This is a genomic window from Rubellimicrobium thermophilum DSM 16684, assembly GCF_000442315.1.
Taxonomy (GTDB): Bacteria; Pseudomonadota; Alphaproteobacteria; order Rhodobacterales; family Rhodobacteraceae; genus Rubellimicrobium; species Rubellimicrobium thermophilum.
The window spans coordinates 436,637-493,438 of sequence record NZ_KE557320.1; the positions used below are offsets into that span (position 1 = coordinate 436,637).

Sequence of the window (56,802 nt, forward strand, 5' to 3'; positions counted from 1 at the left end):
ACGATCAACAAGCTGGTGCGCACCAGCCGCCAGATGCTGCACGAGATCGGGCGCGAACCCACGCCCGAGGAGCTGGCCGAGAAGCTCCAGATGCCGCTCGACAAGGTCCGCAAGGTGATGAAGATCGCCAAGGAGCCGATCAGCCTCGAGACCCCCATCGGCGACGAGGAGGACAGCCAGCTTGGCGATTTCATCGAGGACAAGAATGCCATCCTGCCGCTGGACAGCGCGATTCAGGAGAATCTGAAGGAAACCACGACGCGGGTTCTGGCCTCTCTCACCCCGCGCGAGGAGCGCGTGCTGCGCATGCGTTTCGGTATCGGCATGAATACCGATCACACGCTCGAGGAGGTGGGCCAGCAGTTCAGCGTGACACGCGAACGCATCCGCCAGATCGAGGCAAAGGCCCTGCGCAAGCTGAAGCACCCCAGCCGGAGCCGGAAGCTGCGGAGTTTCCTCGATTCGTGATGCGGGCGGGGGCGGGTCGGCGCCGTCCCCGGACCGGACTGCCCTGCGCAACCTCGCGCCTCAACCCGGGAGTGTTCCATGTCCTTCTGGTCCCGTCTCTTCGGAACCCGCGGCGGCCAGGCCGCCGAAGCCTCCAGGCCCGAGGATTACAAGGGCTTCCGCATCACTCCTGAACCGATCCGCGAAGGTTCGACCTACCGGGTGGCCGCCCGTATCGAGAAGGAGGTGAACGGCGCGCCGCGCCTTCATCGCCTTGTGCGCGCGGATACCGTCTCTTCGCCGGACGAGGCGCGCGACCTCTCGCTCCGCAAGGCGCGGCAGATGATTGACGAGCAGGGAGAACGCCTGTTCGACTGACGCGTCTTGCGCGCCTTGACCCTCATCCATGCGCGTGAACACTTTCTTAACCTTCGTCGGATAGTGTGGGCGCATGATGAGCCTGGAACTGATTCTCGTCCTTGCGGGGCTTTGCGCTCTCTGCCTCCTTCTTGCGGGGGGGCGGTTGCGCATGCTCGCCGCGCAGGGGCAGATCTGGCCCGTCTGCGCGCCGCGGCCGAGGATCTGCGCCGCCAGATCGACCAGGCCAGGGGAGAGGTGATGGTCGCCCGCGAACGGGTCGAGGGGCAGACCCGTCTGCTGGCTGAACGGGATGCGGCTCTTGCCGCTCTCCGGCAGGAGGCCGATCTGTTCCGTCAGCGCCATCAGGAGGCCGAGGCCCGTTATGCCGATGCCGAATCCCGCTGTGCCCAGGCGAATGAGGGGGTCAAGCGGCTTGAGGCGGCGGCCGAGCGGCTCCGTCATGACCATGCCGAGGCTCTCCGCCTCCTGCGCGAGGACGGGGCCCGCACGGCGGATCGCCTGCGCGATGCTGAGGCCGAGCTGGCCCGCCTGCGGGCCGATCATGCCGCCCTTCAGGCCGAGCGGGACGAACGTCTCGCCTCTGCCGAGAGGGAGGTTCGGCGCCTTGCCGCCATCCGCGAGGAGATGGCGAGGGAGTTCGAGGCTCTCGCCGCCCGCACCTTGCGCGAGACAGGAAGCGCTTTGACGAGAGCCCAGCAGGAAAGGCTGGGCGAACTGCTGACCCCCTTGCGCGAGCAGGTCGCCCGTTTCGAGGCCGAGTTGCGTGCCGTCCATCAGGAGGCCGACAAGGACCGCGCCATCCTGGCCGAGCAGATTCGCGCCGTGGCCGAACAGGCCCGGTCGGTCAGTCAGGATGCCGCCAATCTGGCCCGTGCGCTGAAGGGCGACAAGCAGCGTCAGGGCGCCTGGGGAGAGGCGCAGCTCGAACGTTATCTCGAACTGATGGGCTTTCGGCGCGATGTGGACTATTTCGTGCAGCAAACCCGGTTGGGCGAAGGGGGCGACCGTCTTCGCCCTGATGTCGTGCTGCGGATGCCGGGCGACAAGGCGCTGGTGATCGACAGCAAGGTGTCGCTGAACGCCTATGCCGAAGCCGTCGCCGCCGAAACCGATGAGGAGCGCGAGCGCTGGCTGCGCCTGCATGTGCAGAATGTCCGCGCCCGCGTGGATGAACTGGCTGCGCGCGATTACGACCGGTTCGTGGATGGCTCCATCGACATGGTGATGCTCTTCATGCCGATCAGGGGGCCGTCTCTGCCGCCTGGGCACAGGATGGGGAGCTTGCGGCCTACGCCATGTCTCGCGGGGTGGGTCTTGTCTATCCGACCTCGCTCCTGATGGCGCTCAGGACGGTGCGCCATCTGTGGAACGTGGAAAAGCGCAACCGCAATGCCGAACAGATCGCCGAACGGGCGGGGCGGCTTTATGACAAGCTCGCCACCTTCATCGACAGTTTCCAGCGGGTGGGGTCGGCGCTCGATACGGCTCAGAGGGCGTATGCAACGGCCACTGGGCAGTTGACGCAAGGGCGTGGCAATCTGGTGCGCCAGGTCGAGGAGCTGAAGTCTCTCGGGGCCCGCACCGGCAAGACCATCGCCATTGCCCATGACGACGATCCGCAGGAGGGGTCGGATGGCCTGTCCCTGCCCGGCATGGAGGAGGGGGAGGCACGGCAGCTCCCCGCTGCTGAATGAAGGGAAATTTCTGATGCGCTGTCCCTTCTGCGGCCATATCGACACCCAGGTGAAGGATTCGCGTCCCGCCGAGGATCATGTTGCCATCCGCCGCCGCCGTTTCTGCCCGGCCTGCGGGGGGCGCTTCACCACCTATGAACGGGTCCAGTTGCGCGATCTCGTGGTGCTCAAGTCGAACGGCCGGCGTGAGGATTTCGATCGCGAGAAGCTTGAGCGCTCCATCCGCATCGCGATGCGCAAGCGCCCGATCGAGCCCGAGCGGATCGACCAGATGGTGACCGGGATCGTCCGCCGCCTCGAATCGCTGGGCGAGAGCGAGATCACCTCGCGCCAGATCGGCCAGATCGTGATGGAGGCGCTGGCCCGTATCGACACCGTGGCCTATGTCCGTTTTGCCAGCGTCTACATGAATTTCCAGGCCGTCGGGGACTTCGATCGCTTCATGGCAGAGCTGCGTCCGCAGGAGATCCCGGACGAGACCGGTCCATCATGACGGAGCAGGAGGATGACCGCTGGATGGCGCTGGCTCTTGCGTTGGGGCGGCGCGGCATGGGGCGGGTCTGGCCGAACCCGGCTGTGGGTTGCGTGATCGTCCGTGACGGGCGCGTAGTCGGTCGGGGATGGACGGGGGATGGGGGCCGTCCCCATGCAGAGACGGTGGCTCTCGCACAGGCAGGTGAGGCGGCGCGGGGTGCGACGGTCTATGTCACGCTGGAACCCTGCGCCCATCACGGCCGGACGCCGCCTTGTGCCGATGCCCTTGTCGCGGCAGGGGTTGCACGGGTGGTCGTGGCGACGGGCGATCCGGATCCCCGCGTGGCCGGTCGCGGTCTGGCCCGCTTGCGCGAAGCTGGAATCGCCGTCTTCACCCCCTTGCGTGAGGATGAGGCCCGGCATGACCATGCCGGCTTTCTGCTGCGCGTGACGGCGGGGCGCCCATGGGTGACGCTGAAGCTTGCAGCGAGTCTTGACGGCCGCATCGCGACGGCCTCGGGCGAGAGCAGGTGGATCACCGGCCCCCGCGCGCGAGAGTCGGTGCAGCTCCTGCGGTCCCGGCATGATGCCGTCATGGTGGGGGGCGGAACCGCGCGGGCCGATGATCCGCTGCTGACCGTCCGGGGGATCGACCGGCCGCCCGTCGTGCGGGTGGTCTGGTCCCGCGGTCTCGATCTGGACCGGCATTCGCAACTGGCCCGCACGGCCCGTTCGACGCCGCTCTGGCTCCTGCATGTGCAGGGGGATCCCGGGCCCTGGCGGGATCTCGGGGCCCGCTGCCTGCGTGTGGCCGGAACGGAACAGGGTGTGGACCTCCGCGAGGGTCTGAAGGCCCTTGCCGAAGCCGGACTCACCCGGGTCCTGTGCGAGGGGGCGGGCAGCTGGCCGCCGGTCTGCTGCGGGCTGGTCTTGTGGATGAGATCGTGCTCTTCCACGCCGGACATGTTCTGGGCGCGGAAGGGCGGCCGATGGTCGGTGCACTCGGCCTGTCAGCCCTGGCCGAGGCCCCGGCTTCGCGCTTGCCGCCGTGGACAGGATCGGGGGCATGTAATGACCCGCTGGCTGCGCGGCGCCGGACGCTGAAAGGGGACCGGCGGGATCGAGGCCGGCCCCGCATCGCGATCCGGCCCTGCCGATGGGCAGGGCCGGCGGGAGAGGGGCAAAACGCCTCCGGCTTCGGGTCAGTCTGCGGTCAGCAGGGGCGGCTTTGCCCGGGTCAGGCGCGGCGTGCCCGGGGTCTCGTACTGCAGATGCAGACGGTCGTCCTTGACCCCGACACGGACCACACCGCCCTTCTGGAGCCGTCCGAACAGGAGCTCCTCGGCCAGGGGCTTCTTGAGGTTCTCCTGGATGACCCGTCCCAGGGGACGCGCGCCCATCCGGTCGTCATAGCCCTTTTCGCCAAGCCAGGCAGCAGCCTCGGGCGAGAGTTCGATATGGACGCCGCGGTCCATCAGTTGCGCCTCGAGCTGGAGGACGAACTTCTCGACGACCTGATGAATGACCTCCTTCGACAGGGGGGCGAAGGAGATGATGGCATCGAGCCGGTTACGGAATTCGGGGGTGAAGATCCGCTCGATGGCGGCGGTATCCTCACCCTCGCGGCGGTCACGGCCAAAGCCGATGGCGGCCTTGGCCTGTTCGGCGGCACCGGCGTTTGACGTCATGATCAGAATGACATTCCGGAAGTCCACCTGACGGCCGTTATGGTCGGTCAGCTTGCCGTGATCCATCACCTGCAGGAGGATGTTGTAGACATCCGGATGCGCCTTCTCGATCTCGTCGAGAAGGAGGACGCAGTAGGGATGCTGGTCCACGCCGTCGGTCAGCAGACCGCCCTGATCGAAGCCGACATAGCCCGGCGGCGCGCCGATCAGGCGCGAGACGGCGTGCTTCTCCATGTATTCCGACATGTCGAAGCGCAGCATTTCTACCCCGAGGACGTTGGCGAGCTGCCTGGCGACCTCGGTCTTGCCGACGCCGGTCGGCCCTGCGAACAGGTAGTTGCCGATCGGTTTCTCGGGTTCACGAAGCCCCGCCCGGGCGAGCTTGATGGCCGAGGCAAGCGCCTCGATGGCCGGATCCTGGCCGAACACGACCCGCTTGAGCGAGGCTTCGAGATCGCGCAGCACCTCCGCATCGTCCTTGGAGACGTTCTTGGGGGGGATGCGGGCGATCTTGGCGACGACAGCCTCGATCTCCTTGGTGCCGATGGTCCGCTTGCGGCGCGAATCGGGCAGCAGATGCTGGGCCGCCCCCGCTTCGTCGATGACGTCGATGGCCTTGTCGGGCAGCTTGCGGTCGTTGATGTAGCGCGCGGACAGCTCCACAGCAGTGCGGATCGCGTCGTTGGTATAGCGGACACCGTGATGTTCCTCGAAATAGGGCTTGAGGCCCCGCAGGATCTTCACGCTGTCCTCGACGGAGGGTTCGTTCACGTCGATCTTCTGGAACCGGCGCGAAAGGGCGCGGTCCTTCTCGAAATGCTGGCGGAACTCCTTGTAGGTGGTGGAGCCCATGCAGCGCAGCTTGCCGCCCTGCAGCGCCGGCTTGAGCAGATTCGAGGCATCCATCGCCCCGCCCGAGGTCGCGCCCGCCCCGATCACGGTATGGATCTCGTCGATGAACAGGACGGCGTCGGGATGCTGCTCGAGCTCGGAAACCACGGCCTTGAGCCGTTCCTCGAAGTCGCCCCGATAGCGGGTGCCGGCCAGCAGCGCGCCCATGTCGAGGGAGAAGATCGTGGCCTTTGCCAGGACCTCCGGAACCTCGCCCTGGACGATCTTCCGCGCAAGGCCTTCGGCGATGGCCGTCTTGCCCACGCCGGGATCGCCCACCAGAAGCGGGTTGTTCTTGCGCCGCCGGCAGAGAACCTGGATGCAGCGCTCCACCTCCTCCTCGCGGCCGATCAGCGGATCGACATCGCCCTTGCGGGATTTCTGGTTGAGATCGACGCAATACTTGGCCAGCGCCGAGTCCTTGTCCTCGGCGGGTTCGGCCTTGTCCCGCTCGTCCTGGCGGGAGGGGCCGGTGCCTGTCACGGGGCGGCTTTCGCCATAGGCCGGGTCCTTGGCGACGCCATGGGCGATGAAGTTCACCGCATCATAGCGCGTCATGTCCTGCTCCTGCAGGAAGTAGGCGGCATTCGAATCCCGCTCGGCAAAGATGGCGACAAGCACATTCGCGCCGGTCACCTCTGTCCGGCCGGAGGACTGGACATGGATCGCGGCGCGCTGGATGACACGCTGGAAGGCGGCGGTGGGCACCGCCTCGGACCCTTCCACATCGGTGACGAGGGTGGAAAGATCCTCATCGATGAATTCCTCGAGGTTCTTGCGCAACTCGGCCAGATCGACGGCACAGGCACGCATGACGCGCGCGGCGTCGGGCTCGTCGATGAGGGCGAGAAGGAGATGTTCGAGGGTGGCAAGTTCATGACGCTTCGCGTTGGCCAGCGCCAGCGCGGCGTGGATGCACTTCTCGAGGGTCGGCGAGAAAGACGGCACTTGGCGTGCTCCTCTGGTCGAGGGGCCGGAAGGAAGTTCGGGGCCCGGCCCCATCATGGGCCTCTCGGGATTAAAGATCGGTGTTTGACGCGCCGCTTCAAGCGCAAAATTGTATGGATCCGTTCACGACCTCCGGCCTTGACAACAAGGTGACAGCGGGGCCGGCGTAAGGGGATCCTTAAGGCCTTTCGGCTATGCCGGATCGATCGGACAGATCCGGATGGGCTGAAGATGAAACAGCGAGTCGCGATCCAGACATTCGCGCTGACCCTGCTGGTCATCCTGCTGGCATCGGGGCTGACGGGCATCCTCTTCCGGCTGGTCGGGCTCGAGCGGGCCGGGGTGGGGCAGGCCATGGCGATCTGCGCTGTCATGTGCCTCATCCTGGCGCCGATCATCCTCGGTCCGCTTGTGCATATGGCGGTCAGGCTGGACAGTCTGTGCGAAAGGCTGCGGCAGGCTGCGCTGACCGATCCCCTGACCGGGCTGGCCAACCGCCGTGCCTTCTTCGAGGAGGCGGCAGCCCGCCTGCGATACGCCCCCGGCGGGCCCGAGGCGCCTCTCTATGCGATCCTGATGATCGACGCCGATCGCTTCAAGGACATCAACGACCGCCACGGGCACGAGACGGGTGATGCCGCGCTGGCCCATCTGGCGGGCCGGATCTGCGATTCCCTTGCGCGGGCAGGTGAAGAGGCGCCCCTCATCGCCCGTCTGGGCGGCGAGGAATTCATCGTGCTGCTGACCGGGGTCACCGCTGCGGGGGCCCGCCTGGCCGCCGAGGTGATCTGCGAAGGGATCCGCTCCACCACGATGACCTTTCGGGATCAGCGCCTGTCCATGACCGTGAGCATCGGGGTCTGGGTGGGCTCGGGTCGGAGCCTGGATCAGGCCCTGTCGCTGGCGGATCGGGCCGTCTATGCGGCCAAGGCTGCCGGGCGGGACTGCTGGCGGTTCGCGGAGGATCCCGCCTGTCCCGGATGCGACGGCACGGGCCCCGATCCGGGCGGCGCAGTCCGTGCCGAGTGGCCGGGCCGCGCTGCCCGCCCCCCGAACCGCCGCCCCCTGACCCCTCGGGACCCGGGGGGGTCAGAACCGGTCCTTCGCAGCCCGGATGGCCGCGAAGACGGCGGCATCCGTGGCGCCTTCCATGCCCATCCGGGCCTTCATCCCGGGAAGGTCGGCGCGCAGGAAGGGATTGGTCGCCAGTTCCTCCGACAGGCGCGAAGGGACGGTGGGCTGACCGCGTTCGCGCGCCTGGCGGACGGCTTCGGCCCGCTGCTGCAGCGCGGAATTGTCCGGATCCACGGTCAGGGCGAAGCGGGCATTGGACTGGGTGTATTCATGGCCCGAGCAGATGAGGGTGTGCGGCGGAAGCGATCGGAGCCGCAGCAGGGAGGCCCACATCTGCTCGGCGGTTCCCTCGAACAGGCGGCCGCATCCCAGCGCCATGAGCGTGTCCGCCGTGAAGGCCAGGGCAGAACGCGGGAAATGATAGGAGATGTGGCCCACCGTATGCCCCGGCGTGTCGAGGACCTCCACCTCCTCACCGCAGATCTGCAGGGTCTGTCCCGGCGTGACAGCCAGGTCGAGCGGCGGCAGGCGATGGGCATCGGCGGCATTCCCGATCACGCGGGCGCCGTCGCGCAAGGCCGCGACGCCCTGGATGTGGTCGTCATGGTGATGGGTGATGAGGATCGTGCCCAGCCTCCAGCCCCGCCGGTCGAGTTCGGCCCGGATGGGCCCGGCTTCCGGCGCATCGACAAGGGCCGTCTCGCCCGTGGCAGGATCATGCAGCAGGAAGGCATAGTTGTCCTGCAGGCACGGGACGGTGACGAGCGTCAGGGATGCGCGGTCTGCGGGCATGGCGGAGAAGCCTTCTTCTGTCCTACTGTCTGTCCGATCCTGCCGCCGCGCGACGGCAGCCGCAATGCGGAAGGTTCCATGCACCCGGACGTGCACGATCTGCGAGACTTCTATTACCGCAACCCGCTTGGCCGGGCGGTCCAGCGTGTGATCCGCGGCGAGATCGAATCGCTCTGGCCCGAGGCCAAGGGTCAGACCGTTGCCGGCTACGGCTTTGCCGTGCCCTTTCTGCGGCCCTTTCTGACGGGGGCCCGCCGGGTGATCGCGCTGATGCCGGGGCCGCAGGGGGTCATGCCCTGGCCGTCATCGGCGCCGAATGTGGCCCTTCTGTGCGAGGAGACGCTGTGGCCGCTCTCGACGGGATTCGTGGATCGTCTTCTTGTCGTGCATGGCATCGAGACGAGCGATCACCCCGACCCGCTGCTTGACGAATGCTGGCGGGTTCTTGGCCCGGGGGGGCGGGCGATCTTCGTCGTCCCGAACCGGGCGGGGCTGTGGTCCCGCAGCGATGCCACGCCCTTCGGATATGGGCAGCCCTATACCCTCCGCCAGTTCGAGGCGGCGCTGCGCCGTCACCGCTTCCAGGTGGAGAGGGCGCTGTCTACGCTCTACCAACCGCCGTCCACCCATCGCTTCTGGCGTCGCCTGAGCGGGTTGATGGAGCAGGCAGGCCGTCATCTTCCGCTCTTTGCGGCAGGCGGGGTTCTCGTGGTGGAGGCCTCGAAGCAGCTTGCCCTGCCGACCCGCGGCAGTGCGGTTGCCGATCGGCGGATCCGCTTGCCGGATGCCGTGCCCCTTCCTGCGGCAAGGGGGCGGTGCACTCCTTCCGGGCGCTTCCCGCGATCCGGGCGCGCGATCCGCAGGACGGATGCGGAACACTGCGCAAGCCGGTTGCGGGGGTCTGATCGCTCTGCTACACGCCGCCGCGAGCGAACGCCTCCGCCAGGGGTATCTCCGGGCGGGCGGCCTGTCGCATGACGGGTCCGCAGGCGTGCCATGGGGAGCATGACAACGGAAGGGTGGACGTGTCCGAACCAGCATCGATCTCGACCGGCATTGCGTCGCGTTACGCCCGGGCCGTCTTCGACCTCGCCCGCGAGGAGGACATGCTCGCCGCCGTGGAGCAGGATCTCGGCCTGCTCGAGGGGGCCCTTGCCGAAAGCGCCGATCTGCGCGCGCTCATCGCCTCGCCGCTCTATTCGCGCGAGGAGCAGGGGCGTGCGCTCGATGCGCTGGCCGACAGGATGGGTCTGTCCGCCATCATGCGGAACACGCTGGGGCTTCTGGCTGCAAAGCGCCGCCTGTTCATCCTGCCGCATCTTCTTGCAGCTCTGCGGGGGCTGATCGCCGAGGCGCGCGGCGAGGTCGCGGCAGAGGTGATCTCGGCCCGGCCCCTCACGGCCGAACAGGAAAGGCGCCTTGCCGACGAGCTTTCGGCCAGGGCGGGCCGTTCCGTGAAACTCCAGACGCGGGTGGACGGATCGCTGATCGGCGGTCTCGTCGTCCGGCTGGGCTCGCGCATGATCGACACCTCGATCCGCGCAAAGCTCGGCCAGATCCAGAACATGATGAAAGAGGTCGGTTAAGATGGCGATCCAGGCTGCCGAGATCTCGGCGATCCTCCGCAACCAGATCCGCAACTTCGGCCAAGAGGCCGAGGTCGCCGAGGTTGGCCGCGTGCTGTCCGTCGGCGACGGGATCGCCCGTGTCTATGGTCTCGACAACGTCCAGGCGGGCGAGATGGTCGAGTTTCCGGGCGGCATCATGGGGATGGCGCTCAATCTGGAGACCGACAACGTCGGCTGCGTGATCTTCGGTTCGGACCGGGACATCAAGGAAGGCGACATCGTCAAGCGCACGCAGTCCATCGTGTCCGTGCCGGCGGGGGATGCCCTGCTCGGCCGCGTGGTGGATGCGCTCGGCCAGCCGCTCGACGGCAAGGGGCCGATCGAGGCCGCCGAGCGCCGCATCGCCGATGTGAAGGCCCCCGGCATCATTCCCCGCCGTTCGGTGCATGAACCGATGGCAACGGGTCTGAAGGCCGTGGACGCCATGATCCCCATCGGCCGCGGCCAGCGCGAGCTGATCATCGGCGACCGGCAGACCGGCAAGACCGCGATCGCGCTCGACACGATCCTCAACCAGAAATCCTACAATGACGCGGCCGGCGACGACGAGAGCAAGAAGCTCTACTGCGTCTACTGCGCCGTGGGCCAGAAGCGCTCGACCGTGGCGCAGTTCGTCCGCCGGCTCGAGGAATCGGGTGCCTTCGCCTATACCATCGTCGTTGCTGCGACGGCCTCGGACCCCGCGCCGATGCAGTTCCTGGCGCCCTATGCCGCGACGGCGATGGCCGAATACTTCCGCGACAACGGCCGTCATGCGGTGATCATCTACGACGACCTGTCCAAGCAGGCCGTGGCCTATCGTCAGATGTCGCTGCTGCTGCGCCGTCCGCCGGGGCGCGAGGCCTATCCGGGCGACGTGTTCTATCTGCATTCCCGTCTGCTGGAGCGCTCGGCCAAGCTGAACAAGGATCATGGCTCGGGTTCGCTGACCGCGCTGCCCATCGTCGAGACGCAGGCCGGCGACATCTCGGCCTATATCCCGACCAATGTGATCTCGATCACCGACGGGCAGATCTTCCTGGAATCGGAGCTGTTCTTCCAGGGGATTCGCCCCGCGGTGAACACGGGTCTTTCGGTGTCGCGGGTGGGCTCCTCGGCCCAGACCCGGGCGATGAAGTCGGTTGCCGGTCCGGTGAAGCTGGAGCTGGCCCAGTATCGTGAGATGGCAGCCTTCGCGCAGTTCGGCTCGGATCTGGATGCCGCGACGCAGGCGCTGCTGAACCGCGGTGCCCGTCTGACCGAGCTGATGAAGCAGCCGCAGTATTCGCCGCTGACCAATGCGGAGATCGTGGCGGTCATCTATGCGGGTACCAAGGGCTATCTCGACAAGCTGCCCGTGTCGGAAGTCGGCCGCTTCGAGGCAGGCCTTCTCAACCATCTGCGCACCAAGCGTCGTGACGTGCTGGACTTCATCACCCGCGAGGATCCCAAGATTGCCGGCGAGGCCGAGGAGATCCTGCGCGGTGCGATCGACGAGTTCGCGCGCGATTTCGCCTGATTACGGGTCTGAGCTGAGGGAGATGCCGGGGCGATGCCCAGTCTGAAGGATCTGAAGAACCGCATCGCCTCGGTGAAATCCACCCGGAAGATCACCAAGGCGATGCAGATGGTGGCGGCGGCCAAGCTCCGCCGCGCCCAGGACGCGGCCGAGGCGGCCCGTCCCTATGCCGAGCGTTTCAATGCCGTGCTGGCGGGGCTGGCCTCCGCCTCTGCCGGTTCGGAGACGGCGCCGGCCCTGCTGCGGGGGACAGGGCGCAACCAGGTTCACCTTCTGGTCGTGATGACCTCGGAGCGCGGCCTTGCCGGGGCCTTCAACTCCTCGATCGCCCGCCTTGCGCGGACCGAGGCGCAGCGCCTGATCGGCGAAGGCCGGACGGTGAAGATCCTGACCGTCGGCAAGAAGGGCCGCGACATCCTGAAACGGGATCTCGGCCAGCTCTTCGTGGGCCATGTGGACCTCTCTGCCGAGCGCCGCATGAGCTATCCCCTTGCGCAGCGGATCGCACGCGACATCATTGCCCGCTTCGATGCGGGCGAGTTCGACGTGGCGACGATCTTCTACAACCGCTTCCAGTCGGTCATCTCGCAGGTGCCGACGGCGCGCCAGATCATCCCGGCGACCTTCGACGAGGCAGCGCCCTCGGCGCTCTATGACTACGAGCCCTCCGAAGAGGCCATCCTGAGCGAGCTGCTTCCACGTGGGGTGGCGACGCAGATCTTTGCGGCGCTTCTGGAAAACGCAGCCTCCGAGCAGGGGGCGCGGATGACGGCCATGGACAACGCGACGCGGAACGCGGGGGACATGATCGACCGCCTGACGATCCAGTACAACCGCAGCCGTCAGGCTGCGATCACCAAGGAACTGATCGAGATCATCTCGGGGGCGGAGGCCGTCTAGGCCTGCGCTCTCTTGGCCGGCCGACCGGCGGCCTCACGAACATCCGGGGTCCGACCCCGCCAGACCCGTAGGAGACATCCATGGCACTCGATGCAGGCCAAACCGGAGCGAGCAGCGGCAAGATCACTCAGGTGATCGGTGCCGTGGTGGACGTGCAGTTCGATGGGCATCTGCCTCCGATTCTCAATGCGCTGGAGACCGACAACAATGGTCGCCGGCTGGTGCTCGAGGTTGCCCAGCATCTGGGCGAGAACACCGTGCGCTGCATCGCCATGGATGCGACCGAGGGTCTGGTGCGCGGCGCGGCCGTGCGCGACACGGGCGGGCCGATCTCGGTTCCCGTGGGGCCGGCGACTCTGGGGCGGATCCTCAATGTCGTCGGCGAGCCCGTGGACGAGAAGGGTCCCATCGCCGCTACCGAATACCGTCCCATCCATGCCGAGGCCCCGGCCTTCGTGGATCAGTCCACGGAGTCGGAGATCCTCGTCACCGGGATCAAGGTCATCGACCTTCTCGCTCCCTATTCCAAGGGCGGGAAGATCGGCCTGTTCGGCGGCGCCGGGGTGGGCAAGACGGTGCTCATCCAGGAGCTGATCAACAACATCGCCAAGGTGCATTCGGGCTTCTCGGTCTTTGCCGGCGTCGGCGAGCGGACCCGCGAAGGGAATGACCTCTATCACGAATTCATCGAGTCCGGCGTCATCAACATGGACGATCTCGAGAAGTCCAAGGTGGCGCTGGTCTATGGCCAGATGAACGAACCGCCGGGGGCCCGCGCGCGCGTGGCACTGACCGGGCTGACGCTGGCCGAGCAGTTCCGCGATGCCTCGGGCACGGATGTGCTGTTCTTCGTGGACAACATCTTCCGCTTCACCCAGGCGGGTTCGGAGGTGTCGGCCCTTCTGGGCCGCATCCCTTCGGCGGTGGGCTATCAGCCGACCCTGGCCACCGACATGGGTGCGCTGCAGGAGCGGATCACCTCGACCAAGCGCGGCTCGATCACCTCGGTGCAGGCGATCTATGTGCCCGCGGACGACCTGACCGACCCCGCGCCGGCCACCTCCTTCGCGCATCTCGATGCGACGACGGTGCTTTCGCGGGCCATTTCGGAACTGGGGATCTATCCGGCGGTGGACCCGCTCGATTCGACCTCGCGGATCCTCGATCCGCAGATCGTGGGCAAGGAGCATTACGAGACGGCCCGCGCCGTGCAGGGGATCCTCCAGCGCTACAAGTCGCTTCAGGACATCATCGCCATCCTCGGGATGGACGAGCTGTCGGAAGAGGACAAGCTGACGGTCGCCCGTGCGCGCAAGATCCAACGCTTCCTCTCCCAGCCCTTCGACGTGGCGCAGGTCTTTACCGGCTCGCCCGGGGTGCAGGTCCCGCTGGAGGAGACGATCGCCTCCTTCAAGGCCGTGGTGAACGGCGAATACGACCACCTGCCCGAGGCGGCCTTCTACATGGTCGGCGGCATCAAGGATGCCGTGGCCAAGGCCGAACGCATGGCGGCGGCGGCCTGACATGGCAGAGGGTTTCCGCTTCGATCTTGTGAGCCCCGAGCGGCGTCTTGCCGCCCTCGATGCGCGCGAGGTCCTGCTGCCGGGTGCGGACGGCGATCTGACGGCGATGCCGGGCCATGCGCCCGTCATCACCACGCTGCGCCCCGGTCTGATCCGGGTTGTCCATGCAGCAGGAACCGAGGAATTCGTGGTGACCGGCGGCTTTGCCGAGGTCACCGCGACCGGCGTGTCCGTCCTGGCCGAACAGGCCCTGCCGCGGGCCGAAGTGACGGCCGATGTGCATGCGCGCTGGGTGGAGGAGGCGCGGACTGCGCTGACCGCCGCCCAGAACATTGCCGACCGTGACGGTCCGGTGGATGACGCCGCCCGTCTTCTGGCCGACATGGTCGCCGTTGGCGACCGCATCGGGATCGGCGCCGGGGCCTCGCGCGCGCCGGCGCCCTGAGGAGGGCATACCCTTTGCAATGCGGAAAGGCCCCGGCATGCCGGGGCCTTTCTGTTTCGGGCGCCGGATCGAGGCGGGAAACGGGCTCAGCGTCTCGTGTACATCCCCTCATAGATCGGTGCGAGGCTGTCGGCCTCGAACAGGGACGAGACCGACGTCCCGTGCCAGATGTTGAGGATCGCCTGCGCGAACATCGGCGCGGTCGGAACGATGCGGATGTTGCCGGCCTCGCGCACCCTGTCGGTCTGTTCGATCGAATCGGTGATGACGAGCGACTTCATCCGCGATTCCCGGATGCGCCCGACAGCCGGACCGGACAGGACCCCATGGGTGATATAGGCATGAACCTCGCGGGCGCCGGCTTCGCACAGCACCTCGGCGGCCTTGCAGAGGGTGCCGGCGGTATCCACGATGTCGTCCACGATGATGCAGATCTGATCACGGACATCGCCGATCACCGTCATTTCGGCGACCTCTCCCGGCCGGGCCCGGCGCTTGTCCACAATAGCCAGCCCGCAGCCGATCCGTTGGGCCAGTTCCCGTGCCCGCGCCACGCCCCCGACATCCGGCGAGACGACGGTCATGTCTTCGAGCCGCCCGTCGAAATGATGCAGGATGTCGAGTGCGAAGACCGGCGCAGCATAGAGATTGTCCACCGGAATGTCGAAGAAGCCCTGGATCTGTGCGGCATGCAGGTCCAGCGTCAGGATGCGGTCCACCCCTGCGGTCGTCAGCAGATTGGCCACCAGCTTGGCGCTGATCGGGGTGCGCGCCTTGGCGCGGCGGTCCTGCCGGGCATAGCCGAAATAGGGAATGACGGCCGTGATCCGCTGGGCTGAGGAGCGGCGCAGGGCATCCGTGATGATCAGCAGCTCCATCAGCGTGTCATTGGCTGGGTTCGAGGTCGGCTGGATGATGAACATGTCCTCGCCGCGGACATTCTCGAAGACCTCGACAAAGATTTCCTGATCGTTGAAGCGCTCGACACGAGCGTTCACCAGATCCACGGCCACGCCCCGATGCAGCGACATCCGTCGGGCAATGGCGCGGGCAAGGGGGATGTTGGCATTGCCGGCGATGAGTTTCGGCTCGGACAGGGCTGGCATGGCAATTCCTTCGCGGGGCAGTGCGTGGCGCGGCCCTAGCATGGGCTGCGGGTTATCTCCAGAAAGCGGCGGGCCCTGTCGCATGCCGTGATGGCGGATAGGCCATGCTGCACAGGGGGGGGCTCATGGGATGGGCTCTTCGATGATGTGGTCTTCCCATTCGTCCTCCGGAACCTCGGTTTCCGGGATGGCAAGGCCCCGCACCCCGGCCCCCGCCCGGTGCGGGCTTTCCGGATCGCCGGTGAGCAGCGGATGCCAGTCCGGCAGGGGATGGCCCAGATGACGCAGGCGATAGGCACAGGTCGCGGGAAGCCAGTAGAGATGCCGCGGGATCGAGGTCGGTGTCAGCAGGATGCATTCGGGCACATGGTCGTGCCGGTCCGCATAGGAGGAGCAGCGGGCGCTGGCGCAGTCGAGCAGGCGACAGGCCACGCGCGTCAGCGCCACCTCGCCGGTCTCCTCGTCCTCGAGCTTGTTGAGGCAGCATTTCCCGCAGCCATCGCAGAGCGCCTCCCATTCGTCCCGGTTCAGCGCCGCCAGGGGCATCTCCCAGAAGCGGGGCCGCATGTCAGCCATGGGCCGCCAGCACCGCGCGGGCGCGGGCCGAATCCGCGTCCATCTGGGTGATCAGATCGGCAAGGCTGGAGAAGGTCATCTCGGGCCGAAGCCACTCCACCAGCGCGACAGACAGGGTTGCGCCGTAGAGATCGCCCGCGAAGTCGAAGAGGAAGACCTCGAGATTCGGAACCGAGCCGCCGAACATCGGCCGCACCCCCAGCGAGGCGACACCGCCATGATGGCCCTGATGGGGACCGTCGAGAATGTCCACAAGGGTGGCATAGACTCCGAAGCGGGGGAGATGAAGACCCTCGAGCGACAGATTCGCCGTGGGATAGCCAAGGGTTCGTCCGCGCTTCTCGCCATGCAGGACGGGTCCCTCGATCCGGTGCCAATGTCCCAGCATCCGGGCGGCATCGCGGGGCCGGCCTTCGGACAGGGCAAGACGGATGGCTGTGGAGGAGATCTCGGCCCCCTCGATTCCTCGCAGCGGCGCCACCGTGACGGCAAGGCCGGCGGCCTGGCCGAGGCGAACCAGTGTTGCGGCATCGCCCGCGCGGCCGCGGCCGAAGCGGAAGTCCTCTCCCACGACGGCATGGGACAGGCCCAGCCCTCCGACCAGGACGTCGGCCACGAAGGCCTCCGGCGTCAGCGCGGCAAGCGCGGCATCGAAGGGAAGCTCATAAAGGATATCCACGCCGAGACGCTCGAAGCGATGCGCACGGGCCTGGGCATTCATCAGCCGGAAGGGAGGGGCCTCCGGCGCGAAGAACTGGCGGGGATGCGGCTCGAAGGTGACGACAGCGAGGGGAACGCCATCGCGCCGTGCCAGATCGAGGACTGCCCGATGCCCCAGATGGACGCCGTCGAAATTGCCGATTCCGGCCGAGGCGCCGCGCGCATCGGGGGGGGCGGTCAGATCGCGGATGATGCGCATGGCTGGCTGTTACTCCCCCCCGACCATGCCTGCAAGCCGAGGCGTCAGCGCAGGAAACCGATGGCAAAGGTCGGAGACAGCCCCTGCGCCCCGACATAGGCCGCCAGACGCGCCGGATCCGGTTGTCCGCCGCGCGGGGTTGCCGTCTCCTGCGCGGCCAGACCGCCGGTGACGAACAGGCAGTCAAGTCCCTCGCCGATGGCACCTGCGATATCCGTGCCGATTCCGTCGCCGATGGCGAGGATCCGGTCATCGGGCGGCAGATCGCCCAAGGCGGCCAGGCGACGGCGGGCCAGATCATAGATCGGCGGGTGGGGCTTGCCGAAATACAGGCTCTCGCCGCCCATCTCCTCATAGAGCCGGGGCCAGGGCCCCGGCGCACCATTCCCGCCGCTCGCCGCGGTCCACCACGATGTCCGGGTTGGCGCAGAGCAGCTTCAGCCCGCGCTGCTTGGCCAGCAGGAACTGCGGCCGGTTCACCGCCGGATCCGCATGCGGATCGAAGGGACCGCAGCAGACGATCCCTTCAGCCTCTTCGAGGGGGACGGCCTCCACCGGGACGGGATCGGCGACGATCCGCGGGGGTTCGAGGAACACCCGGTCGCGCTCTTCGCCCATGAACCAGATCCGCCGGCCGACCGCCCCCTGATAGAGCGCGACGCGCGCGGCATCCCCGGAGGTGGCCACGGCATCCCAGGCCTCCCGTGGAACGCCCAGCCGGGCGATCTGGGCCTCGACGCTGGCGCGCGGCCGGGGCGCATTGGTGACCAGAACGACCCGTCGCCGCCCCCCCGCGCGAAAGTCACGCAGCGCTGCCACAGCGGCCGGAAAGGCCTGCAGGCCGTCATGGACACAGCCCCACAGGTCCACGAAGGCCGCATCATAGCGGTCCGCGATATCGGCAAGACGGGCGACGATCTCGGTCATGCGGCCCGGAGCGCCGGGATGATCTGCTTCTTGCGCGACATGATCCCCGGCAGGACAACCGTGTCCGAGCTGGGCGTCACCCCGAAGGAGGCCGCGCAGACCCGCCGCGTCAGCTCGTTGGGGACAAGCAGGGTCGCCTCCTCCCGCAGGATGTCCACGATGAAGAGGAGCACCTGCTGCGCGCCGTCTTCGGCCGCCACCACGGGCATCGCCGCCATCAGCTCGTCCTTGCGGGCCAGGATCGTCTGCGGCGAGGTCGTCTCCAGCACCGAGACGCGGAAATCGATGCCGTCCACGGTGTATTCCTTGGAATCCATGCGCAGCAGCTCGGCCGCGGAGAAGCGCGAGACATCCGACTTGGCGGCGAACATCTCTGCCGCATAGGAGGGGATGTCCACCCCCAGTTCCGCCGCCAGATGCTCGGCCACCTGCCGGTCGATCGGCGTCGTCGTGGGCGAGCGGAACTCGAGCGTGTCCGACAGGATGCAGGACAGGGCAAGCCCCTTGATGCCGTCGGGGGCATGGCCGCCATGTCCGCCCATCAGTTGCCACATCAGCGTCGCGGTGCAGGCGACGGGGCGGATGGTCACCTCGATCGGCCCCCTGGTCTCGAGCCCGGGGACAAGCTTGTGATGGTCGATGATCGCCCGGATATCCGCCTTGTTGATCGAGGCCGGCAGCTCGGCCGGGTTGTTGGTGTCCACGATGACCACCGGCTGGCCTTCGGTCACATCCTCGATGATGGGAGGCATCTCGAAGCCCCAGCGCTTCAGGACGAACTGGGCCTCGGTATTGGGGGTGCCCAGCAGGCGCGGCTCGGCGGCGCCGGGTTCGTGATGCGACAGGAACCAGGCCCAGATGATGGCGGAGCAGGTCGAGTCGGTGTCCGGCGACTTGTGGCCGAAGACGAGCGTGGTCATGGGCGATCCTCCGTGATCGCGCGCGTCCTAGCCCCCTGCGGCGCGCTTGTCCACGCGCCGCGCGATCCCGCCCCCGCCGCGGCGGCTCGGAAGCGGCCTTCCGGGGCTGCGAGCCATTCGCCGAAGACAGGATGGCGACGATCGCGACAGGCCTGCCGCTCCGGCGGCGGAGGGGGCCGGAGCCCCTGCAGCCAAGGCGGCATGATGAGGGGGACCTGCATGTCCGCGGCGGACCCGGCCATGGCCGGCCGGGGACGGCCCCTTGACAGTCCGGGTCGGGATCCCTAACTCGCCGCCGTTGGCACTCACCGGGTGGGAGTGCTAACAGGTCCAGAGATTCGACAAGCGAACGCTGTTCAGGAGCTTCGACATGGCCTCGTTCAAGCCGCTTCACGACCGGGTGCTGGTGCGCCGGGTGCAGAGCGAAGAGAAGACCAAGGGGGGTCTGATCATCCCCGACACCGCCAAGGAGAAGCCCGCCGAAGGTGAGGTGATCGCTGTCGGCGAGGGTGCCCGCAAGGATTCGGGCGAGCTGATCGCCCCCTCCGTCAAGCCCGGCGACCGCATCCTTTTCGGCAAGTGGTCCGGAACCGAGGTGACGCTCGATGGCGAGGAACTCCTCATCATGAAGGAGTCGGACATCCTCGGCATCATCGAGACCACGGGCGCCGCCGCCAAGGCCGCCTGATTTCCGTTCCCCTTTTCCTGACACCCTAGGAGACAGCCAAAGATGGCCGCCAAGGACGTCAAGTTCGATACCGACGCCCGTTCGCGCATGCTGCGCGGCGTCAACACGCTCGCCAATGCTGTCAAGGTGACGCTGGGCCCGAAGGGCCGCAATGTCGTCATCGACAAGTCGTTCGGCGCCCCCCCGGATCACCAAGGACGGCGTCACCGTCGCCAAGGAGATCGAGCTCGAGGACAAGTTCGAGAACATGGGCGCCCAGATGGTGCGCGAGGTGGCCTCGCGGACCAATGACGAGGCCGGTGACGGCACCACCACGGCCACCGTGCTCGCCCAGGCCATCGTCGTCGAGGGCATGAAGGCCGTCGCCGCCGGCATGAACCCGATGGACCTCAAGCGCGGCATCGACCTGGCCGTGAGCAAGGTCATCGAGCAGATCAAGGCCGCCGCCCGCCCCGTCAAGGACAGCGACGAGGTCGCGCAGGTCGGCACCATCTCGGCCAATGGCGAGAAGGAGATCGGCCGCTTCATCGCCGACGCGATGCAGAAGGTCGGCAATGAAGGCGTCATCACCGTCGAAGAGAACAAGGGGATGGCGACCGAAGTCGAAGTGGTCGAGGGGATGCAGTTCGACCGCGGCTACCTGTCGCCCTACTTCGTCACCAATGCCGAAAAGATGGTGGCGGAGCTCGAGGAGCCCCTGATCCTCATCCACGAGAAGAAGCTCTCCTCGCTCCAGCCGATGGTGCCGCTGCTCGAGGCGGTCATCCAGTCGCAGAAGCCGCTGCTCATCATCGCCGAGGATGTCGAGGGCGAGGCTCTCGCCACGCTCGTCGTCAACAAGCTGCGCGGCGGCCTGAAGGTCGCGGCCGTCAAGGCGCCCGGCTTCGGCGATCGCCGCAAGGCCATGCTGCAGGACATCGCCATCCTGACCGCCGGTCAGGTGATCAGCGAAGACCTCGGCATGAAGCTCGAGAATGTCACGCTTGACATGCTGGGCCGCGCCAAGAAGGTCGTCATCAAGAAGGATGACACCACGATCATCGACGGCGCCGGCGACAAGAAGGAGATCGAGGCCCGCGTCGCCCAGATCCGCGCCCAGATCGAGGAGACCACCTCGGACTACGACCGCGAGAAGCTGCAGGAGCGGGTCGCCAAGCTGGCGGGCGGCGTGGCCGTCATCCGCGTGGGCGGCATGACCGAAGTCGAGGTCAAGGAGCGCAAGGACCGCGTCGATGACGCGCTGAACGCCACCCGTGCCGCCGTGCAGGAAGGCATCGTGGTCGGCGGCGGCGTCGCCCTCGTCCAGGCCGCCAAGGTGCTGGCCGATGTCAAGGGCGCCAACAGCGATCAGGATGCCGGTATCCAGATCGTGCGTCGTGCCCTCGAGGCTCCGCTGCGTCAGATCGCCGAGAATGCCGGCGTCGATGGCGCCGTGGTCGCCGGCAAGGTGCGCGAATCCGACGACAAGAGCTTCGGCTTCAACGCCCAGACCGAAGAATACGGCGACATGTTCAAGTTCGGCGTGATCGACCCGGCCAAGGTCGTTCGCACCGCGCTCGAGGATGCGGCGTCGGTCGCCGGTCTGCTCATCACCACCGAGGCGATGATCGCCGACAAGCCCAAGGAAGAGAAGGCCTCGGCCCCGGCCGGCGGCATGGGCGGCATGGGCGACTTCTGAGCCCCGGGCCAGGACAGCACCGCAGGAGGGCGCCCTTCGGGGCGCCCTTTTCCTGTGTGGCATGAGGATGGCTGCGGGCATGCGGGACTCTCCGGTTGATGCGGAGGTCAGGATCGCCGCGAGGGGTTAACAAATCCCTCCACCACCGCGCGTTGCGCGGCGCCCAGGAACATCATGGCCCGTCAGGGGCTTAGCCGTTAACGCGTATTAACCTTGCGCGAATTCCCCTGCGCGGGGTGCGAATCAGCGCGGCCGAAGCGGCCCCCGGCGCCCGCCCGGGCGGCTTCCCGCCCCGCCGCCCGTATCGCCGCCCGCACGGGCGACCATCAGCAGCTCTCCCACATTCTCGGCCGTGATGTAGCCGGCCAGCCGGCCTTCGGCATCCAGGACGGCAACCGCCGGGGCCTGCGACTGTCGCAGATGGACCAGAGCCGCCGCCAGCGGCCCCCAGGCCGGCACGCCGGGCACGTCGCGGTGCATGACATCGAGGACAGGCGTCTCCATGCCCGTGCGGCTGAGGGCGGCGATGATCGCGTTGCGGGTCAGGATCCCGCGAAGACGCCCCGCCCCGTCCACCACCGGGAATTCGTGCTGGGTCGTGCGCAGCAGGCATTCGACCGCATCGCCCACGGTGGCGGCGGGGGACAGGGCCTCGAACTGGGTGATCATCGCATCCCGCACGCCCAGACGGCGGGCGATGTCGTCAAGGCTGCTCGCCTGGGCCTCGGCCGTGGCGGCGATGTAGACGAAGATGGCGATGAAGATCAGCATCGGGTTGCCGAGCAGCCCGAGAAAGCCCAGCCCAAAGGCCAGGGCCTGACCCACCCGCGCCGCGATGGCCGTCGCGCGGGCCGGCTCCATCCGCATGGCCAGCAGCGCCCGCAGCACCCGCCCCCCGTCCATCGGGAAGGCGGGAATGAGGTTGAACAGGACCAGGAACAGGTTGAGCGCCGCGATCTGGGCCAGCAGGCTTGCCCCCGGATTGTCGAGCGCATTGAGCGTGGCCGGATCGAACCGCGCCCCGAGGATGAGGAACAGGACCGCCGCGATGACGACATTGACCGCAGGCCCCGCAAGGGCGACGATGATCTCTTCGGCGGGACGCTCGGGCATCCGTTCCAGCCGGGCGATCCCGCCGATCGGCAGCAGGGTGATGTCGGGCGTCCGGATGCCATAGCGCCGCGCGGCCAGCGCATGGCCGAATTCATGGGCCAGGACGCAGGCGAAGATCGCCAGGATCAGCAGCAGCGATTCGGCCGCCGCGGCAGCGCCGCCCTGGATGTAGCGGGCCACGCCGATCCAGACGAGGAACAGCAGGAAGGTGACATGGATGCGGATCTCGCTGCCCAGCAGACGGGCGACGGGGTAGGACCAGGACATGCGCGTTCCCTCTCCGGTGGCGCCTGTGATCCTAGCGTGCCGCGCCCCGGAGGCGACGGGTTTTCACCGCAGGATCGGCTCGAGCGGATCGTAGAGGATCGCCCCCGGATCGCCCCAGGCCACGGCGGCGAGGCTGTCGGGCTTCACGCGCAGAGCGGCCATCTCCTCGCGCGTGACCCAGAGACGATGGGCGACGATCCCTTCCGGGTCGGTCCAGGGGGCGGGCGGCTCATCCCCCACAAGGGTGCAGCGGAAATAGACATCCACCTGATGGAACGCTCCGTCGGGATCGTGGAATTCGTTGATCAGGCAGGGCGCGCCGACACGGACCTGCAGCCCGGTCTCCTCGCGCAGCTCCCGTTCGAGGGCGTCGGGCAGGGACTGGTGGAGCTCGACCCCCCCCGCCAGGGGCGCACCACAGATCCGTCCGCCCCCTGTAGGCATTGACGAGGAGAAGCCGCCCCTCGCGCAGGATGACAGCGCGGACAGCCAGCCGAGGCGAAGGCATCAGTCGCTGCGCAGCAGGCGGTTGGCATGGCCCATCTTGCGGCCTGCCCGTGCCTCGGCCTTGCCGTAGAGATGGATCCGTGCCCCTTCGCGCAGCAGGGCAGGGATCCGGGCCATCCCTTCGGGGCCGATGAGATTCTCCATCTCCACATCGGCATGGCGCGTCCGTCCCCCAGCGGCAGGCCGGCGACGGCGCGGATATGCTGTTCGAACTGGTCGATGCGGCAACCCAGCTCGGTCCAGTGCCCCGAATTGTGGACGCGCGGGGCGATCTCGTTGACCAGAAGCCCCCCCCCTGTCTGCGACGAACAGCTCCACCCCCATCACGCCGACATGATCGAGCGCCTCGAGGATCCGCGCCGCGATCAGCACCGCATCGCTGCGCTGGGCCGGGGTCAGCCGCGCCGGAACCGTGGTGCGGCGGAGAATGCCGCCTTCATGGAGGTTCTCTCCGGGGTCATAGGCGGCCACCGATCCGTCAAGCCCACGTGCCGCGATGACCGAAACCTCGCGGTCGAAGGCGATATGGCCTTCGAGGATCGCCGGAACCCCGCCCAGGGCGGCCAGGGCGTCAGCCGCCTCCTCCGGCGAGGTCAGGCGGATCTGCCCCTTGCCGTCATAACCCAGCGTCCGGGTCTTGAGGATCGCGGGCGTGCCGACCGCCTCCAGCGCGGCGCGAAGCGAGGCCATGTCGTCCACGGCCGCGAAGGGCGCTGTCGCCAGGCCCAGGCCGCGCAGGAAGGTCTTCTCCTCCAGCCGATCGCGCGAGATGGCGAGCGCGCGGCGATTCGGGCGAATCGGGGCCAGCGCCTCGATGGCATCGAGCGAGGCCGGCGGAACATTCTCGAACTCGTAGGTCACGACGGCAACCGAGGCCGCAAGATCCGAGAGCGCCGCCACATCCGTCCAGGGCGCGCAGGTGAAGCGTGCGGCCGTATCGGCGGCAGGGGCCTGCGGGTCCGGGTCGTAGATGTGGACGCGATAGCCGAGCCGGGCCGCAGCCATCGCCAGCATGCGCCCGAGCTGACCCCCACCGAGGATGCCGATCCAGGCACCCGGTGCAAGCGGTGCGTCAGTCATGCGGCACCTCCGGGACCGAGGCGGAGAGCGCCTCCCTCCAGGCTGCCAGGCGCGCAGCCAGGGCCGGATCGGACAGCGCCAGGATCTGGGCCGCCATCAGCCCCGCATTGGCTGCGCCGGCCCCGCCGATCGCCATGGTCGCCACCGGAAAGCCGCGCGGCATCTGGACGATGGAATAGAGCGAATCGAGCCCGCCGAGCGCGCGCGTCTCCACCGGCACGCCGATGACGGGTAGGGGGGTCTTGGAGGCCATCATGCCGGGCAGATGCGCCGCCCCGCCCGCCCCGGCGATGATGACCTTCAGCCCGCGCCCCGCCGCCTCGCGCCCATAGGACCAGAGCCGATCCGGCGTCCGGTGAGCCGAAACGATGCGCGATTCGTGCGGAATCTCCAGATCCGAGAGGATGCGCGCGGCTTCCTTGAGGGTGGGCCAGTCGGACTGGCTTCCCATCACGATGCCGACAAGAGGGGCGGGAGCAGAGGGGGGAGCAGGGTCGTTCACGCGATGATGTCCGGCAGGAGGCGGTCCTCGATCAGGCGGATGCGGTCCTTGAGGATCAGCTTTTCCTTCTTCTTGCGGCGGATGGTGAGCATGTCGGGCAGGCCCGGCGCCGCCTCCATCGCGCGGATCGCCTCATCAAGCTCGCGATGGGCCTGACGGAGCACGGCCAGTTCCGCGCGCAGCACCTCGGCCTCGTCCATCGTGGTGCCAGGGGGGAGGCTGCTGATCCTGTTGTCGTCCATGCCGGGCTTACCTGCGGGCGCCCTCGCGCCGTAGAGGCCATCCTATCCTGCCCCTCGGCAGGGTCCAAGCCCTTGCGGGATCACGCAGGGCCTCCCATATCTGCGGCGTGGCGGGCGCCCATCTCCGGGGTCCGCTCGGACGGTCGCTTTCGTGGAAAGGACGTGTCGCATGACCAAGCTGACCCTGGGGACGCAGCCGTTCCTCCTCGGCTTCGAGCAGCTCGAACGCCTGGTGGAGCGGGCCGCGAAATCCGGCAACGACGGATACCCCCCCTACAACATCGAGCAGACCTCGGATCGGTCCTACCGGATCACGCTGGCCGTGGCCGGCTTCACCGAGGCGGATCTGTCGATCACCCTCGAGGATCGCCAGCTCACCATCCGCGGGCGACAGTCCGACGATCCGGAGGGGCGGGTGTTCCTGCACCGCGGCATCGCATCGCGCCAGTTCCAGCGGACCTTTGTGCTGGCCGAAGGCGTCGATGTGGGCGAAGCGGTGATGGAGAACGGCCTTCTCCATATCGATCTGACCCGCCACGTGCCCGAGACGGTCGTCCAGACCGTCCCCATCAAGAGGAGTGGGGTGAAGTGAACGGTCCTGCCAATACCACCGGCCGCCGCCTACCGTCCCTCAGCGATCTGTCGCCGGATATCGTCTATGTGAAACCCGTCTCCGTGGCCTCGCTGCCCGAACCCATCCGGATGCAGGCCGGCGGGCTCCAGACGATTTTCGCCGTCCATGACATCGAGGGGCATCAGCTCGCCCTTGTCGCCGACCGCAACCTGGCCTTCGTCCTGGCGCGTCAGCACGACAAGGTGCCCGTCACGGTCCACTGAGAGCCTGCCGCCGGCGCTCTGCACAGAGCGGGGAAAGGAGAACGGGCAGGACCCGGATCCTTTCCCGCCTGCCCCGGTCACGCGATCATCCCCCGATCCCGGACCATTCCCGGCCCCTGTGGCCGATGACGCCCGATCACGGTTCCGCGAGGCCATGACAGCCGCGACGGAAGCCCCCCGTCCTGTCCGTTCAAGCGCTGTTCAGGCTTTTCACGACGCCAGGGAGGCGGAAAACAGGACATGACCGGACAACGACACGGCTATTCCCCATGGCAGATTGCCCTTCACTGGGCGATCGCGGGGCTGATCCTCTTCAACTGGTTCACCGGCGAGGCTGCAGGACGCGCCCTCCGGCAGATGCGGATGGAGGGGACCGATCCCGGCACCCCCCTTCATGTCTGGATCGGCATGGCGGTGCTGATCCTGGTCCTGCTGCGGATCGCGGTCCGCTGGCGCGAGGGGGCCCCGGCCGCCGCCCGGCCGGCCCGGTTCGCCCCTGGTCCTTCTGGCAAGGGGGGGGCATCTGCTTCTCTATCTGCTGATGCTGGCGGTGCCGCTGGGCGGGGCGCTGGTCTGGTATCTGGGGGCGAACAGCCTGGGCGAACTTCACGAACTGGCCGGCAATGCGCTGTTCGTCCTGGCCCTGGCGCATGCGGCCCTGGCGCTTTTCCATCATTACGTGCTGCGTGACGGGCTCCTGGTGCGGATGATCCGGCCCCACAGCGCCTGAGCAAGGCCCGAGCGGGGCGCCCCCAATCGGGGGGAGGCCGGTGCGCAGGCAGCAGGGGGGGCGATGACGCGCCCCCCCCGAAAGGTCCGGGCAGGCCAGCCCGGGGGCAGCTTCAGCCTGTCCCGCCGATCAGGCCCATCGCCTCGAGCTTCAGCAGCACCTGATGGGCGCAGGTATCCACGTCCTGATTCTCGGTGTCGATGCGCAGCTCGGGGTTCTCCGGCACGTCATAGGGATCCGAGATGCCGGTGAATTCCTTGATCTTCCCCTCGCGCGCGAGCTTGTAGAGCCCCTTGCGGTCGCGCCTCTCGCAGGCTTCGAGCGAGGTGGCGACATGGACCTCGACGAAGGCGCCGTATTGCTCGATCATCTCGCGCACGGCACGGCGGGTGGCGGCATAGGGGGCGATCGGCGCGCAGATGGCGATGCCGCCGTTCTTGGTGATCTCGCTGGCGACAAAGCCGATGCGGCGGATGTTGATGTCGCGGTGTTCCTTGCTGAAGCCGAGTTCGGAGGAGAGGTGCTTGCGCACCACATCGCCGTCGAGCAGCGTCACCGGTCGGCCGCCGACCTCCATCAGCTTGACCATGAGCGCATTGGCGATGGTGCTCTTGCCCGATCCGGAAAGGCCCGTGAAGAACACGGTGAAGCCCTGCTGGCTGCGCGGCGGGAAGCGGCGGCGCAGCTCGGCGACGACCTCGGGGAAGGAGAACCATTCGGGGATCTCGAGCCCCTCGCGCAGGCGGCGGCGCAGTTCCGTCCCCGAGATGTCGAGGACGGTGCAGCCCTCGGGGACCTCGTCCACGGGGTAATACTGCGCCTTTTCCTGGACATAGACCATCTGCTTGAAGTCCACCATCTCGATGCCGATTTCGGCCTGATGCTGGCGCACCAGATCCTGGGCGGCATAGGGATCGTAGAAGTCCTTGCCCTGGCTGTTCTTGCCGGGGCCGGCATGGTCGCGCCCGACGATGAAATGCGTGATCCCGTGATTGCGCCGGATGATCGCATGCCAGAGCGCTTCGCGCGGGCCGGCCATGCGCATGGCGAGGTTCAGCAGCGACAGATGCGTGGTGGCCGCCGGATATTTGGGCAGGACCGCCTCATAGCAGCGCACGCGGGTGAAATGATCCACATCGCCCGGCTTGGTCATGCCGACAACGGGATGGATGAGCAGATTCGCCTGCGCCTCGCGCGCGGCGCGGAAGGTCAGCTCCTGATGCGCCCGGTGCAGCGGGTTGCGCGTCTGGAAGGCGACGATGCGCCGCCAGCCCATCTTGCGGAAGAAGGCGCGCAGTTCGTTGGGCGTGTCGCGACGCGCCTTGAAGTCGTAATGGACGGGCGGTTGCAGGCCCGTGACCGCCCCGCCCAGATAGACCGGACCGGCCACATGATGCAGATAGTGCACCCCCCGGATGGGCCGGGTCGTCGGCACCGAAGACGCCCACCGCCTCGCGGTGCTTGTCGGGGGTCCATTTGTCGGTGACCGAGAGGATGGCAAGGATCACCCCCTCCTGATCGCGCAGGGCGATGTCCTGGCCGGGTTCGATCCGGGCCGCGAAGGATTCCGACACATCGAGGGTGACGGGAATCGGCCACAGCGTGCCGTCCGCCAGCCGCATCCTCTCCACCACCGAGTCGTAGTCGGCCTGTCCGAGAAATCCCTTGAGCGGGTAGAAGCCGCCATTCATCAGCAGCTCGAGGTCGCAGATCTGGCGCGGCGTCATGTCCCAGGACGGCAGCGCGGCGGCCTCATGCTTCAGCTTCTGCGCGGAGTCCCAGGAGACATAGAGCTCCGGGATGGGGGCCAGATTGGGCAGGAAGGACTGCGGGGTCCGGTCGGCAGGGGAATCGGGCATCTCGAATGGCCTTGACGATAAGGGAGTGCCGGCGGCACGGGGCCGGAACGCGGTCCCCCCTAGAGATGTCACAGGGCGCTGACAAGGCGGGGCATGACGCGCCGGCATCCTGTTGCCGCAGGGCAGCGACGATCCGGTTCGCCGCAGGACATGGGGGGCGGGGGATGACCGTCGGGCAGGGCGATCAGGGCTCCGCAGGGAGCGGCGCCGGAGCCGCTCCCTGCGAGGGCGCCTCTCCCATGGCCGGCTGCAGCTGTGCGGCCAGCCAGCGTTCGGCATCGAGCGCCGCCATGCAGCCCATCCCCGCCGAGGTGACGGCCTGGCGATAGACGTGATCCGTCAGATCGCCGGCGGCGAAGACACCGGGGATCGAGGTGCGGGTGCTGCCCGGCTCCACCTTCACATAGCCACCGTGATGCAGCTCGAGCTGGCCGGCGACCAGTTCCGAGGCCGGGGCATGGCCGATGGCGACGAACACCCCCTGCACGGGCAGATCCCGGCTCTCTCCGGTGATCACGTTGCGGATGCGAAGACCTTCCACGCCGCCTTCGCCCAGCACCTCGTCCACCACATGGTTCCAGACCGTCTCGATCTTCGGGTGGCGGAACAGGCGCTCCTGCAGGATCTTCTCGGCCCGCAGGCTGTCGCGGCGGTGGATCAGCGTGACCTTCGTGGCGAAATTCGTCAGGAACAGGGCCTCTTCCACGGCGGTGTTGCCGCCGCCGATGACGGCGACCTCCTTGCCGCGGAAGAAGAAGCCGTCGCAGGTCGCGCAGGCCGAGACGCCGAACCCCCTCAGCCGCTGCTCGGACGGCAGGCCGAGCCAGCGCGCCCGCGCCCCCGTCGCCAGGATCACGGCATCGGCCCGGATTCTCAGGCCGCTGTCCGTTTCGGCCAGGAAGGGGCGCTGCGACAGGTCGAGCCGGGTCACGATGTCGGTGAGGATCTCCGCCCCCATCTCGCGGGCATGGGCCTCCATCCGCGCCATCAGATCGGGCCCCTGCACCGAGATGTCGCCGGGCCAGTTCTCCACCTCGGTCGTGGTGGTGAGCTGGCCGCCCGGTTCCATCCCCTGGATCAGCAGGGGGGACAGCATGGCCCGCGCGGCATAGACGGCGGCGGTATACCCGGCCGGACCGGAGCCGACGATCAGCAGGCGGACATGGCGGGGATCGGGGCGCGGATCGGACATGGGGATCTCCGTGAGATGCACCGGTAGAGATAGCGTGCAGGACGACGGCCTTGAACCCCTGCGCCGCGCAGGGCGGGTTTGCGCAAGATCATTGCCGAAGGGCGGGACGCGGTCTAGGCTTCGCCCCGCATGAAGGGAGGGGGCGGAATGCCCGGCAGGCGGATCGACGCGACGGACAGGCGCATCCTGGCCGAGCTTCAGGCGCAAGGCGACCTGCCCAATGCCGAGCTGGCACGGCGTGTGGGGCTGTCGCCCGCGCCCTGCCTGCGGCGCGTGCGCGCGCTCGAACAGGCCGGCTATCTGCGCGGCTGCCATGCGGTGCTGGATCCCGAGCGGCTCGGCTATGGGGTGCAGGTCTTTGCCCAGGTGCGGCTGATCTCGCAGGCCGAGGCGGATCTGCGCGCCTTCGAGGCGCGGGCCGCAGGCTGGCCCATGGTGCGCGAATGCCACATGCTCAACGGCGAGACGGATTTCCTGCTGCGCTGCGTGGCCCCCGATCTGCCGAGCTTCCAGCGCTTCCTGACCGAATCGCTCACCCCTGCGCCGAATGTGGCCAGCGTGCGCACCAGTCTTGTGATCCGTTCGGCCAAGGTCGAACCGCTGGTGCCGATCGAGGCGTAGATACTGCCAAGGCCGCCCTGCAGCGGGGAAGGAGAGGATCATGACCACACCGGCATCGCTGACGGTCTTCGCTCTGGCCGCGTTCCTCGAGATTGCGGGCTGCTTCGCCGTCTGGGCCTGGTGGCGGCTGGGCGCGTCGGCGCTGTGGCTGCTGCCGGGCGGGCTGGCGCTCGGGGGGTTTGCCTGGCTGCTGGCGCAGGCCGGCGCGGATTTCGCCGGGCGGGCCTATGCGGCCTATGGCGGCATCTACATCGCCGCCTCGCTGATCTGGCTCTGGGCGGCAGAGGGGCAGAGGCCCGACGGCTGGGATCTCGGCGGGTCGGTCCTCTGCGTGGCCGGGGCGGCGGCGATCCTTCTTGCGCCGCGCGGCTGAAGGGTCTCAGCCGAGCTGGACGAGCACCCGTCCGCCCTCCACCTTTGCGGGATAGGTGCGCAGGGCGACACAGACGGGCGCGCGCAGCGGCTCTCCCGTGCGGTAGTCGAAGCGGCCGTTGTGCTTGGGGCATTCGATGACATGATCCATCACCAGACCCCCGGCCAGATGGACATTCTCATGCGTGCACAGCCCGTCCGTGCAGTAGAAGGCGCCGCCGGGGGCATGATAGATGGCATAGGTCCGCCCCCCGTGATCCCAGCGCATCACATCCTCCTCGTCGATCTCGTCGGTGCTGCAGGCGTCGATCCATTCGGCCATGCGGTCTCCTCCTTCGGGTTGCTGGATCCGGTCTGACAGGGGCAGGGCGGCGCGGGACGGCCTTCGGCGGATCTGTCGGGGGATCTGTGGGTGGGCTGTCCCGGCCGGCCCTGCGGTCACTCGGCGGCGGTGCCGAGCGCGGCGGCGTGGAAATCCTCGCGATAGGGCCGCGCGGTGGGCGGCAGGGCGCGCCTGAGAAAGACATCCTCGCCCCGCAGCTGCCGGCGCAGGATCGGGATCATCTCCCGATAGCCGGCCAGGATCGAGGGGCTGGGCGCGGGCAGGTCATGCTTGATCAGGGCATGAAGCCGCGGCAGCGCGTGATAGGGCACCATGGGGAACATGTGGTGCTCCACGTGATAGTTCATGTTCCAGTAGATGAAGCGGCTGATCGGGTTCATCAGCACCGTGCGGCTGTTGAGCCGGTGGTCGAGCACGTCATCGGCCAGGCCCCCATGCTGGAGCAGACCCGTCAGGATGTGATGCCAGGCGCCATAGAGCCGCGGCCCGCCGATGAGCAGCAGCGGCAGGACCGATCCCGTCGCCAGCGCGAGCGCGATCGTGGCGGCGTAGATTGCCGTCCAGATGCGGGCGGTGCGGACGACCTTCGGCCATTCGCTCTCGGGGACATAGGTCTTCTCCTCGGCATCGAGCCGCCCGGCGGCATGGCGCAGCATCGCGCCCCAGCCCGTCCAGGCATCCGCCAGGCCGAAGACGTTCAGGATCAGCCGGAGAAGGGCCGGCGGGCGCATGACCGCGATCTCCGGATCGCGGCCGACGATGATGGTGTCGGTGTGGTGTCGGGCATGGCTCCAGCGCCAGATATGCGGGTTGCGCACGATCATGAACGAGGCGAGGTGATAGACCGCGTCGTTCATCCAGCCGGTGCGGAAGGCGGTGCCATGGCCGCATTCGTGCCAGCGCGAATCCGAGGCCGATCCGTAGAGCACCCCGTAGACGAGGAAGAAGGGCACCGACCACCACGGATGCCCCGCCAGCCACAGCCAGGAGGCCGCGCCCCCGAAGGCCAGCATCGCGCCCAGCCAGATCAGCGTGTCGCGGATCGCCGGTCCGTCGCGGCGTTGCATCAGCTCCTTCATGGTCTTGCGCGGCACCTCGCTGTGTTACCATTCGGCGGCAGCCAGGCCTGTCTCGACCGCCCGCCGGGCATCGGGCCCGAGCAGGCTGTAATCCCTCTGTCTCATCCCGGTCCTCCCTCAGGCATGATGAGCCCTTGTACCCCCCCGGAGACCTGTGCCCCAATCCTCCTGCTGGACTTTTCCTCAGGAATCGTCAGGAATGATGTCATGATATGACGATATTCCATCAGGAGGATGCCGATGGCCCGCCGCCCGACGATCCGCGATGTCGCTGCTGCCGCCGGTCTCAGCCAGGCGACGGTGGACCGCGTGCTCAACGGCCGCGAGCGCGTGCGCGAGGAGACGGCCCGGCGGGTCTACGAGGCGGCGCGGCGGATCGGCTATCACGCGGCGCCGCTGATCGCGCAGCGCCTCCAGGCCGATCTGCCCGAGCTGCGCCTCGGCGTCGTGCTGCACAAGGAAAAGCAGGCCTTCTACCAGAACTTCGCCGCCGAGCTGGAGGCGGCGGCACGGCGCGCCACCGGGCTGCGGGCGCGCGTGACGGTCGAGTTCTCGCCCTCGCAGGCGCCGGGCGACTTCATCACGCTGATGCGCGGTTTTCGCGGCCGGGCCGATGTCGTCGCCGCCACCGCAGTGTCCCATCCGGATGTGACGGATGCGGTGGACGAGCTGAAGTCCCAAGGGGTTCCGGTCTTTGCCCTGCTCAACGACTTTGCCGCCGGGGTGCGGCAGAACTATATCGGGCTGAACAACATCAAGGTCGGGCGCATCGCCGCCTCGGGCATCGCCATGGCCGCGCACCGGCCCGGCAAGGTCGCCGTCTTCGTGGGGGGCTACCGCTGGCACGGCCACGAGTTGCGCGAGACGGGATTCCGCAGCTATTTCCGTGAATTCGCGCCGGGTTTTCAGGTTCTGGACACGCTGGTCAATCTCGAGACGCGGCAGCTCACCTACGAGGCGACGCTCGACCTTCTGGAGCGTCATCCGGATCTGCGCGGCATCTATTGCGCCGGCGGCGGCATGGAGGGGGCCATCGCCGCCCTGCGCGAGGTCCGCCAGCCCGGCGAAGTGCATCTGATCGTCAACGAGGTCACCCCCGAAAGCCGCGCTGCGCTGCTCGACCGCTATGTGACGATGGTCATCTCCACCCCGCTGCCGCAGCTCTGCGACGATCTCATCCGCCTTGCCGCCGAGGCCATGCGGAGCGGCCCCTCGCCCGTCGCAGGGCAGCATTTCCTCCGCCCCGAGCTGGTGCTGCCGGAATCGGTCTGATGGAATTTCGTCACAATGATGACGGGTATTTCGTCATGAATGCGGCAAATCCCGCGCCGGACGGTTGACGGATCAGACCTCGCGGCGGCACCACCGTAGCCGCCGGAGCCTCTGCGGACCGGCCGGGAGGAACGGGGAGGAATCACGATGCGCTTCGCCCTCAACCACATGACTGTCCGCCCGGCTGTCCTGCGGCGCGCTGCTCGATCTGGCGGCCCGCCTGGGCATGACGGGGGTGGAGCTGCGGAACGACCTGCCGGGGCCGCTCTTCGACGGCCTGTCCCCCGAGGCCGCCGGAGAAAAGATCCGCGAACGCGGTCTGCGCCTTCTGGCCCTGGCCGAGGTCAAGCGCTTCAACGACTGGTCGCCCGGGCGCGAGGCCGAGGCCCTGGCCCTCATGCGGATCGCCCGCGCCGCGGGGGCCGAGGGCGTCTCGCTCATCCCCCGCAATGACGGCGGCGGAATGGGCAATGGCGAAAGGCAGGCCAGTCTGCGTCTGGCGCTGCGGGCGCTGCGGCCGATGCTGGAGGATCACGGCCTGATCGGCTTCATCGAGCCGCTCGGCTTCGAGAGCTGCCCGCTGCGCCTCAAGGCGGAGGCGGTCGAGGCGATCGAAGCCCTGGATGCCGCGGGGCGCTTCCGCCTCGTGCATGACACCTTCCATCATCACCTGGCCGGCGGCGGGCCGATCTTCCCCGACCATACCGGCATCATCCATGTCTCGGGCGTCACCGATCCGGCCCCCTCGGCCCGCGAGATGGAGGACCGCCATCGCGGCCTCGTGGAGCCGGGGGACCGGCTGGGCAATCTCGATCAGCTGCGCGCCTTCGCGGCAGCCGGCTGGGACGGCCCGGTGAGCTTCGAGGCCTTCTCCCCCGAGACGCGTGCGGCCGTCGATCCCGAAGGGGATCTGCGCCGCTCGATGGAGTTCATCCGCAACGGCCTGGGCCCGCCGAGGCGGCCTGAGGCGGAATCGCAACGGGGTCCCCGGCAGGGGGCCTTCCGGCCACGGACGACAGCGCGGCGCGCCGGACGCCGCATCCTGGGAGGACCTGATGAAGAAGACGCTGATGCTCGCCGGATTTGCCGGTCTGCTCTCCACCAGCGCGATGGCACAGACCGTCGGCGTGTCGATGGCGCTGTTCGACGACAACTTCCTGACCGTGCTGCGCAACGGGCTCGAGGCCTATGCCAGCACGCTCGACGGCGTGGACGTGCAGATCGAGGACGCGCAGAACGACGTGGCGCGCCAGCTCGACCAGATCAACAACTTCATCGCCTCGGGCGTGGACGCCATCATCGTCAACCCGGTCGATACCTCGGCCACGCAGGCGATGTCGGATGCGGCCGCGGCCGCGGGCGTGCCGCTCGTCTATGTCAACCGCGAGCCGATCAACGTGGACAGCCTTCCGGACAACCAGGCCTTCGTCGCCTCGGACGAACGGGAATCCGGCACGCTCCAGACGCTCGAGGTCTGCCGCCTGCTGGCCGAACAGGGCAAGACCGAGGCGAACATCTACATCATCATGGGCGAGCTGTCGAACCAGGCCGCCGTGCAGCGCACGCAGGACATCTTCGACGTGATGGAATCGGGTGATTGCGGCGTGACGCTCAATGTCATCGACCGCCAGACCTCCAACTGGCGGCGGGACGAGGCGCAGAACCTCATGACCAACTGGCTTTCGACGGGCACGCCCTTCGATGCCGTGATCGCCAACAACGACGAATCCGCCATCGGCGCCATCCAGGCGATGAAGGCCGCGGGCATCGACATGGCCGATGTCGTCGTCGCCGGCATCGACGCCACGCAGGATGCGCTCCAGGCGATGGAGGCGGGCGATCTCGACGTGACGGTGTTCCAGGATGCGGCCGGTCAGGGCTCGGGCGCGCTGGATGCGGCTCTGGCGCTCGCCCGCGGGGAAGCCGTGGAGCAGAAGGTCTACATCCCCTTCCAGCTCGTCACCCCCGCCAACATGGCCGACTTCATGCAGCGCAACTGATCGCCGGACGGGGCCGGGCCCGGAGCCCGGCCCCGCAGCCCGAGGGAGGAATGCCCATGACGGAGACCCGAACGGCCTATGGGATAGGGGGTCTGACCTACGACCCCCGCAAGCGGCATCTGCCGCAGGAGGTCAATGTCTTCATCGCGCTGGTGCTGATCGTCGCGGCCTTCGAGCTGCTGGGCCGGGTGCTCTACGGCGACAGCTTCCTGTTCAACACGCGGCCCAATGTGGATGCGGTGTTCAACTGGGCGCGGCTCAACATCATCATCCTGCAGGTCTCCATCGTCGGCATCATCGCCCTGGGCGTGACGCAGGTCATCATCAGCGGGGGCATCGACCTCTCCTCGGGGTCGGTGGTGGGGGCGACCGCCATCATCACCATGAGCTTTGCCCAGACCGCGCTCGTGAACGGCAACCCCAACCCCAAGGCCGTGTTCGGCGATCTCTTCCTTGACATGCCGGTGATCGTGCCGCTGCTGGTGGCGCTGGCCTGCGGGCTGACGGCGGGGCTGATCAACGGCCTGCTGATCGCCTATACGCGCATTCCCCCCTTCATCGCCACGCTGGGCATGATGGTGACGGCGCGCGGCGTCGCCCGCTGGTGGTTCAAGGGCGAGCCGATCTCCTTTCCGACCGAATCCTACGCCGCCATCGGCAAGGGCATGATGCCCGTGGCGATCTTCCTGGTGCTGGCGGTGCTGTTCCACCTGATCCTGCGCTACACGCTTTACGGCAAGCGCTGCTATGCGATCGGCTCGAACGAGGAAGCCGCGCGCATGTCCGGCATCAATGTCGAGCGGCACAAGGTGCTGGTCTACACCATCGCCGGGGTGCTGGCCGCCGTCGCCGCCGTGGTCCTGTCCTCCAAGAACCTGACTGCCCAGGCCGGCATGGGCATGATGTACGAACTCGACGCCATCGCCATGACCGTCATCGGCGGCGTGTCGCTGGCAGGGGGGCGCGGGTCCATCGTCGGGACCGTGCTCGGCGCGCTGATCTTCGGCGTCATCATCTCTGGCTTCACCTTCCTGAAGCTCGACGCCTACTATCAGGAGATGGTCAAGGGCGCGATCATCGTCGGCGCCGTCGTGCTCGACCAGTGGCGCCAGCGGCGGCGTCAGGCCCGCGGCTAAGGGGAGGACCGCCATGTCCGACATCGTTCTTCAGACCCGCGGACTGACCAAGCATTACGGCGGGGTGCATGCCCTCGTGGACGCCGATTTCGTCCTGCGCCGCGGCGAACATGTCGCCATCATGGGCGACAACGGCGCCGGCAAGAGCACCTTCGTCCGCCAGATCACGGGGGTGGAGCGGCCCACCGCAGGATCCATCTGGTTCGACGGGCGCGAGGTGCAGTTCAACGGCCCGCTCGAGGCGCGCGAGGCGGGGATCGAATGCGTCTTCCAGAACCTCGCGCTGTGCGACGATCTCGACGTGCCCTCCAACCTCTTCCTCGGGCGCGAGAAGGTTCTGTTCAATCTCGGCCCCTTCTCGATCCTCGACCGCAAGGGGATGCGCGCCGCGACCGAGGCCGCCCTCCAGCGCACGGCCGTGAAGATCCCGAACCTTGCCAACACGATCCGCAACATGTCGGGCGGCCAGCGCCAATGCGTCGCCATCGCCCGTGCCGCCACCTTCGCGAGCAAGCTGATCATCATGGACGAACCGACGGCCGCCCTCGGCGTGCAGGAGACGGCCCAGGTGGAGAACATCATCCGTCATCTGAAGGCGCAGGGCGAACCGCTGATCCTCGTCTCGCACAACATGCGGCAGGTCTTCGATCTGGTGGACCGGATCGTGGTCTTCCGCCGGGGCCGCATCGTCGCCAATCTCCGCAAGGAGGAGACCGACGGACAGGACGTCGTCGCCTATATCACGGGCGCCAAGACCCAGGCCCTCGAGGACGCGGCCTGACATGGGGCTTCATGAGGATACAGTCGCCGTCGTCACCGGCGGCAGCCAGGGCCTTGGCCTTGCGATCGCCGAGGAACTCCGGCGCGAGGGGTGCACCCGGCTGCTGATCGCCGGGCGTGACCGGACAAAGGGCGAGGCGGCGGCGCGCGCGCTGGGTGCCGTCTTCGCGCGGGCCGACATGGGCGATCCCGCCCAGGCGGCGGGGCTGATCGACGAGGCGGCGCGGCGCTGGGGCCGCGTCACCGCACTGGTGAATGCCGCGGCGGTGACGGACCGGGCCTCGATCCTCGACTGTTCGCCCGCCGAATGGGACCGCCAGATGGCGATCAATGCCCGCGGCCCCTTCTTCGCGCTCCAGCGCCTGGCTCAGCGGGCGGTGGAGGCCGGGCACCCGGCCGCCTGCGTCAACATCCTCAGCATGGCCGCCCATTGCGGGCAGAGCTTCCTGGCCCCCTATTCGGCGTCCAAGGCCGCGCTGGCCAATGTGACGAAGAACGCCGCCAACGCCCTGGCCCGCCACCGCATCCGCGTCAACGGGATCAACTGCGGCTGGATGGACACGCCGGGCGAGGACGCGATCCAGCGCAGATGGCACGGCGCGGACGACGACTGGCTGGCCCGGGCCGAGGCCGCGGCGCCCATGGGGATGCTGGTCAAGCCCGTGCATGTCGCGGGGCTGGTCAGCTACCTTCTCTCCGACCGCTCCGGCGTGATGACCGGCGCGCTCATCGATTTCGACCAGACCGTGACCGGGGCCAGCCCGGAATGAGGAACTGACATGACGCTACGTTTCGGCCTTCTTGGCGCAGGGCGCATCGGCAAGGTGCATGCCGGGGCCATCCGCAACGACAACAATGCGACCCTCGTCGCCGTGGCCGATGCCGTCCCCGCCGCGGCCGAGGCGATCGCGCGCGAGCATGGCTGCGACATCCGCAGCATCGAGACCATCGCCGACAGCCCCGACATCGACGCGGTGGTGATCTGCACCCCCACCGACACCCATGCCGACCTGATCGAGCTCTTCGCCCGCAAGGGCAAGGCCGTCTTCTGCGAAAAGCCCATCGACCTGTCCCTTCAGCGCGTGAAGGACTGTCTGAAGGTGGTGGAGGAGACGGGCGCCGTCCTGATGGTCGGCTTCAACCGCCGCTTCGACCCGGACTTCATGGCCGTCAAGGGCGCGATCGATCAGGGCACCATCGGCACGGTGGAGATGGTCACCATCGCCTCGCGCGATCCCGGCGCCCCGCCCATGGACTACATCCGCCGCTCGGGCGGGATCTTCCGCGACATGACGATCCACGACTTCGACATGGCCCGCTGGCTTCTGGGCGAGGAGCCGGAGACCGTCATGGCCCAGGCCAGCGTCCTGACCGATCCCGCCATCGGCGAGGCAGGGGACTATGACAGCGTCAATGTCATCCTGCGCACGGCTTCGGGGCGGCAGGCAATCATCACCAATTCGCGCCGCGCCACCTATGGCTATGACCAGCGCATCGAGGTGCTGGGATCGCGCGGCGCCGTCGCGGCCGAGAACCACCGCGAGGCGAATATCGAGATCGCCACCGCGCAGGGCTTTACCCGTCCGCCGCTGCTGAACTTCTTCATGACGCGCTATGTCGCGGCCTATGCGAACGAGATCGCGGCCTTCGTGCGCGCCGTGCGCGAGGGGGGGAGCACGCCCACCACCGGAGAGGACGGGCTGCGCGCGCTGGCCCTGGCCGATGCGGCGCTGAAATCCGTGCAGGAGGGCCGCGCCGTCCGCGTCTCCGAGATCCTCGCCTGACGACCCCCGGAGGAAGCCCATGACGACCCCCATGACCCACAAGCCGCTCGACGTCATCACCATCGGCCGCGCCTCGGTGGACCTCTATGGTGCGCAGGTCGGCGGACGGCTCGAGGACATGGGGAGCTTCCAGAAATATATCGGTGGCAGCCCGACCAACATGGCGGCCGGGACAGCCCGTCTCGGGCTGCGCTCCGCCCTTATCACCCGTGTGGGCGACGAACATATGGGCCGCTTCATCCGCGAGGAACTCGCCCGCGAAGGGGTGGATGTGCGCGGCGTGGTGACGGATCCGGCGCGGCTGACGGCCCTTGTCCTGCTCGGCATCCGCGACCGCGAGAGCTTTCCGCTCATCTTCTACCGCGAGAACTGCGCCGACATGGCCCTGTGCGAGGACGACATCGACCCGGCCCTCATCGCCGAGTCGCGCAGCGTCGTGGCCACCGGCACGCATCTGAGCCATCCCCGGACCGAAGCCGCCGTGCTCAAGGCCCTGCGGCTGGCGCGCGAAAACGGGGCCCGCACCGCCCTCGATATCGACTACCGCCCCAATCTCTGGGGCCTCGCCGGGCATGACGCGGGCGAAAGCCGCTACATCGAAAGCGCCGCCGTCACCGCCCGGCTTCAGGCGCATCTGCCGCTCTTCGATCTGATCGTCGGCACCGAGGAGGAATTCCACATCGCCGGCGGCACCACCGACACGCTCGCCGCGCTGCGGGCCGTCCGCGCCCTGACCCCTGCCGTGCTGGTCTGCAAGCGCGGCGCCCAGGGGGCGGTGGCCTTCACGGGCGATGTGGGCGGCTGGGAGGACGGTCAGACCGGCCCCGGCTTTCCCATCGAGGTGTTCAACGTGCTGGGCGCGGGCGACGGCTTCATGTCCGGCCTGCTCAAGGGCTGGCTCGATGGAGAGGACTGGCCCACCGCCCTGCGCTATGCCAATGCCTGCGGCGCCCTGGCCGTGAGCCGCCATGGCTGCACCCCCGCCTATCCCTCCTGGGAGGAGCTGCGCTTCTTCCTCGATCGCGGGATCCGCCGCCCGGATCTGCGCAACGATGCCGAGCTCGAGCAGATCCACTGGTCCACCAACCGGCATGGCCATTGGGATCCGGTGCGCATCTTCGCCTTCGACCACCGCAAGCAGATGGAGGAGATGGAGGGAGCCACGCCCGAACGCATCGGCGTCTTCAAGCGGCTCTGCCTCGAGGCGGCGCAACGGGTGGCCGCCGGGCAGCCCGGCTATGGCATCCTCTGCGACGGGCGGCTGGGGCGCGATGCCCTCTTCGCCGCGGCCGGCACGGGGCTGTGGATCGGCCGGCCCGTGGAATGGCCCGGCTCGCGCCCCCTGATGCTCGAGCCGGAGATCGGCCCCGATTACGGCGGCCTCGCCGAATGGCCGCTCAGCCACGTCGTCAAGGTGCTCTGCTTCTGCCATCCCGAGGATGACGCCAGGATGTGGGCCCAGCAGGAATCGACGCTGCTGCGGCTCTTCACCGCCGCCCGGCGCAACCGGCTCGAGCTGCTGCTCGAGGTGATCCCCTCGAAGGTCGGCCCGGTAGAGGACGACACCACCGCCCGCATCATCGACCGCATCTACGGCCTCGGCATCTGCCCGGACTGGTGGAAGCTCGAGCCCTTCCGATCGGACGCGGCCTGGGCCGCCGCCTGCGCGGCCATCGCCCGCCACGATCCCCATTGCCGGGGTATCGTCGTGCTCGGCCTCGAGGCCCCGCCCGAGGAACTGGAACAGAGCTTTGCCACCGCCGCGCGCCATCCTCTGGTGAAGGGCTTCGCCGTCGGGCGCACGATCTTTGCCGAGGCAGCGCGCGACTGGTTCGCCGGCCGTATCGGCGACGAGGAGGCCGTCTCGCGCATGACCGACCGCTTCCGCACCCTGTGCCAGGCCTGGGACCGCGCCCGCAACCCGAAGGATCACGCCGCATGACCACTCTCCGCCTCACTGCCGCCCAGGCCATGATCCGGTGGCTGGCCAACCAGATGGCCGAGGACGGCACCCCCTTCCTGTCCGGCTGCTGGGCGATCTTCGGCCATGGCAATGTGGCCGGGATCGGCGAGGCCCTGCACGCCTATCGCGATGTCTTTCCCACCTATCGCGGCCACAACGAACAGACGATGGCCCATGCCGCCATCGCCTATGCCAAGCAGCTCCGCCGCCGCCATGCGATGATGGTGACCTCCTCCATCGGCCCCGGCGCGACGAACATGGTCACGGCGGCCGCACTGGCCCATGTCAACCGCCTGCCGGTGCTGTTCGTCCCCGGCGATGTCTTCGCCGGCCGCGGCCCCGATCCCGTGCTCCAGCAGGTCGAGGCCTTCCACGACGGCACCATCAGCGCCAATGACTGCTTCCGCCCCGTCAGCCGCTATTACGATCGCATCGAGAGGCCCGAACAGCTTCTGACCGCGCTGCCGCGGGCCATGCGCACCCTGACCGATCCGGCCGATTGCGGGCCCGTGACGCTGGCCTTCTGCCAGGACGTGCAGGCCGAGGCGCATGACTGGCCCGCGGAGTTCTTCGCTCCGAAGGTCTGGCGCCGCCGCCGCCCCCGGCCCGATCCGGCCGAGCTCGAGGCCGTCGCCGCCCTGATCCGCCGTGCCGAAGCGCCGGTGATCGTCGCCGGGGGCGGGGTCCATTACGCCGATGCGACCGGCGCGCTGCGCGATTTCGTGATGGCCACCGGCATCCCGGTGGTGGAGACGCAGGCAGGCAAGTCCGCGCTTCCCTGGGATCATCCGCTGAATCTCGGCCCCGTGGGGGTGACGGGATCCTCCTGCGCCAATGCCGCCTGCGCGCAGGCCGATCTCGTGATCGGGGTGGGCACGCGCTTCCAGGATTTCACCACGGGGTCCTGGTCGCTCTTCTCCCGCCCCGGCCGCCGCCTCGTGAGCCTCAATGTCCAGGCCTATGATGCCATGAAGCACGGGGCCGAGCCGCTCTGCTGCGATGCGGCCGCCGGGCTCGAGGCGCTGCGCCACGCCCTGCAGGGTCATCGCGCGCGCTACACCTCCGAAGCGGCCAAGCGCGACTGGTTCGCCGCGGTGGACCCGCTGACCGCCGCCCCCGATCCCGATCACAACGCCCTGCCGACCGATCAGCAGGTGATCGGTGCGGTCCAGCGCGCGGCCGGGCCCGATACCGTCGTGATGTGCGCCGCCGGCACCATGCCGGGCGAGCTGCACAAGCTCTGGAAGGCGGGCCGCCCCGGCAGCTATCACATGGAATACGGCTATTCCTGCATGGGCTACGAGATCGCCGGCGCCCTGGGCATCCGGATGGCCGAACCGGAGGCCGATGTCATCTGCATGGTCGGCGACGGCAGCTACATGATGGCGAATTCCGAGCTGGCCACCGCCGCGATGATGGGCCTCTCCTTCACCGTCGTCATCACCGACAACCGCGGCTTCGGCTGCATCAACCGCCTGCAGATGGCGACCGGCGGGGCCGAGTTCAACAATCTCCTCCGCCATGCCAGGGGGGGAGAGAACTCGCGCATCGACTTTGCCGCCCATGCCGCCAGCATGGGGGCCGAGGCCGTCAAGGTGCGGACCATCGCCGAACTCGAACAGGCCCTGGCGGCGCGCCGCGGCAAGACCGTTCCCTATGTGATCGTCATCGACACCGATCCCTATCCCTCCACACCCCATGGCGGTCACTGGTGGGATGTGGCCGTGCCCGAGGTCAGCGAACGCCCCGAGGTGCGGGAGAAGCGCGAAGCCTACGAGGCCCGGCTCAAGACGCGCGTCTGACGACGCGCTGCGCTTCACGCTTGCGCGGCCCGCCCCTGTCCCGCAGAGGGGGGCGGGGCGACCGCAGACAGGGAGGACCGCCATGGGCCGTCTCTTCGATCTCGATCATCCCTTTTTCATCCCGCTCTGGCGGCGGGTGCTGATCGTCGCCGCCTGCCTGCTCTGGGCGCTGGTGGAGTTCCTGGGCGGCGCCCCCTTCTGGGGCGTGCTGTTCGGCGCCATCGGCCTCTATGCGGGTTGGCACTTCTTCTTCAACTTCCATCCCCGCCCGCCGGGAGACCCCAAGCCATGAGTCGCCTCCTCCTGCGTCCGGCCGCCGCCCGCGGCCATGTCCATGCCGTCACGCCCGAACGCGCGGGCTGGACCTATGTCGGCTTCGATCTGTGGCAGCTTGTGCCCGGCGATCGGGCAGAGGCGGCGCTTCCGCCGGGGCGCGAGGGGATCCTGGTCATCGTGGAAGGCAAGGCCCGCATCCGCGCCGCGGGCGAGGCGATGGCGAGATGGGCGAGCGCATGGACGTGTTCGAACGCACGCCCCCCCATGCCCTCTACCTTCCACCCGGCACCCCGTGGGAGGCCGAGGCGACAACCCCCCTGACGCTCGCCCTCTGCAGCGCCCCTTCGCCCGGCGGCCGGCCCGTGCAGCGCCTCGGACCGGAGGGGATCGAGCTCACACCGCGGGGCAGGGGGACCAACACCCGCTACATCAACAATATCGCCATGGAAGGGCGCGATGTGGCCGACAGCCTCCTGGTGACGGAGGTCTTCACCCCCGCCGGCCACTGGTCGAGCTATCCCCCCCATCGCCATGACGAGGACGACTTTCCCCGCATCACCTATCTGGAGGAGACCTACTGGTTTCGTCTGAACCCCCGCGCCGGCTGGGGAATCCAGCGCGTCTATACCGAGGATGGCAGCCTCGACGAGACGATGGCCGTCCGCGATGGCGATGTGACGCTGGTGCCGCGCGGGCATCATCCCTGCGGCGCGCCCTATGGCTATGACATGTATTACCTGAATGTCATGGCCGGGCCCCTGCGCAGATGGCGCTTCCAGGGCGATCCGGAGCATGACTGGCTGGTGGAGCGGGACCGCTAGGGGGGGGAGCGGGACCGCCAGGGGGGCGCCTGTTCCCCCTCCGGCCCTGCATGGGCCCTGCATGGGCGAGCCTCCCCGGGGGGATGGGGGGATCCGCCGCGGGACCGGGCTCAGCGATCCCGCCCTGGATCCGCCCCGCTCAGGTCCTGCTCAAGTCACCACATCCGGCCCCGCGCGCCCCGTCAGGCGCCTGAGGCCGGACAGCGCCTCGGCCGCCCGCGCCACCGGGGCCAGCATCTCGGCCGCGTCGCGGTCCAGACGGGCCGGGTCGGTCTCCACGGCCTCGAGATAGAGCCGGATCGTCGCTCCCTCGGTTCCCGTGCCCGAAAGGCGGAACACCGCCCGCGCGCCCCCCTCGAACAGGATCCGCAGCCCCTGCCGCTCCGATCGCGAGCCGTCCACGGGATCGTCATAGGCGAACTCGTCCGCGGCCGCGACGCGCAGGCCTTCGACCTCGCGCCCCGGCAGATCGGGCAGGGCGCTGCGCAGGCCGTCCATCACCGCCTCGGCCCTTTCCGTCTCCACCGCCTCATAGTCATGGCGCGAATAGTAGTTGCGCCCGAAGCGCCGCCAGTGCTCCGTCATCAGCTCCCGCACCGAGGCGCCTGTCTCGGCCAGGATGTTGAGCCACATCAGCACGGCCCAGAGCCCGTCCTTCTCGCGCACATGATCCGATCCGGTGCCGAAGGATTCTTCGCCGCACAGCGTCACCCGCCCGGCATCGAGCAGATTGCCGAAGAATTTCCACCCCGTCGGCGTCTCGTAGCAGGGCAGGCCCATGGCCTGGGCCACGCGGTCCACGGCGGCCGAAGTGGGCATCGAACGCGCCACCCCCTTCAGCCCGTCGCGGTAGCCGGGCGCGCGATGGGCCTGCGCGGCGATCAGCGCCAGCGAATCGGAGGGCGAGACATAGATCCCGCGCCCGAGGATCATGTTGCGGTCTCCGTCCCCGTCCGAGGCGGCGCCGAAATCGGGCGCGTCGTCGCCCATCATCCGGTCATAAAGCTCGCGCGCCCAGGTGGGATTCGGGTCCGGATGCCCGCCGCCGAAATCGGGCAGGGGGGTGCCGTTCCGCACCGTCCCTTCGGCGGCGCCCAGCCGCCGTTCGAGGATCTCCACGGCATAGGGGCCTGTCACGGCATGCATGGCGTCATAGATCATGGTGAAGCCGCCGGCGAACAGGCGACGGATCGCGCCGAAATCGAACAGACGCTCCATCAGCGCCGCGTAATCCGCGACCGGATCGACCACCTCGACCGTCATCTCGCCCAGCCGCGCGGTGCCCGGCGCTGACAGGTCCAGGTCCTGCGCCTCGAGGATGCGGTATTCGCGGATGACCTGTGTCGCCTGATGGATGCGGTCGGTTACGGCCTCGGGGGCCGGTCCGCCATTGGGTGTATTGTATTTCAGGCCGAAATCCTCGTCCGGCCCGCCAGGGTTGTGGCTGGCCGACAGGATCAGCCCCCCGTCGGTGCCGCGCGACCGGATCAGGTGCGAGGCGGCGGGTGTGGACAGGATCGCGTTCTGCCCCACGATCACCTTTGCCGCCCCGTTGGCGGCGGCCATGCGCAGGATCACCTGCACCGCGCGGTCGTTGAAGTAGCGCCCGTCGCCGCCCAGCACGAGCGTCCGGCCTGCCACGCCCCCGATTCCGTCGAAGATGCTCTGGACATAGTTCTCGAGGTAATGGGGGCCCATGAAGACGCGGGTCTTCTTGCGCAGCCCGCTGGTGCCCGGCTTCTGGCCGGGGATGGGCGTCGTGGCAATGACCTGGCTCTGCATGCGAATCCTCCCTCAGTCCCGGTCCTCGAGCACCATCACGACGACCGATTCCCCCTCCACCGCGAGGGTTTGCCCCTCCACCGCGAAGGGTGCGGCGCCAGGGCGAGCCGTATCCACATGCCGCACCCAGCGCTGGCCTTCGGGCGGATCCGGCAGGACGACCGTCTGTGGCCCACCCGCATTGAACACGGCAAAGACCGCATATTCCAGCGTTGCATAGGGGGGTGTGCCTTCGGCGGTGCGCATCTCGACCGCCAGCAGCCTGTTGTCGGGATTGTTCCAGTCGGCCTCGCTCATGGGGGTGCCGTCGGCACGGCGCCAGAACAGATCCTCCTTGCCGTCGACCGCGCGCGAACGGGCGTGCAGGAACCGCTTCTGCCGCAGGATCGGGTGCCGCCGGCGGAAGGCGATGATCTCGCGGCAGAAGCCGAGGAAGGCCGTATCCGGCCGCTCCCAGTCCACCCAGCCCAGCGGGTTGTCCTGGCAATAGGCGTTGTTGTTGCCCTGCTGGCTATTGCCGATCTCATCCCCGGCGAGGATCATCGGCGTCCCCTGGGACAGCATCAGCGTCGCCATGAGGTTGCGTCGCCGACGCGCCCGGGCCTCGCGGATCGCGGGATCCGTGCTCGGCCCTTCCACGCCCAGATTGTCGCTGAAATTCTCGCCATGGCCGTCGTGATTGGCCTCGCCATTGGCTTCGTTGTGCTTCTCGCGGAAGGACACGAGGTCCATCAGCGTGAAGCCGTCATGCGCCGTCACGAAATTGACCGAGGAGGTCGCCGGCCGGCCGTCATGATCGAACTTGAGCGCCGAGCCGGAGATCCGCATGGCCAGCTTGCGCGTCATGTCCGCATCGCCCCGCCAGTAGCGGCGGACCTGATCGCGGAACTTGTCGTTCCATTCGAGGAAGGGCCAGGGAAAGGCGCCGAGCTGATACCCCCCCGGCCCCACATCCCAGGGTTCGGCGATCAGCTTGACGCGATTGAGCACCGGATCCTGCCGGATGGCATGGATCAGCGGATGGTTGCGGTCGAACCCGGTTGCCCGGCGGCCCAGCGTCGTGGCCAGGTCGAACCGGAACCCGTCCACATGCATCTCCGTCACCCAGTAGCGCAGGGAATCCATCACCATGCGCAGGACGAAGGGATGTTCGGTGTTGAGGCTGTTGCCCGTGCCCGTGTCGTCGATGTGATAGCGCGGGCTTTCGGCCAGACGGTAGTAGCAGGCGTTGTCGAGGCCGCGGAAGCTCAGCGTCGGCCCCATGTGGTTGCCTTCGCAGGTATGGTTGTAGACCACATCGAGGATCACCTCGATCCCGGCGGCGTGGAAACGTTTCACCATCGCCTTGAAGGCCCGCACCGCCTCCGGGCCGCCATAGCGTGGCTCCGGGGCGAAATAGCCCAGGGTCATGTAGCCCCAGTAGTTGCGCAGCCCCCGTTCCACCAGAAAGCGGTCGTCCACGAAGGCATGGACGGGCAGCAGCTCGATGGCGGTGATGCCGAGCCCTGTCAGATGCTCGAGGATCGGGTCCGAGGCGAGCCCGGCGAATGTCCCGCGCAGGGGGATGTCGCGCCGTCCCATGGTCAGGCCACGGACATGGGCCTCGTAGATCACCGTATCGGTGAGGGGCCGGCGCGGGGGGCGGTCATCCTCCCAGTCGAAGGCGGGATCGATCACGACGCCCTTCGGCATGAACCGGGCCGAATTGCGGGTGTCGAAGGTCAGGTCGCCATGGCGCGCCCGGGTGTCATAGCCGAACAGCGCATCGTCCCATTCGAGCTGCCCGGCCAACTGGCGCGCATAGGGATCGAGCAGGAGCTTGTGCGGATTGAAGCGGTGCCCCTCGTCGGGGCGATAGGGGCCATGGGCGCGATAGCCGTAGCGCGTCCCGGGGCCGAGGCCGGGGACATAGCCGTGCCAGACATGCCCTGTCCGTTCGGGCAGGGGGATGCGCTCCTCCTGCCCGGTTTCGTCGAACAGGCACAGCTCGATCCGCGTCGCATTCTGCGAGAAGACGGCGAAATTGACCCCGCCTCCGTCCCAGGTCGCGCCAAGGGGGTCGGGCTCTCCCGCCTCGATGCTGCCGTGTCTGAGGGTCATCGGATCCGGGCCACATCCCTGTAGAGGCGGGCATAGGCCCCGGCCGACGGCCCCCATCCCACCGGCTGGGCCATGGCATTGGCCTGCATCCGCGCCCATGTCGCGCGATCAGACCACAGGGCGCAGAGCCGCGCCAGCGCGCCGCGCAGGGCATCCGCCGTGACGGGATGAAACTGCACGCCCGTGGCAACCCCCATCGCAAGGGCGGCGGGCGAAGCATTGATGACCGTATCGGCCAGCCCCCCCGTCAGCGCGACAAGGGGGATCGTGCCATAGCGCAGCCCGTAAAGCTGGGTGAGGCCGCAGGGCTCGAATCGCGACGGCACGAGGATCGCATCCCCCCCGGCGATCAGACGGTGCGACAAGGCTTCGTCATAGCCGATCCGGACCGCCACCCGCCCGTCGCCCGCCACCCGCAGAAAGGCCTCTTCCATCCATCCCTCGCCCGAACCCAGCAGCGCAAGCTGCCCCCCCGGTCGAGCAGCGCGGGCAATGCCTCGATCAGCAGGTCGAGGCCCTTCTGCTCGGTCAGGCGCGAGACGACAACGCAGAGCGGCCCTTCGGCCTCCGGCGCAAGCCCCAGCTCTGCGCGCAGGGCGGCCTTGTTGGCGTCCTTGCCGGCGGGGGTGTCATAGGGGCGGATGGCGGGGTCGGTGGCGGGGTTCCACGCGGCCTCATCGATCCCGTTCAGGATTCCGCTCAGGACGGCCCGCCGCTCGCGCAGGATCCCGTCGAAGCCCATCCCGAATTCGGGGCGCATCAGTTCCTCGGCATAGGTCGGCGACACGGTGGTCAGCCGGTCCGCCGCCATCAGACCGGCCTTCAGGGTCGAGATCTGCCCCCAGTATTCATAGCCCCCCGGATGGAACCGCCAGGGATCGAGCCGGAGCGAGCCGATCCGCGTCGGCGGCGCCAGGCCCGGAAAGGCGATATTGTGCACCGTCATGACCGTTCCCACCGCCACCCCGGCCGAACGGAGATATTCCGGGGCCAGCCCCCCCTGCCAGTCATGGCAGTGGAGCACATCCGGCTTCCATCCGGCCACGCCCTCTTCGGCGATCCGCCGTGCCATCCAGCACAGACCGGCAAAGCGCTCCGGGTTGTCGCCCCAGTCGCGCCTGTCCGGGCCGAGATAGATCGAACCCGGCCGGTCGTAGAGATGGGGGGCCTCGATCACGAGAAGCGACAGACCCCCCGCCGTGGCGCGATCAGGTTGGCATGGCCCCCGAACAGGTTCCATTCCTCCATCACCGTGCCGTGGCGGGCGATGGCCCGCATCACCGCCGGATAGCCCGGCAGCAGGACCCGCATGTCCACTCCCTCGGGGGCGAGGGCCGCGGGCAGGGCACCCACGACATCGGCCAGCCCCCCGGTCTTGACCAGGGGGGCGCATTCGCTCGCCACCGAAAGGACGCGCAGGCTCATGACAGGGCCGCCGCCCGCCGGTCGAGCATGTCCTGGGTGATCAGCGTCACACCCTTCTCGCTGACGCGGAACCACTTCGCGTCTTCCTCGGGATCCTCGCCCACGATCAGCCCCTCGGGAATCGTGACACCGCGGTCGATGACCACGCGGCGCAGCCGCGCATGCCGGGCCACCGTCACATAGGGCAGAACCACGGCATGATCGAGCACCGCATAGGAATTGGTGTGCACCTGCGTGAAGAGCAGCGAATTGCGCACCTCGGTGCCCGAGATGATGCACCCGCCCGAGACCATCGAGGACACGGCGCTGCCCCGCCGGCCATCCTCGTCATGGATGAACTTCGCCGGGGGGGTCATCTCGGCATAGGTCCAGATGGGCCAGTCGCGGTCCCACAGATTGAGGTCGGGGATGAAGTTGGTCAGGTCGATATTCGCCTGCCAGAAGGCATCCACCGTCCCCACATCCTTCCAGTAGGCCGGCGCCCCCGGATCGCGCACGCAGGAGATGTCGAAGCGATGCGCCCGCGCCTTGCCCGCCGCGACGATGCGGGGGATCAGGTCGTTGCCGAAATCATGCGAGGAGCTCGCATCCTCGGCATCCTTCAGCAGCAGCTCGCGCAGATAGGGCCAGGCGAAGACATAGATCCCCATGGAGGCCAGGGCCTTGTCCGGGTCCTCGGGCGTGCCGGGGGGGTTCTTCGGCTTCTCGAGGAAGTCGGTGATGCGCCCCTCGGCGTCCACCGCCATCACGCCGAAGGCCGAGGCCTCCTCGCGCGGGACCGTGAGACAGCCGATGGTGACATCCGCCCCGCTGTCGCAATGCTCGCGGATCATCACCTCGTAGTCCATCTTGTAGATGTGATCGCCGGCGAGGATGATGATGTAATCGACCTCGTAGCTGTCGATGATGTCGATGTTCTGCGTGACGGCATCGGCGGTGCCGCGATACCAGTTCTCCTCGCCCATGCGCTGGCTGGCCGGCATGATGTCGAGGAATTCGCCCCGTTCGGCGCGCAGCACGTTGTTCCAGCCGCGCTGGATGTGCCGGATGAGGCTGTGGGCCTTGTACTGGGTGGCGACGCCGATCTTGCGGATGCCGCTGTTGAGGGCGTTCGACAGGGCAAAGTCGATGATCCGGGCCTTGCCCCCGAAATAGACGGCAGGCTTCACGCGCTTGTCGGTCAGCTCGCGCAGGCGGCTGCCGCGTCCTCCGGCCAGGACAAAGGCCATGGTCCTCTGCGTCAGGCGACGGTTCTGTGGCGTCGTCGTCATCGGGCTCCTCCCCTGTCAGACCTCGTGCCGGAAGATCAGCGTGGACAGCGGGGGCAGGGTCATCTCTGCCGACCGGGGCTGCCCCATCCACGACACCTCCTCTGCGATGACGCCGCCCTGATTGCCCCGGTTCCCTCCGCCATAGATCGCGGCATCGGTGTTCAGCACCTCGGCCCAGCGGCCGGGCCGCGGCAGGCCGACGCGCATCCGCCGTTCCACCGGCGTCATGTTGCAGGCTACGACGCAAGGCGCGTCATGGTCGAGGCCGAAGCGGGCCCAGACGAAGACGGAATTGTCCGCATCCCCCCCCTCGATCCACTGGAATCCTTCGGGTTCGCAGTCGCGGACATGCAGGGCGGGGGTGGCGCGGTAGAGCGTGTTGAGATCGCGCACCAGGCGCTGGATGCCGCGGTGTTCCGGCCCATGCGCGGGGGCGTCCCAGTCGATCTGGCCGCGATGGTTCCATTCGGCGCGCTGGCCGAACTCGCAGCCCATGAACAGCAGCTTCTTGCCCGGATGGCCCCACATGAATCCGTAATAGGCGCGCAGATTGGCGCATTTCTCCCACCAGGATCCGGGCATCTTGGCGATCATGCTGCCCTTGCCGTGGACGACCTCGTCATGGCTGATCGGCAGGATGAAATTCTCGCTGAAGGCATAGTGCAACCCGAAGGTCATCAGGTTGTGATGCCATTTGCGATGGACGGGATCGTGCTGCATGTAGCGCAGCGTGTCGTTCATCCATCCCATGTTCCACTTGTAGCCGAAGCCGAGGCCCCCTGCATCCACCGGCCGCGAGACGCCGGGAAAGGAGGTGCTCTCCTCGGCGACGGTCATGATGCCGGGATGGCGGGCATAGGCCAGGGTGTTCATCCGCTGGAGGAAGTCGATCGCCTCAAGGTTCTCGCGCCCGCCATGGATGTTGGGGATCCATTCCCCCTCCCGCCGGGAATAGTCGCGGTAGAGCATCGAGGCCACGGCATCCACGCGCAGCCCGTCGAGATGGTATTCCTCGAGCCAGTAGAGCGCGTTGGCGATCAGGAAATTCGCCACCTCCCGCCGGCCATAGTTGTAGATCAGGGTGTTCCAGTCCTGATGGAATCCCTCGCGCGGGTCCTCGTGCTCATAGAGGGCGGTGCCGTCGAAACGGGCGAGGCCATGGGCATCGGTGGGGAAATGCCCCGGCACCCAGTCGAGCAGAACCCCCATCCCCGCCCGATGCGCGGCATTGATCAGATCGCGCAATTCGTGCGGCGTGCCGAAGCGGATCGTGGGGGCATAGAGGCCGACCGGCTGATAACCCCAGGAGCCGTCGAAGGGATATTCCGAAAGCGGCATGAACTCCAGATGGGTGAAGCCCATGTCGCGGACATAGGCGATCAGGTCCTCCGCGGCCTCGCGGTAGGACAGCGGCCGCCCCCCCTGATCCCAGAGCCGCTTCCAGGATCCCAGATGGACCTCGTAGATGGCGATGGGGGCATCGCGCCGCTGGCGGGCGGCGCGTTCGGCCATCCAGTCGCCGTCCGTCCAGCCGTAACCCCGGATGTCGCGGATGACGCTGGCGGTTTCGGGGGGATGCTGGGCGCCGAAGCCGACCGGATCGGCCTTGAGCGGCAGAAGCTGCCCATGGGGGCCGATGATCTCGTACTTGTAGAGGGCGCCTTCGAGGGCATGGGGGATGAAGATCTCCCACACGCCGGTGCTGCCGCGTCGCCGCATGACATGCCGCCGGCCGTCCCAGGCGTTGAAGTCGCCCACCACCGAGACGCGCCGCGCATTCGGGGCCCAGACGGCGAAATGCGTGCCCTCCACCCCGTCGAGGACAAGGCGATGCGCGCCCAGCGCCTCCCACAGGCGCTGATGCGTGCCCTCACCCAGCAGATATTCGTCGAAATCCGTCAGGACGGGGCCGAAACGATAGGCGTCCTCATGCTCCCACTGGCCGCCATGGCCGCGCCCGCGCAGCCGGTAGGGCCGGCCCGGCGGGATCGTGCCGGCGAAGAGCGGCCCTTCGAGACGGGGCAGGGGATGTTCCTGCCCGTCCACCACGGCGGCCATCTCCTCGGCGCCGGGGTCGATGGCGACAACCCAGATCGCGCCCCCCTTTCATGCGGGCCCAGCACCGCAAAGGGATCGTCATGGGTTCCGGCGATCAGACGCCGGATGTCGGAGCGATCGATCGGCGGGACGGCGCTGGCTGTCATGTCTGGCGCTTTCATGAGGCGATCATAGGGGTTGCCCGATGGACGGCAAGACGGACCGCATCCGGCGGCGCCAGGGCAGAGGGCCGTCTTCCTGCCGTCTCCGCCCGTCCGTCTCCGCGCGCCGCCGCGAAGGCCCCCGCGACCGGCCCCCGCGACCGCCCCCGCGACCGCCCCCGCGACCGGCCCCCGCGACCGGCCACTGCGTCCTGACCGGACGCGCATCGCCCGCCGCATCGCCTGCACGCCGGGCCCATCGCCCATCGCCGGTCCCATCGCCGGGCGCGCTCTCCGGCCTCAGGCGGCCTTCATCTCCTCCGGGACCTTGGCCCCGGTCATGTAGGCCACCGCGTCCGACATCGTGTGCGCCTTCGGATCGATGACGCAGAGCCGCCGGCCGAGCCGATGGACATGGATGCGGTCGGCCACCTCGAAGACATGCGGCATGTTGTGCGAGATCAGGATGATCGGGATGCCGCGGGCCTTGACGTCCAGGATCAGCTCGAGAACGCGGCGCGATTCCTTGACCCCGAGCGCCGCCGTCGGTTCGTCGAGGATGATGACCTTGGATCCGAAGGCCGCCGCGCGGGCGACGGCCACGCCCTGCCGCTGGCCGCCCGACAGGGTCTCGACCGCCTGGTTGATGTTCTGGATCGTCATCAGGCCCAGCTCGCTCAGCTTTTCGCGGGCGAAGGCTTCCATGCGCGGCCGGTCGAGCTGCCGGAACAGGCGCCCCATGAGGCCCGGCTTGCGCAGCTCGCGCCCCATGAACATGTTGTCGGCGATCGACAGGGCAGGGGACATGGCCAGCGTCTGATAGACCGTCTCGATGCCGGCCTCGCGCGCCTCGGTGGGGTTGCGGAAATGGACCGGCCGGCCCTCCAGCCGGATCTCTCCCTCGTCGGGGATCACCGCGCCAGAGATCGCCTTGATCAGCGTCGACTTGCCCGCGCCGTTGTCCCCGATCACGGCGAGGATCTCGCCGGGATAGAGGTCAAAGTCGCAGCGGTCGAGAGCGACCACCTTGCCATAGCGCTTGGTCAGGCCGCGCGCGGTCAGGATCGGTTCGCGGGACGAGGAAGGGGACTGCATGTCGAGAGGCATCAGGACGCCACCTTTCTGATCCACTGGTCCACAAGGACCGCCACGATGATGAGCACGCCGATGAAGAAGTAGGTCCATTGCGGATCCGTCCCCATCATCCGCAGGCCGAGCGAGACGACGCCCACGATCAGCGCCCCGAACAGTGCGCCGAGGATCGATCCCCGCCCGCCGAAGAGCGAGATGCCCCCGATCACCACGGCGGTGATCGACTGGATGTTTGCCTCCTGCCCGGAGGTCGGCGAGACCGATCCGATCCGTCCGATCAGCGCCCAGCCGGCAAAGGCGCAGATCAGCCCCGACAGCGTATAGACGGAAATCAGCACCCGCTTCGTGTTCACGCCCGAAAGCTGGGCCGCATCGGGATCGTCCCCCACGGCATAGACATGCCGCCCCCAGGCCGTGTGCCGCAGCGCATAGGCCAGACCCAGCACAAGGATCAGCATGAACACCACGCCATAGGTGAAGGTCGCCCCGCCGAGCCGGAAGCTCTGCCCGAAGAACTGCAGGATGGGGGCTTGGGCCTCGATGTCCTGCGCGCGGATCGTCTCATTGCGCGAGAACAGGAAATTGGTCGCCAGGAACACCTGCCAGGTGCCCAGCGTGACGATGAAGGGCGGCAGCTTCATGTAGGCCACCAGCAGGCCGTTGATCAGCCCGCAGCCCAGCCCCACCAGCAGCCCGCACAGCACCGCCAGTTCCGGCGGCAGGCCATAGCGGAAGGTGAACTGCCCCATCACCACCGAGGACAGCACCATGATCGCCCCCACCGACAGGTCGATGCCTGCGGTCAGGATGACCAGCGTCTGCGCAGCGGCGACGATGCCGACGATCTGCACCTGCTGAAGGACAAGCGACTGCGATCCGGCAGAGAAGAACCGCCCCCCCACCAGCAGCGCGAACAACGCGATCGCCGCCAGCAGCACGATCAGCGGCACGAGCGAGGGCGTGACATGCAGCGCATGCTGCATGCGGCGCAGCAGCGTCGGCTTCTCATGGAACTCGGCCACCGACTTCGTCCCGGCGCACCTTCACGACGGCTTCGAAATTGTCTGTCTGGCTCATGGGCCTCCTCCCTGCGCAAGCCCGGATGCGCCGGGACGGACCGCGCGGCCCGTCCCGGCAGGATCACTCCGGGGTCCGGGGACCCCGCCGATCAAGCCTCGCCTGCCGGCTCAGCCCCAGCAGAGCTCGAGGCCCTCCTCGACCGAGATCGACTCCACCCCCTCGACGGGCTCGGCCGCGATCAGACGAACGCCGGTGTCGAAGAAGTCCTTGCCGGGCGTGTTCTCGGGCAGGGTGCCGTCGGCGGCATAGCGGGCGATCGCCTCGATCCCCAGACGGGCCATGTCGAGCGGATACTGCTGCGAGGTGGCCGCGATCACGCCATCGGCGACGTTCTGCACGCCGGGGCAGCCGCCATCGACCGACAGGATCATCACGTCATCCTCGCGGCCGACGGCCCGCAGCGCCTCGTATGCGCCGGCGGCAGAGGGCTCGTTGATCGTGTAGACGACATTGATGTCGGGATCGCGGGCCAGCAGGTTCTCCATCGCCCGGCGGCCGCCCTCCTCGTTGCCGTCGGTCACGTCATGGCCGACGATGCGCGGGTCGTCCTCATCGCCGATGACATTGGGATCCTTCACGTCGATCCCGAAGCCGGTCATGAAGCCCTGGTCGCGCAGCACATCCACCGTGGGCTGGCTCACATTGAGGTCGAGGAAGGCGATCTTCGCATTGGCCGCCTCCTCGCCCAGCCGTGCCGCGGCATACTGGCCGATCAGGCGCCCGGCCTCGAAATTGTCGGTGGCAAAGGTGCTGTGGGCCGCGTCGATCGGGTTGAGCGGCGTGTCGAGCGCGATCACCAGGATCCCCGCATCCCGCGCCTGCTGGACCGAAGAGACGATGGCCGAGGAATCCGACGGCACCAGCAGGATCCCGTCCACGCCATTGGCGATGCAGGTCTCGATGGCCTGCACCTGGCTTTCATGGTCGCCGTCGATCTGGCCGGCATAGTTGTAGAGGGTGATGCCCGCCGCATCGGCCGCGGCCTGGGCGCCCTCGCGCATCTTGACGAAGAAGGGGTTGGTCTCGGTCTTGGTGATCAGGCAGGCCGAGATGCCGTCCTGCGCGCTGGCCGCGCCGGCCACGGCGATGAGCGCCAGGGCAGACCCGGCAAGAAGCGTCTTCATGATGATCCTCCCACATGCTGCGCGGCCCTGCCGGGCCGCTGCCGCCCCGATTCCGGGGACGCGCCGATTACAGCCCCATTCCGCGGGGGCGTCAATAAATAAATCATCTTGACTTATAAAAATCCCGGTTTCCTAATCCCGGCAGGGAGGACATCATGACCAGGGCCGCAGTGCGCAGCCTCAGCCAGGGGGCGACCCAGCAGGGCGTGCGGGATCACAATGCCCGGCTCATCCTGTCCACGCTGCAGCGGCACGGGCCGCTGCCGGGCAGCGATCTGGCCCGCATCGCGGGTCTCTCGCCCCAGACCGTCTCGGTCATCCTGCGCAGCCTCGAGGCGGACGGTCTCGTGACACGCGGACAGCCGCAGCGCGGCCGCGTGGGCAAGCCGGCGATTCCCGTCGCCCTGGCCCCGGACGGGGTGTTTGCCTTCGGGCTCAAGCTCGGACGGCGCAGCGCCGATCTCGTGCTGGCCGATCTCACCGGCGCCCTGCGGGGGGCGCTGCGCAGCACCTATCGCTGGCCGGAACCGCAGGCCCTCCTCGGTTTCCTGCGCGACGGGATGGAGCGCCTTACAGCCTCCTTCGACGAGGTCCTGCGGGCGCGCATCGCCGGAATCGGCATCGCCATGCCCTATGAGCTCTGGAAATGGCACGAGGTGCTGGGCGCGCCGCCGCATTCCCTCGCCGCATGGGAGGGGCTGGATCTTGCCGCGGCGATCGGGCGCTTCTCGGATCTGCCGGTCTTCGTCCAGAATGACGGCACCGCGGCCGCAAGGGCCGAACATGTCTTCGGGCGCGGGCGGGAATTCCGCGATTTCGCCTATCTCTTCGTCGGCTCCTTCATCGGCGGGGGGGTGGTCCTCAACCATTCGGTCTACGAAGGCGCCTTCGGCAATGCCGGCGCCTTCGGCTCGCTGCCGGCCCGGCGTTCCGACGGCGCCGAGGCCCAGCTCAT

The 56,802-nt window shown here is 68.1% G+C and carries 43 protein-coding genes and 13 pseudogenes (2 of these 56 only partly in view); 32 read left to right on the forward strand and 24 right to left on the reverse strand.

Annotated features, from left to right (window positions below):
• From rpoD to ribD, 6 genes and pseudogenes are all read left to right on the forward strand, one after another.
• Window positions 1-468: the end of an RNA polymerase sigma factor RpoD gene (gene rpoD, locus RUTHE_RS03140; protein ID WP_021096815.1), read on the forward strand. The gene continues 1,521 nt to the left of window position 1, outside the view; 468 of the gene's 1,989 nt are visible here — the last part of the coding sequence; its start codon lies off the left edge, out of view; the stop codon is at window positions 466-468.
• A 78-nt stretch (window positions 469-546) separates the two neighbouring features.
• Window positions 547-825, forward strand: a complete 279-nt coding sequence (locus RUTHE_RS03145; RefSeq protein ID WP_021096816.1) for an HlyU family transcriptional regulator — start codon at window positions 547-549, stop codon at window positions 823-825.
• A 111-nt stretch (window positions 826-936) separates the two neighbouring features.
• Complete coding sequence (locus tag RUTHE_RS17950) at window positions 937-2,166, forward strand: DNA recombination protein RmuC (RefSeq protein WP_051150369.1); 1,230 nt, start codon at window positions 937-939, stop codon at window positions 2,164-2,166.
• On the forward strand, window positions 2,124-2,522 hold the full coding sequence (gene rmuC, locus RUTHE_RS17955) for a DNA recombination protein RmuC (protein WP_021096818.1): 399 nt from the start codon (window positions 2,124-2,126) through the stop codon (window positions 2,520-2,522). Before RUTHE_RS17950 ends, rmuC begins: the two co-directional genes overlap by 43 nt.
• A 13-nt stretch (window positions 2,523-2,535) precedes the next feature.
• Complete coding sequence (nrdR, locus tag RUTHE_RS03155) at window positions 2,536-3,015, forward strand: transcriptional regulator NrdR (RefSeq protein WP_040644962.1); 480 nt, start codon at window positions 2,536-2,538, stop codon at window positions 3,013-3,015.
• A pseudogene (ribD, locus tag RUTHE_RS03160) lies at window positions 3,012-4,100 on the forward strand (bifunctional diaminohydroxyphosphoribosylaminopyrimidine deaminase/5-amino-6-(5-phosphoribosylamino)uracil reductase RibD). Before nrdR ends, ribD begins: the two are co-directional and overlap by 4 nt.
• A 98-nt stretch (window positions 4,101-4,198) precedes the next feature.
• On the opposite strand, the gene clpA reads toward ribD, so the two are convergent.
• Window positions 4,199-6,523, reverse strand: coding sequence for an ATP-dependent Clp protease ATP-binding subunit ClpA (gene clpA / locus RUTHE_RS03165; RefSeq protein ID WP_021096821.1), 2,325 nt, complete (start codon window positions 6,521-6,523; stop codon window positions 4,199-4,201).
• Between the two features lie 417 nt (window positions 6,524-6,940).
• Here clpA and RUTHE_RS18555 point away from each other — a divergent pair.
• Window positions 6,941-7,414: pseudogene (locus RUTHE_RS18555) on the forward strand (GGDEF domain-containing protein); the annotation flags it as partial.
• 198 nt (window positions 7,415-7,612) lie between these two features.
• Here the strand turns inward: RUTHE_RS18555 and gloB are convergent.
• On the reverse strand, window positions 7,613-8,389 hold the full coding sequence (gene gloB / locus RUTHE_RS15870; protein WP_084465027.1) for a hydroxyacylglutathione hydrolase: 777 nt from the start codon (window positions 8,387-8,389) through the stop codon (window positions 7,613-7,615).
• 78 nt (window positions 8,390-8,467) lie between these two features.
• Here gloB and RUTHE_RS03170 point away from each other — a divergent pair.
• The 6 genes and pseudogenes from RUTHE_RS03170 to RUTHE_RS03195 all read left to right on the forward strand — a co-directional run.
• A pseudogene (locus RUTHE_RS03170) lies at window positions 8,468-9,202 on the forward strand (methyltransferase domain-containing protein); the annotation flags it as partial.
• 212 nt (window positions 9,203-9,414) lie between these two features.
• The gene (locus RUTHE_RS03175) at window positions 9,415-9,975 is read left to right on the forward strand and encodes a F0F1 ATP synthase subunit delta (RefSeq protein WP_040645205.1); all 561 of its coding nucleotides are present in this window, start codon (window positions 9,415-9,417) and stop codon (window positions 9,973-9,975) included.
• Window position 9,976: 1 nt separating this feature from the next.
• Window positions 9,977-11,515: a F0F1 ATP synthase subunit alpha gene (gene atpA, locus RUTHE_RS03180; protein WP_021096824.1), complete on the forward strand. Its 1,539-nt coding sequence runs from the start codon at window positions 9,977-9,979 to the stop codon at window positions 11,513-11,515.
• A 33-nt stretch (window positions 11,516-11,548) separates the two neighbouring features.
• On the forward strand, window positions 11,549-12,415 hold the full coding sequence (locus tag RUTHE_RS03185) for a F0F1 ATP synthase subunit gamma (protein WP_021096825.1): 867 nt from the start codon (window positions 11,549-11,551) through the stop codon (window positions 12,413-12,415).
• 80 nt (window positions 12,416-12,495) lie between these two features.
• Complete coding sequence (gene atpD, locus RUTHE_RS03190; protein WP_021096826.1) at window positions 12,496-13,938, forward strand: F0F1 ATP synthase subunit beta; 1,443 nt, start codon at window positions 12,496-12,498, stop codon at window positions 13,936-13,938.
• A gap of 1 nt (window position 13,939) precedes the next feature.
• Window positions 13,940-14,383 (forward strand): F0F1 ATP synthase subunit epsilon, encoded by a 444-nt coding sequence (locus tag RUTHE_RS03195; protein WP_021096827.1) that lies wholly within the window; start codon window positions 13,940-13,942, stop codon window positions 14,381-14,383.
• A gap of 86 nt (window positions 14,384-14,469) precedes the next feature.
• Here the strand turns inward: RUTHE_RS03195 and RUTHE_RS03200 are convergent, their stop codons facing one another.
• The 5 genes and pseudogenes from RUTHE_RS03200 to RUTHE_RS03220 form a co-directional block, all read right to left on the reverse strand.
• Complete coding sequence (locus tag RUTHE_RS03200) at window positions 14,470-15,489, reverse strand: ribose-phosphate pyrophosphokinase (RefSeq protein WP_021096828.1); 1,020 nt, start codon at window positions 15,487-15,489, stop codon at window positions 14,470-14,472.
• Between the two features lie 123 nt (window positions 15,490-15,612).
• Window positions 15,613-16,065 carry a YcgN family cysteine cluster protein gene (locus RUTHE_RS03205; RefSeq protein ID WP_040644963.1) on the reverse strand — a complete coding sequence of 151 codons (453 nt, stop codon included), beginning with the start codon at window positions 16,063-16,065 and terminating at the stop codon, window positions 15,613-15,615.
• A complete protein-coding gene (locus RUTHE_RS03210; protein ID WP_021096830.1) occupies window positions 16,058-16,984 on the reverse strand; it encodes a bifunctional riboflavin kinase/FAD synthetase in 927 nt (308 codons plus the stop codon). Before RUTHE_RS03210 ends, RUTHE_RS03205 begins: the two co-directional genes overlap by 8 nt.
• Window positions 16,985-17,028: 44 nt before the next feature.
• Window positions 17,029-17,911 (reverse strand): annotated as a pseudogene (locus RUTHE_RS03215) (TIGR01459 family HAD-type hydrolase).
• Window positions 17,908-18,831, reverse strand: a complete 924-nt coding sequence (locus RUTHE_RS03220) for a manganese-dependent inorganic pyrophosphatase (RefSeq protein ID WP_021096833.1) — start codon at window positions 18,829-18,831, stop codon at window positions 17,908-17,910. The pseudogene RUTHE_RS03215 and the gene RUTHE_RS03220 overlap by 4 nt, the downstream one beginning before the upstream one ends.
• Window positions 18,832-19,201: 370 nt before the next feature.
• Between RUTHE_RS03220 and groES the strand changes: the two genes are divergently transcribed.
• Window positions 19,202-19,519 carry a co-chaperone GroES gene (gene groES, locus RUTHE_RS03225; protein WP_021096834.1) on the forward strand — a complete coding sequence of 106 codons (318 nt, stop codon included), beginning with the start codon at window positions 19,202-19,204 and terminating at the stop codon, window positions 19,517-19,519.
• 42 nt (window positions 19,520-19,561) lie between these two features.
• Window positions 19,562-21,197, forward strand: a pseudogene (groL, locus tag RUTHE_RS03230) (chaperonin GroEL).
• Between the two features lie 243 nt (window positions 21,198-21,440).
• Here the strand turns inward: groL and RUTHE_RS03235 are convergent.
• The 5 genes and pseudogenes from RUTHE_RS03235 to RUTHE_RS03255 form a co-directional block, all read right to left on the reverse strand.
• Complete coding sequence (locus RUTHE_RS03235; protein WP_021096836.1) at window positions 21,441-22,577, reverse strand: site-2 protease family protein; 1,137 nt, start codon at window positions 22,575-22,577, stop codon at window positions 21,441-21,443.
• A gap of 63 nt (window positions 22,578-22,640) precedes the next feature.
• Window positions 22,641-23,085 (reverse strand): annotated as a pseudogene (locus RUTHE_RS03240) (NUDIX domain-containing protein).
• Window positions 23,085-24,164 (reverse strand): annotated as a pseudogene (locus tag RUTHE_RS03245) (5-(carboxyamino)imidazole ribonucleotide synthase). Before RUTHE_RS03245 ends, RUTHE_RS03240 begins: the two co-directional pseudogenes overlap by 1 nt.
• Window positions 24,157-24,615 (reverse strand): 5-(carboxyamino)imidazole ribonucleotide mutase, encoded by a 459-nt coding sequence (gene purE / locus RUTHE_RS03250; protein ID WP_040645207.1) that lies wholly within the window; start codon window positions 24,613-24,615, stop codon window positions 24,157-24,159. The pseudogene RUTHE_RS03245 and the gene purE overlap by 8 nt, the downstream one beginning before the upstream one ends.
• A gap of 47 nt (window positions 24,616-24,662) precedes the next feature.
• A complete protein-coding gene (locus tag RUTHE_RS03255) occupies window positions 24,663-24,908 on the reverse strand; it encodes a YdcH family protein (protein ID WP_021096840.1) in 246 nt (81 codons plus the stop codon).
• Window positions 24,909-25,077: 169 nt separating this feature from the next.
• Here RUTHE_RS03255 and RUTHE_RS03260 point away from each other — a divergent pair, with 169 nt between their 5' ends.
• From RUTHE_RS03260 to RUTHE_RS18795, 3 genes and pseudogenes are all read left to right on the forward strand, one after another.
• Window positions 25,078-25,500, forward strand: coding sequence for an Hsp20 family protein (locus RUTHE_RS03260; RefSeq protein WP_021096841.1), 423 nt, complete (start codon window positions 25,078-25,080; stop codon window positions 25,498-25,500).
• Entirely contained in the window at window positions 25,497-25,745 is a 249-nt protein-coding gene (locus RUTHE_RS03265) for a DUF1150 family protein (protein WP_021096842.1), read from the forward strand. The genes RUTHE_RS03260 and RUTHE_RS03265 overlap by 4 nt, the downstream gene beginning before the upstream one ends.
• Before the next feature lie 240 nt (window positions 25,746-25,985).
• Window positions 25,986-26,475: pseudogene (locus tag RUTHE_RS18795) on the forward strand (cytochrome b/b6 domain-containing protein).
• A gap of 112 nt (window positions 26,476-26,587) precedes the next feature.
• Here RUTHE_RS18795 and RUTHE_RS03275 read toward each other — a convergent pair.
• Together RUTHE_RS03275 and trxB are read right to left on the reverse strand one after the other, a co-directional pair.
• A pseudogene (locus tag RUTHE_RS03275) lies at window positions 26,588-28,334 on the reverse strand (bifunctional sulfate adenylyltransferase/adenylylsulfate kinase).
• A 184-nt stretch (window positions 28,335-28,518) separates the two neighbouring features.
• Window positions 28,519-29,526 carry a thioredoxin-disulfide reductase gene (trxB, locus tag RUTHE_RS03280; RefSeq protein WP_021096845.1) on the reverse strand — a complete coding sequence of 336 codons (1,008 nt, stop codon included), beginning with the start codon at window positions 29,524-29,526 and terminating at the stop codon, window positions 28,519-28,521.
• 147 nt (window positions 29,527-29,673) lie between these two features.
• On the opposite strand from trxB, the gene RUTHE_RS03285 reads away from it, so the two are divergent.
• On the forward strand, window positions 29,674-30,147 hold the full coding sequence (locus tag RUTHE_RS03285; protein ID WP_021096846.1) for an Lrp/AsnC family transcriptional regulator: 474 nt from the start codon (window positions 29,674-29,676) through the stop codon (window positions 30,145-30,147).
• 40 nt (window positions 30,148-30,187) lie between these two features.
• Window positions 30,188-30,520 (forward strand): YnfA family protein, encoded by a 333-nt coding sequence (locus RUTHE_RS03290; RefSeq protein ID WP_021096847.1) that lies wholly within the window; start codon window positions 30,188-30,190, stop codon window positions 30,518-30,520.
• A 6-nt stretch (window positions 30,521-30,526) separates the two neighbouring features.
• On the opposite strand, the gene RUTHE_RS03295 is transcribed toward RUTHE_RS03290, so the two are convergent.
• The gene (locus RUTHE_RS03295; protein WP_021096848.1) at window positions 30,527-30,841 is read right to left on the reverse strand and encodes a MocE family 2Fe-2S type ferredoxin; all 315 of its coding nucleotides are present in this window, start codon (window positions 30,839-30,841) and stop codon (window positions 30,527-30,529) included.
• A 116-nt stretch (window positions 30,842-30,957) separates the two neighbouring features.
• Entirely contained in the window at window positions 30,958-31,929 is a 972-nt protein-coding gene (locus RUTHE_RS03300; RefSeq protein WP_021096849.1) for a fatty acid desaturase family protein, read from the reverse strand.
• Window positions 31,930-32,181: 252 nt separating this feature from the next.
• Between RUTHE_RS03300 and RUTHE_RS03305 the strand changes: the two genes are divergently transcribed.
• From RUTHE_RS03305 to iolB, 11 genes and pseudogenes are all read left to right on the forward strand, one after another.
• The gene (locus RUTHE_RS03305) at window positions 32,182-33,213 is read left to right on the forward strand and encodes a LacI family DNA-binding transcriptional regulator (protein ID WP_021096850.1); all 1,032 of its coding nucleotides are present in this window, start codon (window positions 32,182-32,184) and stop codon (window positions 33,211-33,213) included.
• Window positions 33,214-33,439: 226 nt separating this feature from the next.
• Window positions 33,440-34,093: pseudogene (locus tag RUTHE_RS15880) on the forward strand (TIM barrel protein); the annotation flags it as partial.
• Window positions 34,094-34,268: 175 nt separating this feature from the next.
• Window positions 34,269-35,213, forward strand: coding sequence for a sugar ABC transporter substrate-binding protein (locus RUTHE_RS03315; protein WP_021096852.1), 945 nt, complete (start codon window positions 34,269-34,271; stop codon window positions 35,211-35,213).
• A 56-nt stretch (window positions 35,214-35,269) separates the two neighbouring features.
• Window positions 35,270-36,349, forward strand: coding sequence for an ABC transporter permease (locus RUTHE_RS03320; RefSeq protein WP_021096853.1), 1,080 nt, complete (start codon window positions 35,270-35,272; stop codon window positions 36,347-36,349).
• 13 nt (window positions 36,350-36,362) lie between these two features.
• The gene (locus RUTHE_RS03325) at window positions 36,363-37,130 is read left to right on the forward strand and encodes an ATP-binding cassette domain-containing protein (protein WP_021096854.1); all 768 of its coding nucleotides are present in this window, start codon (window positions 36,363-36,365) and stop codon (window positions 37,128-37,130) included.
• A gap of 1 nt (window position 37,131) precedes the next feature.
• Window positions 37,132-37,899 (forward strand): SDR family oxidoreductase, encoded by a 768-nt coding sequence (locus RUTHE_RS03330; RefSeq protein ID WP_021096855.1) that lies wholly within the window; start codon window positions 37,132-37,134, stop codon window positions 37,897-37,899.
• Between the two features lie 9 nt (window positions 37,900-37,908).
• Complete coding sequence (gene iolG / locus RUTHE_RS03335; RefSeq protein ID WP_021096856.1) at window positions 37,909-38,913, forward strand: inositol 2-dehydrogenase; 1,005 nt, start codon at window positions 37,909-37,911, stop codon at window positions 38,911-38,913.
• 19 nt (window positions 38,914-38,932) lie between these two features.
• Window positions 38,933-40,855: a bifunctional 5-dehydro-2-deoxygluconokinase/5-dehydro-2-deoxyphosphogluconate aldolase gene (locus RUTHE_RS03340; RefSeq protein ID WP_021096857.1), complete on the forward strand. Its 1,923-nt coding sequence runs from the start codon at window positions 38,933-38,935 to the stop codon at window positions 40,853-40,855.
• The gene (gene iolD / locus RUTHE_RS03345) at window positions 40,852-42,678 is read left to right on the forward strand and encodes a 3D-(3,5/4)-trihydroxycyclohexane-1,2-dione acylhydrolase (decyclizing) (RefSeq protein ID WP_021096858.1); all 1,827 of its coding nucleotides are present in this window, start codon (window positions 40,852-40,854) and stop codon (window positions 42,676-42,678) included. The genes RUTHE_RS03340 and iolD overlap by 4 nt, the downstream gene beginning before the upstream one ends.
• 82 nt (window positions 42,679-42,760) lie before the next feature.
• Window positions 42,761-42,970, forward strand: a complete 210-nt coding sequence (locus tag RUTHE_RS03350; RefSeq protein WP_021096859.1) for a hypothetical protein — start codon at window positions 42,761-42,763, stop codon at window positions 42,968-42,970.
• A pseudogene (iolB, locus tag RUTHE_RS03355) lies at window positions 42,967-43,775 on the forward strand (5-deoxy-glucuronate isomerase). Before RUTHE_RS03350 ends, iolB begins: the two are co-directional and overlap by 4 nt.
• A 150-nt stretch (window positions 43,776-43,925) precedes the next feature.
• Here iolB and RUTHE_RS03360 read toward each other — a convergent pair.
• The 8 genes and pseudogenes from RUTHE_RS03360 to RUTHE_RS03395 form a co-directional block, all read right to left on the reverse strand.
• Complete coding sequence (locus RUTHE_RS03360) at window positions 43,926-45,557, reverse strand: alpha-D-glucose phosphate-specific phosphoglucomutase (RefSeq protein WP_021096861.1); 1,632 nt, start codon at window positions 45,555-45,557, stop codon at window positions 43,926-43,928.
• A 12-nt stretch (window positions 45,558-45,569) separates the two neighbouring features.
• Window positions 45,570-47,657, reverse strand: coding sequence for a glycogen debranching protein GlgX (gene glgX, locus RUTHE_RS03365; RefSeq protein WP_021096862.1), 2,088 nt, complete (start codon window positions 47,655-47,657; stop codon window positions 45,570-45,572).
• A pseudogene (glgA, locus tag RUTHE_RS16370) lies at window positions 47,654-49,082 on the reverse strand (glycogen synthase GlgA). The gene glgX and the pseudogene glgA overlap by 4 nt, the downstream one beginning before the upstream one ends.
• Entirely contained in the window at window positions 49,079-50,353 is a 1,275-nt protein-coding gene (gene glgC, locus RUTHE_RS03375; protein WP_021096866.1) for a glucose-1-phosphate adenylyltransferase, read from the reverse strand. Before glgC ends, glgA begins: the two are co-directional and overlap by 4 nt.
• A 15-nt stretch (window positions 50,354-50,368) precedes the next feature.
• A pseudogene (gene glgB, locus RUTHE_RS03380) lies at window positions 50,369-52,557 on the reverse strand (1,4-alpha-glucan branching protein GlgB).
• Window positions 52,558-52,851: 294 nt separating this feature from the next.
• Entirely contained in the window at window positions 52,852-53,658 is an 807-nt protein-coding gene (locus RUTHE_RS03385) for an ATP-binding cassette domain-containing protein (RefSeq protein WP_021096868.1), read from the reverse strand.
• Window positions 53,658-54,626 carry an ABC transporter permease gene (locus tag RUTHE_RS03390; protein ID WP_084465028.1) on the reverse strand — a complete coding sequence of 323 codons (969 nt, stop codon included), beginning with the start codon at window positions 54,624-54,626 and terminating at the stop codon, window positions 53,658-53,660. The genes RUTHE_RS03385 and RUTHE_RS03390 overlap by 1 nt, the downstream gene beginning before the upstream one ends.
• 204 nt (window positions 54,627-54,830) lie before the next feature.
• Window positions 54,831-55,847: a sugar ABC transporter substrate-binding protein gene (locus tag RUTHE_RS03395; protein ID WP_021096870.1), complete on the reverse strand. Its 1,017-nt coding sequence runs from the start codon at window positions 55,845-55,847 to the stop codon at window positions 54,831-54,833.
• Between the two features lie 155 nt (window positions 55,848-56,002).
• Here RUTHE_RS03395 and RUTHE_RS03400 point away from each other — a divergent pair, with 155 nt between their 5' ends.
• On the forward strand, window positions 56,003-56,802 hold the 5' portion of the coding sequence (locus RUTHE_RS03400) for an ROK family transcriptional regulator (protein WP_021096871.1). It continues 400 nt past the right edge of the window; only the first 800 of its 1,200 coding nucleotides appear in the window; the start codon lies at window positions 56,003-56,005; its stop codon lies off the right edge, out of view.

Coding starts and splice junctions, on each gene's coding strand:
- RUTHE_RS03200 (WP_021096828.1), bottom strand. CDS start 15,489: ATGCCAGCCCTGTCCGAGCCGAAACTCATCGCCGGCAATGCCAACATC.
- iolD (WP_021096858.1), top strand. CDS start 40,852: ATGACCACTCTCCGCCTCACTGCCGCCCAGGCCATGATCCGGTGGCTG.
- glgC (WP_021096866.1), bottom strand. CDS start 50,353: ATGACGACGACGCCACAGAACCGTCGCCTGACGCAGAGGACCATGGCC.
- rmuC (WP_021096818.1), top strand. CDS start 2,124: ATGTCTCGCGGGGTGGGTCTTGTCTATCCGACCTCGCTCCTGATGGCG.
- RUTHE_RS03305 (WP_021096850.1), top strand. CDS start 32,182: ATGGCCCGCCGCCCGACGATCCGCGATGTCGCTGCTGCCGCCGGTCTC.
- RUTHE_RS03330 (WP_021096855.1), top strand. CDS start 37,132: ATGGGGCTTCATGAGGATACAGTCGCCGTCGTCACCGGCGGCAGCCAG.
- RUTHE_RS03360 (WP_021096861.1), bottom strand. CDS start 45,557: ATGCAGAGCCAGGTCATTGCCACGACGCCCATCCCCGGCCAGAAGCCG.
- trxB (WP_021096845.1), bottom strand. CDS start 29,526: ATGTCCGATCCGCGCCCCGATCCCCGCCATGTCCGCCTGCTGATCGTC.
- iolG (WP_021096856.1), top strand. CDS start 37,909: ATGACGCTACGTTTCGGCCTTCTTGGCGCAGGGCGCATCGGCAAGGTG.
- atpD (WP_021096826.1), top strand. CDS start 12,496: ATGGCACTCGATGCAGGCCAAACCGGAGCGAGCAGCGGCAAGATCACT.
- RUTHE_RS03390 (WP_084465028.1), bottom strand. CDS start 54,626: ATGCAGCATGCGCTGCATGTCACGCCCTCGCTCGTGCCGCTGATCGTG.
- RUTHE_RS03385 (WP_021096868.1), bottom strand. CDS start 53,658: ATGCCTCTCGACATGCAGTCCCCTTCCTCGTCCCGCGAACCGATCCTG.
- RUTHE_RS03185 (WP_021096825.1), top strand. CDS start 11,549: ATGCCCAGTCTGAAGGATCTGAAGAACCGCATCGCCTCGGTGAAATCC.
- RUTHE_RS03195 (WP_021096827.1), top strand. CDS start 13,940: ATGGCAGAGGGTTTCCGCTTCGATCTTGTGAGCCCCGAGCGGCGTCTT.
- RUTHE_RS03210 (WP_021096830.1), bottom strand. CDS start 16,984: ATGCGCATCATCCGCGATCTGACCGCCCCCCCCGATGCGCGCGGCGCC.
- RUTHE_RS03325 (WP_021096854.1), top strand. CDS start 36,363: ATGTCCGACATCGTTCTTCAGACCCGCGGACTGACCAAGCATTACGGC.
- gloB (WP_084465027.1), bottom strand. CDS start 8,389: ATGCCCGCAGACCGCGCATCCCTGACGCTCGTCACCGTCCCGTGCCTG.
- groES (WP_021096834.1), top strand. CDS start 19,202: ATGGCCTCGTTCAAGCCGCTTCACGACCGGGTGCTGGTGCGCCGGGTG.
- RUTHE_RS03315 (WP_021096852.1), top strand. CDS start 34,269: ATGAAGAAGACGCTGATGCTCGCCGGATTTGCCGGTCTGCTCTCCACC.
- RUTHE_RS03235 (WP_021096836.1), bottom strand. CDS start 22,577: ATGTCCTGGTCCTACCCCGTCGCCCGTCTGCTGGGCAGCGAGATCCGC.
- RUTHE_RS03320 (WP_021096853.1), top strand. CDS start 35,270: ATGACGGAGACCCGAACGGCCTATGGGATAGGGGGTCTGACCTACGAC.
- RUTHE_RS03395 (WP_021096870.1), bottom strand. CDS start 55,847: ATGAAGACGCTTCTTGCCGGGTCTGCCCTGGCGCTCATCGCCGTGGCC.
- glgX (WP_021096862.1), bottom strand. CDS start 47,657: ATGACCCTCAGACACGGCAGCATCGAGGCGGGAGAGCCCGACCCCCTT.
- atpA (WP_021096824.1), top strand. CDS start 9,977: ATGGCGATCCAGGCTGCCGAGATCTCGGCGATCCTCCGCAACCAGATC.
- RUTHE_RS03255 (WP_021096840.1), bottom strand. CDS start 24,908: ATGGACGACAACAGGATCAGCAGCCTCCCCCCTGGCACCACGATGGAC.
- nrdR (WP_040644962.1), top strand. CDS start 2,536: ATGCGCTGTCCCTTCTGCGGCCATATCGACACCCAGGTGAAGGATTCG.
- RUTHE_RS03290 (WP_021096847.1), top strand. CDS start 30,188: ATGACCACACCGGCATCGCTGACGGTCTTCGCTCTGGCCGCGTTCCTC.
- RUTHE_RS03260 (WP_021096841.1), top strand. CDS start 25,078: ATGACCAAGCTGACCCTGGGGACGCAGCCGTTCCTCCTCGGCTTCGAG.
- RUTHE_RS03205 (WP_040644963.1), bottom strand. CDS start 16,065: ATGGCTGACATGCGGCCCCGCTTCTGGGAGATGCCCCTGGCGGCGCTG.
- RUTHE_RS03340 (WP_021096857.1), top strand. CDS start 38,933: ATGACGACCCCCATGACCCACAAGCCGCTCGACGTCATCACCATCGGC.
- purE (WP_040645207.1), bottom strand. CDS start 24,615: ATGGGAAGCCAGTCCGACTGGCCCACCCTCAAGGAAGCCGCGCGCATC.
- RUTHE_RS03220 (WP_021096833.1), bottom strand. CDS start 18,831: ATGACCACGCTCGTCTTCGGCCACAAGTCGCCGGACACCGACTCGACC.
- RUTHE_RS03145 (WP_021096816.1), top strand. CDS start 547: ATGTCCTTCTGGTCCCGTCTCTTCGGAACCCGCGGCGGCCAGGCCGCC.
- RUTHE_RS03295 (WP_021096848.1), bottom strand. CDS start 30,841: ATGGCCGAATGGATCGACGCCTGCAGCACCGACGAGATCGACGAGGAG.
- RUTHE_RS03285 (WP_021096846.1), top strand. CDS start 29,674: ATGCCCGGCAGGCGGATCGACGCGACGGACAGGCGCATCCTGGCCGAG.
- RUTHE_RS03300 (WP_021096849.1), bottom strand. CDS start 31,929: ATGCAACGCCGCGACGGACCGGCGATCCGCGACACGCTGATCTGGCTG.
- RUTHE_RS03350 (WP_021096859.1), top strand. CDS start 42,761: ATGGGCCGTCTCTTCGATCTCGATCATCCCTTTTTCATCCCGCTCTGG.